Raw genomic sequence first — 57,671 nt, forward strand, 5'->3', positions numbered from 1 at the left:
AAAGAATGATCTTTAGCTTTTACTTTATTATTTCCATTTATTTTATATACAAAAAGAGGTAAAGTTGCTATTGTTTCTGCTATAACTCTCACGCATGCAAATACTGTAGAGAAAGTTAAAGCAGTATTAGGATTGACTGCTGATAGAGTTTTATCATTTTGAATTGATAAAAAATTACTTCCATCTATATGGCTAAAATCAGGAAATAGCCATTTTTTTATATAATTCCCTATATTTTTTATTAAAGACATATAATATATAAAAAAATATAAGGAAATATAAGCATTATATAATTATATTACTTATTATTAATATATATTTTTAACTAAAATATACTATTAGGAGTATAAATGCCCAATAAAGCTAAAAAAGCCACTGCCAAAGACACGCATAAAGCGAAAATACCAAATCCACCAGAATATTTTTGTGGGTATTCTTTAAAAAAATGGAAAGAGCTTGCTCCTATTTTTACTGAAAAAAATATGCTTGGAGATGCCGATTTATCAGCATTTGAACTTTTATGCCTGCATTATGGTGATGCTATGAATCTTTATGAAGCTATGATTAATGAAGGAGGTTCTATAGCTGGATATTTGGCAGGTAAAAACTCTCAAACTATGGGAGAATATTTAGCATATCATAAAGCTATAACAGCATATACTAAAATGCTTACTGAGTTCGGTTTAACTCCTGCTTCCAAAAAGAAAGTTCCTGCACCTGAAACTATAGAAGATGAGGATATACTTTCTAAAATGCTTAATGAAAATTAATTAAATTAAATGTTGAATAAATAAAAAAATTATATATACTATAAAAAATAAAGGGCATAATATGAAAAAGATATTTATTTTTATAGTATTAATTATTTTTAATACTTTTTTATGCTATGCAATTACTGTAGATAAAAAAATTGCCGATGCATATTTAAAATCTTATTATCCAGAAGATAATAATAAAAATGCTTCTAGTGTTGCAGATATATATTATGTGTATAATGAAAATAAAACTAATACTATAGTACTAGAAGGAGAATATATTGCTGAAATTGATAATGAAACAGTAGATATCAATATGCTTTTTTATCCGAACATCAAACTTACAGAATCAGTAAATGAAGTTCATTTTTTTAATAATGATTTTTTAGTAACTTTTAGTGCATCTTATATGAAACATTCTAATTATTTATTGATTATGGAACTCAACCTTATACTTTTTAATTCTTTCAAGAAACAAAAAATTATTTCTATGTTTAAAGATGGTGATGTTCAAATAATGTATAATTTTAATGGAAAAACTTACAAATATCCTATTGATGATGAAACATCTAATCTAATAGGAAAACTTATAATTGGTACTCATTCTAAATTAACGTATTAATTTTACTTTAATATGAAGTTTAAAATTATGTATAATAATATCTTTTATCTAAAATTATTAATTAATAAATAATATAATCTTCTTGAAAAAATGATAAATGGTTAAATATGATTTATACCTATGAAGAATATATCAATAAAGTTATAAATAAAGAATTGCCAGTCTGTCAAGCTGCTTTTTTATCTGTGAAAAGGCATTTGGACGATATAGAAAAATCAAAAAATAATGATTATCCTTTTTATTTTGATGAGAACGAAGCTAAACGTCCTATTACTTTTATTCAATCTTTAGTACATACGAAAGGGGAATGGGCAAATCATAATATTATACTAGAGCCTTGGGAACAGTTTATAATAGCAAGCATATTTGGATGGAGGAGAAAGGAAAATAATTTAAGAAGATTTAAAAAGGCTTATGTTCAAGTTAGCAGGAAAAATGGAAAAACTACTTTTGCATCTGGAATTGGTAATTATTGTTTTTTCTGCGACAGTCCTGCAGAGGCTGGAGTCGAAATATATTATATAGCTACTAAAAAAGATCAAGCGAAAATTGCATGGAGTGAAAGCGAAAGACAAATAAGAAAAGCAAAAGCTCTTAATAAAGAAGCGATTACATATAAACAAACTTCTACAATTACAAAGAAAAAAGATACTGCCTCAAAATCCAAACCGCTTGGACAGGACAGCAACACTGAAGATGGATTAAATCCGCATTTAGTTATAGTCGATGAATATCATGCACATCCTGATAATGAATTATTAAATGTTCTTGAATCTGGAATGGGAGCGAGAAGGCAGCCGCTTGTATTTATAATCAGTACGGCTGGATTTGATAAATCTTCAGTATGTTTTTCTGAATATGAATATGCAAAGCAAGTATTACAAGGTTCATTAAATAATGATGAGTATTTTACTATAATATACGAGCCTGATAACATCAATGATATTTGGGTATTTATGTCTGAATATAAAGAAAAATTAAATAAAAATGAAGATGTTTCAAAGCAGGAAGAATTAATAAATAAAATTATTTTTCAAGCTAATCCTAATATAAATGTTTCTGTAAAAGACAGTTACCTAAAATCTAGGCTTTTAGAAGGACTAGATAAACCTATTCAAAGAACAGATATTCTTACAAAAAACTTGAATGTTTGGACACAGGCAAGCGAGGTTTGGATTTCTTCTGACAGGTGGCTTAAATCTTATTCACATCAAAATATAAATATAAATGAATTAAAAGGCAGGAAAGCCTGCATCGGTTTAGATTTAGCAACTACAAGAGATATAGCAGCCTATGTTTTATGTTTTGATTCTATTGATAATGGTCCATATATACTTCTGCCACGATTCTTTATGCCTCAAGAAAATATTAGGCAGCGTTCTAAAGAGGACAGAGTACCTTATGAATTATGGGCTTCTCAAGGTTTAATTACTTTAACAAGCGGTGATATAATAGATTTTGATGTTATAGAATCTTCAATTTTAAATGATGCGAAAGATTTTGAAATTATAGAAATAGCTTATGATCCTTGGAAGGCTATTGAAATAGTAACACACTTAGAAAGCGAAGGCTTCAAAATGGAACAGGTTAGGCAGTCTTTTGCTGTCGGAGGTTTATCTGAAGGAACTTCTTTATTTGAAAAAACTATAGATGAACGAAAACTTTTACATGGTAATAATGCTGTTCTTAATTGGATGATAAGCTGCTGTGAAGTAAAAACTGATGGTAGAGATAATTATCTTCCTATAAAACCTGACAGAAGAAGATCATATAAAAGAATAGATGGTGTTGTAGCCTCTATTATGGCTCTTCATAGAGTGATTAAAAATCATTTTGAAGATACGAAAAGTATTTATGAAAGTGAAGGTGTATTCACATTATAATATCACTAATTTTCTCAGTACCCCCTAATAAAAAAGTTATCGCCATGCATAAAAGACTCCCCACTCGTTGCACCGATTGAAAACCTGTAGAGATTTTACCCACCCCTTATTAATTAATAATATATAAAAAATATATAATTTAATTACTATATAATTATTTTAATTGATACAATATTTTTTCAAAATCATTTAAGCTTATAGAAATAGTTTTTATGTAATTTATATTTATTTTTTTTCTTATAAAATCTTGATTCATTAAATCATATACAAAAATTGCTTTATTTAATAACTTATTATCATTTGTTACAAAATAATCGCAGTATGTAGCATGCAAACAATGATAGAAATCCCCATTAATATTTTTAATATTCATTTTTAATTTTTCTTTAAGATTATCATAATTTTCATCTAATATATCTATAAAATCGTATATACTTGACATTATTGCCATCATATTATTATTAAATGTTTTTATTGAAGTTTCATTTAAAATATATTTAAATTCATCTAAAGATACATTTTCTGTTTTTAATTTATTCCTTAAATCTTTGTAATCATTTGAAGATTTCATTATATTTAACATATTATTTGTAGAAATTACCAATTTGTTCCTAATTTCTATATCTCTTATATTAAACTTTTTTAATATATAGTCATCTATACTATTAATATCAAAAATATTATAATTTAGTATATCATTTTGATTACATTTCATTTTTTCAATATGAGATGTCGGAAAAACATTATATGGAATTAATTTATTTTTATTTTCAATGATGCGTACCATATTATTATCGGTAACTCTTTCTATTTTTTTTAACTCATCTAACCAATATATTTCTTCAGCTGATAACAAGTCATAAATATGTCCAAAAGAGTAAAAGTATTTATACCCTTTTTTTCTAGAAAGTTGTATTTTATCTAATATATTTCCGTCTAATCTAGTTATAATATTCTGATCTAAATATATTTTCATAATTCTAAAACTCCACAACTAATACTAATAATTTATATTAAAAAAATTATACTAAATTTATATAATTTATACAATTCTTAAAAAGAATCAGTAACAATATGATAAAATAATATAATTTATAACTAATAAAAAATATCTTTTAATTAAATAAAAAAATTGAATAGTATTGACAATTTTCAAGATTATAGTATAATATAATTAATCCTAAAGAAATGAAGGAGGTAATTATGGAAGTCTTAACTTTCATAGCTACAATTATTGATATCCTGACACTTATCGTAATTGTGGTTAAGCTAATAAAAATTAAAAAATAATTTTTATTAGTCACGAAAGGGAGCTAAGTTAGCCGACTTGGCTCCTGACTTCCATAGTTAATATTATATACATTATGAAGGAGTTGTCAAGATGTTAACAACTGTAAATGCAATATTATCTGTAGTATCATTATCACTTAATATAGTAGTATTAGTTCTTTTATTGAAAAGAGGTCATAATAATGGATAATAAAAAAAATAGCTGGGGAGGAGCTAGAGCTAACTCTGGACCGAAAAGAAAGACAGAAGATAGGCTTGACATTAAATTATATATGCGTGTTAGTGAAAAAGAACAGCTCCTAATAAAAGAAAAAGCAGAGCAGAATAATGTTAGTGTATCTCAATATATTAGAGATGCTGTATTAAAAGAATTAAATATATAATGATAGATATTAAAAATAAAAAAATAAAAGAATTAGAAAATATTATAAAAGATAGTGATACTGTAGAGAATATTATTAAAAGAAATTATTATAATAGATTATTATTTAATTCTTTTAATTTAAGAAACAATAAATTAAAAGAACTAGAAAATATTATAAAAAATAGATATAAAGAAAGTAATAATATAAAAAATATTATTGTAAGGTATAATGATATTGTTTTATTATTTAATTCTAATCTTTTAAAATGTCTAATAATAGATGATGAACTTAGATGTAGTTGGACAGATGAATTGACATGGGAACATCATATAAAGCAATATAATAATATTGAAGAATTATTAAATAGTTTAGATATGATTTTAAGTTAAAATGGTGTTGCGATAATAAAGGTTATCGCAATATATAATAAAGAGGTTTTATATAATGACAAAAGATATTAATCAAACATCATTTCCAGAAAGTACAAAATTAAAATTACAAATATTATCTGATTTTTTTGATGAATGGTTTCCTGTTTTTTTAATGACTCCAAATAATGATAAATTGTTTATTATAGATTTTTTTGCTGGAAGTGGTACAGATGCGGACGGAATATATGGATCTCCTCTAGCTTTATTAAATGAAGCTAAAAAATTTTGTAAATATAATAAGAAAAAAGATATAGTTTTTATGTTTAATGAAAAAGATAAAGATAAATATATAAAACTTCAAGAAAATATAGATAATTTCATGAATGAATGTAAAAGTGATTGTCTAATTAATAAATGTTTATTAAATATAAAAACTGGAAATAATATTTTTAAAGAAATATTTTTTACAGATAAAATGGATAAATTTCTTAAAAATAAGGATATAGCCAAATTTTTATTTTTAGATCAATATGGCATTAAAGAAGTTAATGATGATGTTTTTAAACTATTAATAGATAAGCCAAAAACTGATTTTATATTTTTTATATCATCATCTATTTTAAAAAGGTTTCATGCTCATGAATTTATTAAAAAATATATCAATATAGAAGATAGTATAAAAGAAGTTAAATATTCACAAATACATTTAGAAATTGTAAAATATTATAAAGAATTAATACCAAAAGATATGGAATGTTATATTCATGGTTTTTCATTTAAAAAAGGTTCTAACTACTATGGATTAGTGTTTGGATCGTCACATACTTTGGGAATTGAAAAATTTTTAAAAGTATGTTGGAAGCATGATAATATAGCAGGAGCATCAAATCATAACATTTATGAAGACTTTAATTTTTTAGGAATACAATCTAAAAATATAGTTGAAAAAGTTTTAAAAGAATTGGAAGAACAAATATATAATAAAAGTATAACTACAAATATACAAGGATTTAAGTATGCATTAAAAAATGGATGTTTGCCTGTTATTTTTAAAGACCTAATAAAAAAAATGGAAAATGATAAAAAAGTAAAACTTATTCCAATTAATGGTAGAAAAATAAGTCATGCTGCTACTAATATACACAAAGTTGATGAATATAAAATAGAGGTTTTATAATAAATGAGTACAAAAATAGAATGGACAGAAGATACATGGAATCCAGTTACAGGATGTACAAAAATAAGTGAAGGCTGTTTAAATTGCTATGCTGAAAAAATGGCTAATAGACTTTATAATATGGGAGTAGAAAATTATAAAAATAAGTTTGAGGTTACTATACATGAACACATGGTAAATGAACCTCAAAAAATTAAAAAACCAAAAATGATATTCGTTAATTCTATGAGTGATCTATTTCATGAAGATATACCAATCGATTTTATAAAAAGAATATTTAATACTATGAATAGATGTCCTCAGCATACTTTTCAAGTTTTAACTAAACGTTCAGAAAATATGCTAAAAATTATAGAACAAGTAACATTAACAAAGAATATATGGTTAGGTGTTACAATAGAAAATAATAGAGTATTATATAGAATGAATGATTTATTAAAAGTAAAATCTCATGTTAAATTTATATCTTTTGAACCATTATTAGAAAATATAAATGATATAGATTTAACAGGAATAGATTGGGCAATAGTTGGAGGCGAATCAGGTCCTAATGCTAGACCAATTGAAGAAAATTGGATACTAAATATAAAAGAAGCATGTAAAAAATCTAAAACAGCATTCTTTTTTAAACAATGGGGTGGAGTTAATAAAAAGAAAAATGGTAGAATATTACAAGGCAGAACTTGGAATGCTATACCAAATTATGCTTTATAATAGTATTAATATTTTGGAGTGTTATAATGGATGAAGAAATAGAATTAGTAAAAAAAGCATTTAATATTAATAATACAGATGGTAAATATACTTTTTTTTATGATGAAAGTGGAAATTGCAGAAAATTTATACTAAAAAAAGATAAATTCAATGTTGATTATTTTAACTGCTTTGTATTATCTGGTGTTATGTTTATAGATTATAATGATATTGATATTAATAATAAATTTGATGATTTATGTATTACTCTCAATAAACAAAAAAATCAAAAAGAACTTAAATCAAGTTTTATTATAAAAAAAGATTTTTTGACATTAATAAAATCTGTAAAACTAAATTATATATTAAAGTTTATTAATGATAATAATTTATATTTACATTATAGTATTAGAAATAATTTATATTTATTTTTAGCAGATATAATAGATGACTCATTTAATACTTATGAAGAAGAATATAAAGAATATAATGATATACTTTACGCAGACTATAGTAGAGAATTAAAATCACTATTATATATGATTGTAATAAGTAATATTGATGCATTTATAGATTTTTTTAATAGATTCAATTATCCAGATATAAACATTAATGATATATCTAATTTTGCAGATGAGTTAAGTTTCTTAGTAGAAGAAAATATATCTAATATAGATATTACATACTATTATGCTAAATATAATGATAATTGTATTTTGGAATTATGTTATAATACAATTATTAGATTACTTAAGTGTGTAAAAAAAACTGGAAATTTATTATATCTTACACATAATGAATATATTAAAGAAAATGGTGATCCATTTTATGAAATGTATTTAGACAAAATACGTTTATATGAAAAATCAGTTCATATATTTGATAATGAAAAATATATAATTAAATATATTAATGATATATATCCAGATTACAAGAACAAATACAACTTTAGTTTTGTTGATTCTATTAATAATCCAATGATTCAAATATCTGATATTATCTCTAATTTTATATATAAATTTACAGAGTTTACTAATAAAACAAATATTTCAAAATTACCAGAAATTATAGATGAAATAAAAAATAATGATATAGCTTTAGAAAATATGAAAATATTTTCTAAACTTGTAAATAAATCTACGACTTTTAGTAAAGGATTAATATATTATATATTTAGTGATTATGAAATATATAAATTTGAACAAATATTCCATTATTTTATTTAATTAATATAAAAATATAAATAGTTGCGATAATATAAATTATCACAACAATATTAATTACTATATTCTAAAATAAGTTTTTTAATATACTTACGTACACTCATATTATTTTCTTTAGCTAATCTTTTTAATAGCTTATATTCTTTATATTTGGATCTGCAAACTATTAATTTTTTTTTCATTATTCTACCTCCAAACTTTTTAAGTATATTCCTGTTATAGCTATACTACTATGATTTAATGCCTGTCTAATAAGTTCTATATCTTTAGTTTGTTTATATAAAGTAACAGCAAAATAATGCCTTACATCATGTATAGAGTAGGCGGCTTTTATTTTACCTTGATTATATAAACGCTTTGAACTTCTATAAAATATGTTCCTTATTACTTCAGAGCTTTTATTTTTGAAAGGATTATTAAAAGAAAGATTATTCTGTTTTAATAATTTAATAACTTTTTCAGTAACTTTCCAGCTTATTTCTTTGCCTTTTGAATATGAATAATATTTGTTATTTCTTATTTCTAGTTTAGGTAAAGCACCAACACGCACACCGCATTCCATTATAAAAATGATGGCCACTTTTATAAGCGGATCTGATATATCTTTAATTATTAATTCAATTTCTTTTTTAGTTGGCACTTCCAAACGTTTCTTATTTTTTACAGGCGGACGAGTTTTTGTACCTCGAAAAGGATTTTTCATAAATGGATATCTTCTTTCTAAAAATGAAAAGAAAGAAGAGCAGGAAGAAACTAATGCACGTATACTTAAATTAGAAAGCTCGCTTGAATTAACTTCTGTTATAAAATCATCAGCTTCTCTTGCTTTAATAAATAAAATATTTTTATTATTCATTTTGCAGTATTCCTCTAATTTATTAAGTCCGTTTTTATACTGTCTTTTTGTGTGATTGCTTTTTGTTTTTGAACATTGCTTAAAAAAGTTTTCTTTTTCTGTTTCATAATCTATCTGTTTAATAAGCTGCTCTTCTTTCATATAGTCAAGTATATTCAAGTAGTTAGCTTGCTTTACTAAAATCGCAGCCTGCTGTTCAGTTATTATATTATTATTGCCTTGTAATATTAATTCTTTATTTTTTTTATAAGCCATACTTATACCTTTTCATAAATTAAAGACTTATTACGATTTTTTTAGTCTTTATTTATATGAAAAGAATATAAACTTTTATAACTTTTTAAATATACATAGCTATTATTTATTTTTGGAGTTTTTAATAATATCTTTTAATTTATTTTCACAATTTGAACATAAATAAAAATTACCTAATACCACGACATCTTTTTTGTATTCTCTATAAATATCTACATGAAGTAATCTATTTTTGTTTTCTTTTTTATTGCAATAACTGCATTCTAGTTTTTCCATAAATCAATCTTATTTATTTTTTATATTATTAATCAATAATCTAAAATATGATTCTAAAATTTCTAATTTAGATAAACATATCATTTTTAAATAATTACATATCACTTGATTTTTAGTTTTAGCTTTCTTATTTATTTTATATATGGTTAATAAATAATTATTATAACTAATTATTTTTGTTTTTTTATAATATAAATATATAATATAATTTCCATTTCTTTTTATATAAGTAAAATTTAATTCTTGCTGTTCATCTTTATGAAATATATTTTTTATGTTATTTTCTAGTGAGTCTATATTCAAAATACCATTCCTATATCTTTATTATTTCCATATAATTTTTATATGATTGTAAGCTGTCAATTAATTTAGTGATATTCATTAAAAAGGCACCTCCTCATCATATCCCTGATTATTATTTTGTGCTATTAATTTATTATTGTTTTTATAAGCCATGTTTATACCTTTCCATAAATTAAAGACTTATTACAATTTTTTTAGTCTTTATTTATATGAAAAGAATATAAACTTTTATAACTTATATAGAATATGTATAATTAATATTATCCTTTTCTTTTTCTCCTTTTATTAAATTAACAGATTCATTAAAATCCATATCTAAAATTGATAAATAAACAGCATCAGATACACATCTCTTTTTATAAATATCAATAATCTGTTTTGGATTATTAAAATATTTATTATTAATACAAACTTCCTTAACTCCTAAAGTTTCTAATTCTATTAATAAATCTAGTAAAACATCTATATCTGATAAATCTCTATCAGTATTATATGAATTAATAATGTACTCTATCATAAATATTTTTCCTATATTTTTATTGTTTCATCATTATCTTTATATATTTTTGCAGTCTTTATAGCATCGCATATATAAACCTCATCTATTATCAAATTAATCTGCTTTGAATTATTTGTGTCCAATTCAATTTTTTGTACATATTGACTTGAACTAAAATGATCATTTGATATTAAAACCCTATCACATCCTTTGTTTTTATATGATTGTAAAGTATCAATTAACTTAGTAATATTCATTAAAACGGTACCTCTTCCTCATCTTCCTGACAATTATTTTCTGCTGTATTATTAGAATCTTTTTTATCAGCAAGCATCTGCATTGACTGCATAATTATTCTCACTTTAGATCTGGCAGTATTTGTATTTTTATCCTGCCATCTTTCCTGCCTTAAAGTACCCATTATAGCAACTCGCTTCCCTTTTGTAAGATATTTATTTGCTGTTTCTGCTAATTTTCCAAAAGCTAATATATCAAAATAATTTACTTCTGCAGTATTTTTTGTACTTACATAATAATTATTAGCTATACTAAACTCAGCAATTTCCATACCGCTTTGTGTATATTTCCTCTACGGGTCAGAAGTGAGTCTTCCTATTAATGTTACATTATTAAAATCTGCCATAATAACTCCTAACTCAATTTTTCTGCTATTAAAAAAAGCATACCGATTATGTCCGATAAAAAGAAACAAAGTAAATAAAATGCTTTTCCAATAGGATTTTTATTTACTATGCTGATAATTAAAAATATAAATCCTAATATATTCCAAGCTATGAAGAAAAAGTCATACATCATTTATATATCTCTGTCTCACTATAAAAATTTTTATATGCTAATTTTCTAGGGAGTTTTGAAACTCTCTTGAATAATAAGCATTGATATTTTTTACCAACTTTTATGAATATTTTTAATCTTGCCATAATATCTGATTCCTTTTTATAACTTATCTTTTTATGCCAATCATATCTAACACGCCTTTTTATTCGTTTATAAATAGCTTTATATTTATTAGCTTTATTTTTTAAAGTCATATACCTTTCTCCTCATTTAATATATTTTCTACTGCCTGCATATAAAAACCTAAACTATGATAACACTCCAATCTTTCACTATTAATAGTTACAAACAGTTCATTTTTCTTTACTTTGTTATAGCTTATATCAATATTTTCATATTGATGCTTTAACACTCCTAAAATGTCATTCATTCTTCTAAACTCATAATTTACATCATTATAATTAATAATCGCTTTAATCATCTATTTTTATCTCTTTTATTTACTTTTTGCAGCATTTTTTAGATAATATAAAACTTCATTTAAACAATTGCTTGAATATAATTTTTTACTTCCTTTGCTATATAAAATAAATCTTTTTGTTTTCTTTTCATATATCAAACAAAAATCTCTGCTTTTACCATTGGCATAAAAGTTTTTTATAGAGAAATAAAAAGATACAGACTGTTCTTTTATATTCTCCATCACAACTATATCTTTTTCATAAGTGAAAAATAATCTAGTGAATATTTGTGATATTATTCTTTTTTCTTTATTCTTCATTATCTTCCTCTTCTAAATCAATAATTATTGGAATACCTCTGAAGAATGCTTTACTTAGACATTTTCTGCATATATTTTTTAAAACTTTTCTATATCTAGTTTTGCATTTTTTATCTTTAACTTTCATTGTAATTTTACATGGAATTAAAGCATTATCAGTTTCCTTTTTTCTTAATCCACATATACAGCAAATCATTTTTTATTCCTTTTATTCTTTTTCATATATTTATACAAAGTTTCTTTATTATCTTTAACTTTATATAATATATCCAAAACAACATCTTCAGGTTTTTTCTTACTTTTTATAGCAGTTTGATATATAAGCGTTGTATATCCTATTAAAATATTCTCATAACTGCCTTTGATTTTTATAATGCTTTGATTTTCTTTTGTATTATCAAATATTATAATAGTATCTTTCATTTATAAATCTCAATCATCAAAAAGCATTTTATTACCGTCTTCATCTACCTTATCACCATCTGCATCAAAATCCCAATTATTTATATTATCAGTATCTACACTTAATGGATCTTCATCTATTTTATAATCAGAATGTTCTTCATCTTCTCCAAAAGATATTATCTCATTGTTTTCTTTTAATGTTTCTTCAAAAGATTTATTTTTTCTTTTATTAATTTCTTCTTGTATATCTAATTTATACCTCTCAAGCATTGTAACTTTTTGCAGTTCTTTCAATTCTTCAAGAGTTAGTTCTGATAGTCTTCTGCCTTGTGTTATTTTATTTTCAAGTTCTCTGCTTTTTCCAGCCTTTCTGCCTTGTAAAATATGTTTGGCAGTTTCATTGTAATTATTATCTATCTTTTTTATTTCACTCTCTAATAAAGATATTTGTTCTAAAGCCTCATCACTTAAAATAGTATACTGTTCACCTTTTGATATTTCTTTTATTTGTTCTTTTAATTTTTCTATATTTGTATCATCAAGATATTCACCTCGTTTTTTTAATTCTTCAATAATTTTATTTCTATATCCTTCTGGTAAATTATAATCCGAGAGATATTTTTTTAATGAAATAGTATTTATTAGAATCCATATAGTTCCTTCATACTCTCCAACAGGACATATAGAAAAATCAATATTTTCTTTTGTTTCTTTTTTACTAACTTTTGATATAAATCTCTGTATAGCATTCATAACTGTATTGGCTTCTTCTTTATCATCAGATTTGAATGTTATACCAAAAAGTCCGTTATCTTCTATAAAGTTTAGCTCTCTCATTCTTTATTTCCTCTTTTATTTTCTAATTCTTCTTTTTTAATTATTGCTAGACCTATCATAGTTAAAAATATTTTTGCAGGCATATCTTCTTTTTTACTTACAAAGTCTATAAACTCTGATAATAAATATATAATGTCTTCACCATTGACATTATTTATATCAATTAATACTTTTCCTTCTGATGCATCTTTTTCTAAATATATATATTCTTTGTTTTCTTTTTCCATGATTTACTCCTTTTAATAATCTTTATAATCTTTCTTTTTATTTCCAAAAGCTCCATCTTCTTTTGCTGTTTTTCTGCTATGGCATCTTTTACACAATGCCTGTAAATTATTTTTATCATAAAATAATGGATCATCTTCGCTTTCTACACGCTTTATATGGTCTACATGTTCAGCAAAGTTATGGCACTCAGCAAAGTTTTTACAAAGCGGATTTTTATTTAAAAAACTTTCTCTCAATGCACGCCATTTTTTACTTTTATATCTTTTATATGCTTTTTCATTACTTCTCATCATTGTTATGTTCGCCTCGCTTTCTAATTCCCGAGCCTGTAAACAGTCTCGGCAGCTCGCTCACTACTCCTTTTTTATCTCCTGATTTTTGAACATCTTATTTACAAGTTATCAACATTGTTGACAACTTATAAACATAGCATTATTCATTACTAGCTATCTCATCTTCTATATCAGTTAACACTGATTCAAAATCTTCATAACAGTATGGAGCCTGTCCATCTATACATATTTTAAATGCTCTATCTTCTAAATCTATATAGCAGTTGCATAAATCATTATTAATTTCTAATCTGTTTCTTTTAATCTCCATATCATCTTTTAATACAGGATATTGTTCAGCTATTTGATTTGATATAACTTTTAAAATAACTATTTTTGTATTAATATAATGCTGATGTAATTCTTCTAAATATGTCATTTTTTATCTCCTTTATTTATAATTTGTAAAATTAAAAAATAAATCTGTTTTTATATTATTATCTCTATATATGATTTCATTACAAAGTTCTTTATATGCTCTATCAATTACTTCTAAATCATTTGAAGATAAAATAAATAATTCGTATTTTTTATCATCCTGAATTATTAAATAATACCTTTCTTTTATTCCTAATAAATTAATATTATCAGTTCGCTTATATATGCGTATAGGTTTTTCAATAAGAAATAAACTATCATCTGTTAATATTTTAAGCATATAAACTTCCTCTTTTAATAAAATCTTATATAAATAATCAAAATAATATTTTGACTATTTAAGCAGTTATTAATTCTTTATACTTCAGCATTTCTATATCTACTACTTTTAAATTTATAAGTCTGCTTGTTAGTCTGCCTTTCATATATTCAGCATCAGTTTTTTTATTTAAACCTTTTAATAAATCATCATAGCTTTTATTTGATGTGAGAATAACTGTTTTTTCTCCACTTCTAATATTGTCAAATATTTTATAGTATCCATCTATAGCATAATGAAAGCCAACGCTATCAATATCATCTATCATAATAATATCTGCATTTTTGGCATTATCTATTTTTTTATCAATAGTAGATTTCATATCTTTATCCTTAGCATTTTGATTAAATAAGTTTTTATGCAAATCTTCAAAATGGCTTGCTCTCATATACATCACTTTTATATTATTGATAGCGTATATCTGCCATAACATTTTAAGCATTGTAGTTTTGCCTGTTCCGCTTTTACCTCTGAAATATAATGACATTGTACTTCCTACATTCAAATATTTTTTTATAGAATTAATCAATTCAGTTTGATTGAATCTTTCTGCAAAAATATCTAAAGTCATTTCATTGTCTAGTGTACCAAACACTAAATTATATGTTTTTATAAGGTTATCAATTCTTTCTATCTTTTCTGATATTTTACTTTTTTCATCGCTGACGCAGTCGCACATAGTAGGCAGGCTGTATCGTCTTCCTGAAAAACTTAAATCATCTGAAACTTTTAAAAATCCGTACTCGTCGCATTTTGTGCAGTTCGGATCTTTTCCGTCTCTTGCTTTTGATTTTAATTCTTCCAAATATTTTTTATAGCTTTGCAGACAGTAACTGCTATCCGCAATTTGCAATTTGTGAATACGCATCATCTAGGTTTCCTCTTTCTTCTATAATTTTTAATAAATAATTAAGTTTATCAATTCCGCTTGGTATTGTGTATTTTTTTGTTTCCTGTGTTTCCACGCTTTGAGTTTTATTTTCTTTGTTCGTATTATTTTGTTTTTCTGTTTCTAATAAAGCATACTGTGTTAAATCCTGAAGTTTTAAAGACGGCTGACTTCCTAATGAGTTTGATTTTTTTAGTTTTAAAAATCTTATTTTTACTGTTTCTAAAATATCATCAATATTGTTATTTATTCTATTCTTGAAAATATTTAGAATCTCTTTTTTATATCTTGCTCTCACTGAATAATCTAATTTTTCAAGCAATAATTCTTCATACAATTTTTTAAACTTTTCTAAAAACTCATTTTGAAGCTGAAGCTCTTTTATCTCTTTATCATCTGTTAAAAGTTTTGCAGGATATATTGGATTTTCGTCTATATCTTCATTAAACAAACTAGGCTCATCATATATCACAGTAACAGGAGCTTCGAGTTCCTGAAGTTTTTTATCTTCCTCTTTCAGCTCCTCAATTTTATTTTTCAAATTAGTAAAGTCATATACTAATCCTACTTTTATACATCGTTTGTCTTTATATGTTCTTGCTATTTTTATTTTTAAATAGCCTTTTGCCTGCAGGCTTTTTCTTTGTCTTGTACATCTTCTGCTGATATCTTTATCTCTAATTTCATTAAAATCTTTATTTACTAAATGAAATATCCAGCATATAAACTCAAACTCGCTTGTTGTTAATCCTAGTCTAGTTCTATATTCAAGCACTTCAAAAGGTATTGTTAACAAATCTGCAGGATAATCTATTTTTCCGTAAAGTGCCGAAAACTTTTCTAACTCTGCCATTATTCTATACCGCCTAATATATTTTTATAAGTCAATTTTCGTACTAACATTAAACCGCCTCCGTGATAGTATTTTTTAAAAAATATTCCTCCTTCTGCAGTGATAAAAATTATTAAAGCAAAGAACTGCCTAAATGATTTAAATAAATTTATGCTGCATTTGTTTTTGATATTTTTTAGCAGGAATGCTAATTGATGAAATAAACTCTGTTCTTTATCTAAAAAAGTCAAGCATAACTTTTTAGTTGCAATTATTATCGAGATTTTTAAGGATTGATGTTGTTTTAAATCTAGTATGTTTTTTACGCATACTAGATTTTTTATTGTGTCGATTTTTATTGTGAAAGAAGATTGTAAAACTCGTACCGCTTTCCATAGTCTTAGAAAATTCGTTAAAATTAAAATTTTCAGTATATACCTAAACAATTATATTCTGTCAGAAATAATTTTTTTAAATTTTAAATATATACATGGCTTTGCCCGCCGCTCTGCATGCTTACGCAGCCCACTTCTTTTGCGACTGAAGGAAGTATCTTTAGGTAGGCATGCGGCTGGAAAAAGAACAAGAATAAAATAGACAAACTTAAAAAATTTTAGTATATTTATTGACTATTATGATTTTTTGATTATATTTATAATACTATGAAAATTAATACTAAATTATCAGTTGCAGCACATATAGTTTTGTGTATAGCATTTTTTGAAAATGAAGGCACTACATCCCATTTACTAGCAAAAAGTGTAAGAACTAATCCTTCTATAATAAGGAAGATTTTATTAAAACTTCAGGATGCAGGAATAGTTGAAACTAATAAAAAGGGCAGCAGACTTATAAAAGATGAAAAAGATATAACGCTTCTTTCTATATATAAAGCCGTATTTACAGAGGAGGAGAGGGGGCTTTTTAATTTTCATGAACCTAATCATGTTTGTCCTGTGGGATGTGCAATGTTTGATGTTTTGGGTGAAGAGTTTAATAATGTAAGGCTTGATTTTGAAAAGTCTATGTCTAAAATAACTATTAAACAAATAGCCGATGAAGTGAGAAAAAGAAAAAAGCATTTGGATTTTATGAATAAATAATTTTTAATATATACCTAAACAACTATATTTTGTCAAAAATTATTTTATTATTTTTATTATTTGTGGGGACTAGCCCCACCGCTCTGCGTACTTCGTAACACCCCCCTGTTCTTTTGTTGGCACAGGCGAAGCCCGCCTGCGGCGAGAACCAAAAAGCCTGCATTTATTGTCTAAATTTAGGTTATGTCATATATTTAATAAGTATATATTTAATATGAAGTTATAGTAATTGCGTTTTTTGCAACTTTGGCGAAGCCCGCAGAGCGTGTGCAGCAAAAAAGTTGATAATTCTATATAAAGTGTATCAGTTAACAAACTTAAAAATTTTCAGTATAGGTTAATTTTTTATATTTATAATGCTTATTCTGTTTCCGTCTAATTCTATAATATTTTCTTTTGATAGTCTGTTTAATTCTCTTGATAATGCACTTCTGTCTGCTGATATAAACTCTGCTAATTTATCTCTATTGAATGGTATAATTATATTTTTAGATTTTTGTATATTAGCCATATATTTAATGTATATTATTATTTTGCTTCTTAAACTTTTCTGACTTAGAATATCATTTTTAAAAGCTAGGAATTTATTTTTATCGGATATCACTCTTAATAAATTATGAAGAAACATATTTTTAATATTATTATCATTTGCTTTAAATATATTTTGTATATTTATTTTAATTAATTCTGTATTTTCCAATGCTAAAGCCTGTATTGATGATACTTTATTTGTAGAAAAAGCGAATGCTTCAGCAAATATATCCCCCTGAGTCAATATATTTACAATGTTTTTTCTAGTGTCATCATATTCTTTTGAGATTTCCACTTTCCCTTTCAATATAATATATATATTTTCTATTATATCGCCTGTATCTATTATTATATTTGATTTTTTAAAAGATTTCTTTTCTACTTTTAAATCTTCCAAAATATTAACGATTTCATCTTTATTTATATTACTAAATACTTCTGATTTTATTAAAATATCTATATAGTCATTCATAATATGTTCATTTAAAATATTAATGTTATTGTTAGCTAATACTAACATTTTTTAACAAAAAATCAATATTTTTATTATTTAATTATGATTTTTTATATTATTATTGTGGGCTTCAATAATAAAAAAATGCTTTTTAGTATGTTTTTTGTAGAATTCTGATTTTTTTATTATAAAATTTAATTTATTTCTATATTTTATTGACAATGCAGGTTTATTTTACTATACTATAATTGTTCACGTGAACAATATTATTTATAGGAGAACTTATATGGCTTGGCATTGGTTTGACTGGATAGTCATCGGACTATACTTCGTTGTAATGTTTTTAATTGGTATGTTCTTTGCTAGAAGAACAAAATCTACAGATGATTATTTCAAAGCTGGCGGAAGGGTTCCTGCTTTGGTAACAGCTATGAGTATTTATGCTACAGCTTTATCATCTATTTCATTTATAGCTATACCTGCTTCTGTTTATAATAACAGCTGGCTGCTTGGTATGGCTCCTTTAGGAATTATTTTAATGGTATTATGGGCTGCTTATACTTTTGTACCATTCTTCAGAAGAGTTAATGTTACTACTGCTTATGAATATTTAGGAAGAAGATTTGATAATTCTTTCAGACTTGTCGGAAGTTTAACATTCATACTTTTCCATGTTGTAAGAATGGCAATAGTTATTTATCTTCCTACATTGGCAATACAGCAGGTACTTCCTACTCTTAATCCTGTTTTAATAACAGTTATAGTATCAATATTCTGTGTTGCTTATACATCTATGGGCGGTATAGAAGCAGTATTATGGTCTGATGCCATACAAACAGTTGTACTTCTTTTAGGTGCTTTCTTAGTAATTATAGTAGGTTTCTCATCTGCTCCTGAAGGAATAGGTCAAGGATTCAAGCTTTTAGCTGATGATGGAAAAATCATAAGCCCTGATTTCTTCTCATTAGATTTAGCTAAATCAAGTATCTGGGTTATGATAGTTGGCGGTTTTGTTAACTCTATATATTCTTATGTAGGCAGCCAAGATATAGTTCAAAGATATGCTACAAACAAAGATGAAAATGAAGCTAAAAAAAGTTTATTTATGAATGTTCCTTTACTTTGTACTAGTGTAATAATATTCATAGGTATGGGTTCTGCTTTATATATTTATTTCCATTTCAAAACTACATTACCGGAAAATGTTAATGGTAATGCTATACTTCCTTACTTTGTTGTAAATGCTTTACCAGTTGGTATATCCGGACTTGTAATAGCTGCTATATTCGCTGCGGCTCAATCTACAGTATCATCTAGTTTAAATTCTGTTTCTACTTGTATGACTGCTGATATATTAGAATATTTCAAACCTGATATGGAAGATGCTTCTAAATTAAAATTTGCTAGATTATCAAGCTGGATAGTAGGTATATTCAGTACATTACTTGCTATTTACTTTATATTTAATGGTCAAAGTGATATGTTCTTATATTTCCAAGCTATAACAGGTCTTTTAGGCGGTCCTATAGCTGCTGTATTTTTGGTAGGTATATTCTTTGATAAAATTGAAAGTAAAGCAGTATGGGTTGGATTTGCTCTTTCTGTAATAGTGGCATTCTATGTTAGCGATCCTGCTGGCATGCTTACTAAATTTATACCCGGTTATGCTAAACCAAAAATCTTTGAATTTATGATTTCATTTATAATCATAGGTGTTGGCGTAATAGGTTCTTTCTTAGCTTCTTTTGCTTTTGGAAAACCAAGTCCTGAAAAAATAAAAGGATTAACTTATTCTACAACTATGAAAAATAAAAAATAATAAATAATAAAAGTATAGTTATTATAAGGAAATAGAAATGAAAAAAATTTGTTTAATATTTTTATTTAGTTTATTTGCTTTAAGCTGTTCAAGTAATACTTCAACTTCTTCATCAAATAGTAATGTATTAGATTCAAAAGTTGATAAAAAAATAGTTTGGGAAATGGGAGGACATTTACCTGCTCAGACAGGAATGGAAAAAAACATTGGTACTGCCGGAGTTTTATATGGTTCTTTAGCTGACAAATATATAGTTGTTGGCGGCGGTGCTAACTTTCCTGAAGAATCTGTACTTAATGGCGGAGCTAAAAAAACTTATTCTGATATTTATATGCTTGAAGATAAAAATGGAGTATTAGAAGTTGTTGAGCATATTAATTGGGAAAATGAGTTAGGATATGGTGCTTCTGTAACAGTTACAAATGGAATATACTATATCGGAGGTTCTTCAAACCCTGAAGCTGATGATGATATATTATTCATTACATTAAAAGATAATAAATTGAATGTTGAAAAAATAGGGGATTTACCTTTCACATTACAAAATGGCGTAGCTGTTTATAAAGATAATAAATTATATATTATTACTGGTAAACAAGCAGGTAAAGGAAGCAATAAAGTTTATGAGTATGATTTAACTACTAAAGAAGCTAAAGAATTAGCTCCTGTACCTGGAGAAGCAAGCAGAACTCAGGCAGTTGCTCAGTTATTAAACGGCAATATATATGTATTCAGCGGCGGAGATGCCACTGCTTATACTGACGGCTACAAATATGACTTTGCTAATAATACTTGGGAAAAAGTTGCTGATGTAGCTTTAAATGGAGAGGGAATATCTTTACTTGGTGCTGTATCTGTAAAACTTAATGAAAATGAAATGCTTGTTATAGGCGGTTTTAATAAAGCTGTTTATGATGATGCTGTTTATAATTTAGGTAATTTACAGGGTGCCGAATTAGCCAATTTCAGAGCAGGATATTTTGGTGCTGATCCTTATGAATTTAATTGGAACAGCAACATATTAATTTATAATTGTGAATCTAATACTTGGAAGACAATAGGGGAAGTTCCTTTCGATGCTCCTTGCGGTGAAGGTTTAATATTGATAGGAAACAAAATATACTCAATAAATGGTGAAATAAAACCTGGTATTAGAACTGACAAAATGTATGTTGGTACAATTATTGCTAAATAAAGACACTATCTATTATTAAAAGTTTTCCATAAATAAGGGCTTACTTAATAAAAAGTAAGCTCTTATTTTTTATTATTAATAGTAAATATATTTTAAATCCAAGCCTTTATGTTTTTTATTTATACCTAAACAACTATATTTTGTCAAAATAAATTTATATTTTTGTTTTTATATCTGGGGCTTTGCCCCATACCCCAGTTCTTTTATTGGTATAAAAGAACCAAAAAAACTGCATTTTTAGTCTAAATTTAGGTTATACCATACATTTAATACATATATTTTTAATATAAAGTTCTAACAATTGCGTTTTCGCAAAGCGTATCCGAGCTTGTCGAGGATATAGCTACTTTTTTGTGCGGCAAAAAAGTTGATAATAATTATATAATGTGTAGTACTCGGCAAAATGAAATCATTTCAGTATATATACATATAAATGTTTTCATTATTTCTTTGTTTAATTTATAAAAGCATTACCATCCAAATTTTATTATATTTTTTATCTTATTCAACGCACGGTAAATGGATTCTTATATTTAATGAAATTGAAATTATTGTTTTGTTTATATATATAAAATTGCTTAACGTGCGGTGATGAATGCTATAATTTCTTTTAAATTTTGGGTTGGCAGCAAAAATAACAGATTAAAATTTAAAAGAAATATAATTTAAAAATTACATAAGCAGTAGAAAACCTAAGGGGCGGGATTACAGGAATAACCCAATAATTTAATTATGATTTAAAATTATTCCATATCTTTAATAGTTACTACCAAACCGGCAGCTTCAAGTAATGATATGATATATAATTTATCTTTATCTTCTACATCTATAGCCATATTGCATACCCCAAATACAGGTTCAGGGGCAGGGCGTACAACAACTTCTATTCCTGCATCTAATAAAATTTTTTCAGCCTTAATCAAATCTCTTGGAGTCTGTAAATAACAAAAACTTTTTACCATAATTACTTTCCTAATACATTTATTAAATATTCTAAATCTTCTTTTGTTGTATAAGGTGAAAAAGAAAATCGTAAAGCACCATTATCATTTTTATAAAAGTTATGGGCTAAAAATGAACAATGAAAACCATATCGGCATTCTATATTATAATCTTCATATAGCTTATGAGCAAAATTAGCCATATTTATATTATTATCAATATCTGCTATTGAAAATAAAAATCCTTGTGTATCTTTATTTTTAGACCATATAACTTTATATTTATTCATATCTTCTATTTTTTTTATTGTATTTATTATATCATCTATATTTATATTCCAATCAGGCCTATTTTTCAATGCCGCCAAAAGCCCTATTATTCCAACAGTGTTTGGAGTACCAGATTCATATATTTCCGGTATGTTGTAAGGCGTTTCATAACCATCACCAAAACCGCCTCCAAAATATGCCGGATTTAATTTCTCAGGATTTTTAACATAAAATCCGCCTGTTCCTGTTGGACCTAGAAGTCCTTTATGCCCTGTGAATGCTATAAAATCTATATTCCATTCATCAGTTTTTATCTTATGCATACCTACTGATTGAGTGGCATCTACAAGCATCGGTATATCGCCTATAGTTTCTTTAATTTTTTTAATAGGCTGTATAATACCGCTTATATTGCTTTCCATATTAATGATAACTAATGATATTTTCTCTTTTTTTATCATTTCAGAAAGAGCATTTATATCTATTATACCTCCATCTAAAGAGGGTATTATTTTGTACTCTACATTTCTATTTATACTCAATTTGTATATAGGTCTTACTACTGCATTATGTTCTAATGTAGATATTAATACCTTACAGTTATTTAAATCAAACCCTATAAGTATATCGTTTATTGATCTTGTAGCTCCTGGAGTAAATACTATATTTGAGGCATTTTTTACCCCCAAAAAATTTTCAGCTAGCAATTCTCTGCATTCTTCTATTTTTTGAGTAGTTTCTTTTCCTCTTTTAGTATTAACTCTTCCATAAGTACCGCCTACATTCATTAAGAAATTATGCATTTCTTCTGCAACTTCTTTAGGCTTTGGAAAACTTGTTGTAGAGTTATCAAAATAATAATTTTTCATAATGCATTTTTAATTTTTATGCTCTTATAACAGCAGAAGCATTGCCCATAGCCTCTATAATACCAAGCATATTAGTTTGTTCTTCTACTTTTATATCATTTAATTCATAGAATTTAACACAAGTGCCGCAGAAAAATATTTTTATTCCAGCATCTCTTAATTCCTGTAATAGAGTTTTATAAGGCTCTTCAACACCCAAATAAACCCCACCATTATAGCAATATAATGCTTCAGGTTTTGGATTAGCATCTTTTAATGCTCCTAAAAATGCCTTTAATAATAATTCTCCTAATTCATCATTTCCAAGTCCCATAACTTTTTTATCTACAACAGCTATAACAGGTCCTGAAGATTTTTCTTTACTAGTATCATTAGAAGATAAATCTTTATTTTTAGTAATTTTAAAATTCATACCTTCGTTTTTATATGTTATGCCATTATTATTTAAAAAGTCTGTAATATTATGAAATGCTACATCATCATCGATTAATACTTCTATTTCTTCATTTAATGCTGCATTTGTTATTGCAGTTTTTGTTAAAATTAATGGTTTTGGGCAAGGTATTCCTCTAGCATCTACTGTTTTCATATATTTACTTCCTTAAATAAAATTTGTAATAATTACTATATGATATATTAAAAAAAATTTATTGTCAATTATATGTATTTTGTGTATTTGAATAAGATTTAATAAAATACAATAAATATTTTTTATTATGCAATGAAATTATATATAAAATGCCCCATATAATTATCTTTTTCAAATGCTGAAAATACATTATGAAATACTTCAAATACATAATTTAATACAATTGATTGTGAAAATAATTGAGTATTTTCAGGCGATAAAGTTATAATTATACCAACTATAAAATAAATAACAGCACTCGATATAAATAATAATGCAGCTGCTCCGATTATTCTATCTACCCAAGAGAGATATATTATTTTTAAAATATCTTTTATACTTTTTTCTACTTTTGAAAGTATGATCCTTGTGATAGAGTAGGTAGCTATTAATGATATTATTTTTAATATAAGAGAATGATCAAAATATTTAGACATATGATTATATATTAAAGGCGCTATTATAAATGTTATAATTATTGCTATAACAGGAGTAATTATTGATATTAGTCCTCTATATAATCCGTATATTAAAGCAAAAATTAATATTGCAATTAATAGTATATCAATATTACTAAACATTTGATGATTTCTTTAATAAAGCTATTATAGGAGCAAATGTAAAGCTGCTTTTCTTTCTATGTGTGTTAATAATATTTGATAATGCCTCTATATCAGTATGAGAGAATGAAGAATAATTTCCTATCTTCTTAGTTATTTCATTAAGCTCATCTTTAGATTTTATAACATTATTAAAATTATTAAATATTTTATATACATCTTGGTTCTGATATTCTATTTTAGAGTTTAGATTATTTTGAACCTCAAGCATAGCAGATATATTTTCTTTTATAGATAATACTATCAAATTCTGATTCACTAATATATTTGACATTACATCATTATACTGCTCTAAAGATTTGAAATGACTTAATTTTTTAGAATCAGTATTTATATTATTTTCCATTTCTTCAATAAATTTATCTATAGTATCTGATATTTTATTAATTTCTTTTGCTATTATTTTACATCTGTCTTTGATATAGAATGAAGAATTTTCTATCATAACCAATCCGGCAAATATATCTGTAAGCATTTTTTCTATCAAATCTGTACCTTTAGATATTTCAAATGATAAAGCACCTATTTCTTTAGCTACTACAGAGAAGCTTTTACCATAAAATCCAGCTTTAGAAGCTTGAATTCCGGCATTTATTGATAAAAGATTAGTTTTATTAGTAATAGCTTTAATATATTCTATTGTATTGTATATAGATTCTGTGATACTATTTACATCTTTGAATTGATTTGCAGATTCTACTATTGAATTCAAAAATTTACTTGAAGTTTCTTTAAAACTTTCTTTTATAAGTCTCAAATCATTTTTCAATGACATTATTTGTTCATTAGAGAAATCAGATTCTTTCATATTAGATATGGTTTGATTTAATACTCTAAAATGTTCCTGCATCTGTGATTTATATTTATCAAAGAATGTAAATATAGTATTTGTATATTTTAGTCCGTCTTTAATAATATTCTTCTTACTATTTTTAGCTTCCATTAATCTGTCATTAGCATCTAAAATAGAGTCTATTTTTGAACTTATTATATTATAAGCATCTTTTGCTTCCTTATCTATTTCAAAAACGAACATAGATGTATCCATTAAATTTTTATCTATAATATTTAATTGTTCAGATATTCTATCTATATTATTCAATGTTCTAAGATTTAGATGTAATTTATTATTTAATACGCTTTCTTTCTTTATTGATTCCAAAGCATTTTTAGCAAAGGATGAGAATATAGATATAGATCTGAATGATGATGATATTACTATAGCAAATCCTATTCTATCAAAACCAACATTCTCTATAGTCTTCTCTAAATATAAATATCTTACTATCAATATTAATGCTATAACTACTGATATAGTCATAATGATATTAGATTTATAATCATAATTTATTATCATATCTGCTAAAGTTGATATAACCATAATTGTAAATACTAATAATATGATATAGTTTTTAATTAAATAAAATAATCCAACAGATTTTATATAATATGAATTGTTTTCTGATGATTCATAGTAATTAATTGTAGCTGTAAAAAATCTATTAGGATATATTATACTAACTATTATTAATGCTATAGATAGTACAACTACAATTGCAAATATAGTGTTATTTAAATTTATAAGATTTTTATTTCTTGATATAAAACTTTTAGAGTTAATAGGCATTAAAGCCACAGCAATTAGTATTATTATATTATTAGCTAAATGTAAAGTTATTGATAAATTAGGATTAATTTTATTTGCACCATAAGTACATAAAAATATTATAATGAGAGATATAATATTGTATATAAGTATAAATGATAAAGTAACTGAAATAGTTATATATATACCTTTTTTTGTTTTTATAGATAATAGTAAATATATCATAATAAAAACAGACATTAGTGAAATACCAATGATAGGTGCTAACAGCTGAATCACTGTTATATTGTATCCATATATTAAATTTGAAAATATATTCATAGCTATTCCTTTTACATAACTTTAGAATATTCATCTACTTTAGTTTCTAAATCATTTGTATATTCTAAGAATTTTTTCATTTCCTCATTAAGTTTATTTGTTATAGATTCCAAATCATCAGATGTTGCCAAAAGCTTATTCATATCTCTCATAAGATTTTTTACCTCAGAGTTTTCAGCAGATGCTTTTTCTGATATATCAACTACATAATCATTAATTTCTTCTATTCTAGTTTTAATATTTAAAAAATCATTTTCTTCATTAATAATGATATTAGTCATATTTGATATAGAATTATGCATTTTATCAGTATTTTTTATGATATTCATATTATAATCATTTTGTCTTTCCATATTAATGTTAAATTTATTTATTCTATCATAATGCGTAGAAATTTCTTCTGATAACTGAGACATATTGTTATTAATATTATTGCTGGAATAAGTAAATTTTTTAAATATATCTTCTATTTGAAATAATAAATCCTGCATCCTATTTGTAGCCTGAGATGTTTCACTAACCAATTCAGTAACCTCTTTTGATACTACTGAGAAGTTATTATACCATTCTCCTGCTTTTGAAGCTTGTATGCTTGAGTTAATTGCGAGAGTTTTAGTTTTATCTGACATATTTGTCATAAATGATATAATTCTATTTATTTGGAAATTTAATAGTCCGAAAGTTTCTGATTTGCTGAATTCTTTGATAAAATTATTTTTTTCTACCTCTAAATTCTTTTGCAAATCTTCAAACATAGTTACTATATATCTGCTTTGCGCTTGTAAAGCGTATATTTTTTCTACTGAATCATGTAATTTCACATTGGATTCTTCGAGTGTTTTTTTCTGTAACTCTACAGAAGCCTGCAAATTAGGGTATGTTTCTATTAATTCATTTATTTTTGTTACATTAATTTTTCCATCATTTATTTGGAAATTTTCTATAGTGATAAATTCATTAGTATATTCTATAACTCTGTTTATATCATTTTTTAAATTATTAATAGTAGAGTAGGTATTTTCTACTTTACTTACTAAATTATTTACAGATTCAGAAAAATTTACTTTTAATTCTGATAATTTTTCAGCTGTATTTATAGCAGTATTAATAATTATAGAATCTTGAGCCTTAATGCTTTCTAAATCATAATACTGTGTTGTTTTCTTATATACTGCTGAAATGAATCTGCTTACTGATAGATATATCATTATAATATTGAATATGGCATATACTAAAGTTATTCTAGTAAATGTAGAATGACTAAAGAATAAGAAATTACTAGAATATTTTGTATATATTGATATTCCATTAAAGTCATCAAAGAATGCTAAAGATATTAAACACATTAATACTAATATAAGAACATTTTCTTTAACTTTTTTATTTACAGTCATTTCGTATATAAAAGAACATATAATTACAAAACAGTATACAGTGAACACAAAATCTCTAAGTATATATACTGCTCCAAGTTCTCCTCGGCTTTTTATACTATTTTTCATAACATCATTTAATGTACTCATAGGTTCTGTTGTTGATATGAAAAGCTGAGGATATAATAAGGCTATAGCAAATAAAAGTATTAATATAAATGCAACAGTTATATATAATTTATCTAATACAAAATGAAAACGTTCGCTTAAAGTTAATTTGCTTCGTATATACATCATCCATGGTATAATGGTTAAAGATAAGGCTAATTGTTCAAATTTGTACATATTAAGTGCCAAACTATTATTTGGACTGTACAAAGAAGTTATTATATTTGCTGTTTCTAATCCTGAAAATAAAAATGATAGAAAACCTATTAGTAATATAATAGCCTGAGTTTCTTCATATAATTGAAAATATATATAAGCATATAATATTATACCAACTATTGATATAATAGTTGCTATAACAGGAATTCCTAATTCTAATGTTATAAGAGAAAAATTGTAATCCATAAATCCTCTGTAATCAATCAAATTATATATAATACTATTATAAGTTAATTTTAATATATTAAAAGCAGAAAAATAAAATTAACAAAAAATAAAATACCGTTTATATAATCGGAATTAGTTTATTAAGTATTTACTTACTTATAATAATTTTTGTATTTGAATAATTATTCATATTGTTAAGAAATAAGATATATTTTTTTTATTGGCTTACATATTAAACATAAATTATATTATTCTGTAAGTTTTCTAACCCATCTTTCTTTTTTAAGCATTATAACACCAACGGTAATTTTAGCAAAATCTGTTAATTTGGCTATACCGAACATAGCTACAGGACCAACAGCGGTAAATTTAGCTAATATCAAAGCTAAAGGGGCAAACATAAGCAATGATACAGGCACATCAACAGCAAATCCAAATACAGTATCTCCGCCAGCCCTTGAAACTGCAAATTGAGCATTAATATATGTCCATACAGGCATATAACAGGCTATAAGTATTACTAAATTTCTTGTTATTGCTTGGGCATCTATAGTAAGTTTTGAGAATATAAAAGGTATTAGTAGGGTAGATGACATTTGCACTAAACCAACCACTAAACCTGCTATAACGGATCCATTTAATATCCATCTTGCCTTATTTCTTGCATCATCTAATTCTCCGCGTCCAAGAGTTCCTCCAACAACTACCATAGTAGATACAAATATACCCTGAAAAACCAAATAGAATATATTAGCTATAGTAAATCCTGAAGCCATACCTGCAACTGTTTCAGCTCCACCTCTGCTATTATATAAAGCTGTCATAAACATTTCGCTTAATCCCCAGCTTATTTCGCTCAAAAATATTAAACTTGATTTTTTTAGCATTGAATAAAATACATTTAATTTTACTTTAAGTATTTCTCTAGTTCTTACATAAAATTTCTCTTTATGAAGTTTTATATACACTATAAATAAAATCATTTCTATTATTCTAGCTATTAATGTTGCAATGGCAGCACCTTTTTCCTCAAGTCTTGGAGCTCCGAAATTTCCATATATAAGTATGTAATTTCCTATAGTATTACAGAATGTGGCTATAACAGATATTATAAGAGGAATATGCGGTTTTCCTATTTCTCTGTATGAAGTACCTATAGCACCGGATATTGATATTGGTATAAATGTGAATGCTATTATACTCATATATTTTGTACTTGATAATAGTATTTCTTCCTGAGAGGCATTTCCTCTGGTCATTAATCTCATAAATATTTCAGGATTAACAAGCATTAATATCATATAGGAAATAGAAATAACAAGCGGAAGTATTACTTTAAATCTGAAAGCCTGCTGCATACCTTCTTTATTATCAGCCCCATTATTTTGAGCCATATATATTCCGCCTGCACCATAACAGGTATTAAGTATTACTAAATATATGAAGTTTAACTGATTAGATACATTTACAGCAGCCATTTTTATATCTCCGAGTTCTGCAACCATAAAGTTATCTATTAAAGATACCATACCCATTGTAAGCTGCTGAAGCATTACAGGCACTGCAATTGATATGCATAGTTTATAAAAATCAAAATTTCCGAAAAGAGTTTTTTTACCGTTATTAAATTTTATTGAATTGGTATTCATAGTATAATCTCTGTTATATTAGTAAATCAAAGTATAAATTCGGTCTAATTAATAAAAACGAGATGTAATATATAGCTATTTTGATATTTGTCAATATGATTTATATAATTTTTTGGTATTTTTATAAAAATAATTATATTGAATATCTACTATAATATTATTGATTTTTTGATAATAAATCCTGCATTTCATTATAAAGTCTAATCAAATCATTTGCGGCATCTTTTTTTACTTTAAAATTTTTGAATCCATCAGCAGTTTCTACTCTTATATCAGTTAAAACTTTCATTTCTTTTATACTGTTCTCAGCATTTATACTGTAACTTCTATCTACATAAGCGGTATCCATAAAATATATAGAAGTTCCGTATATTATTTCGTTTTCTGTTTTTGGCATAAAAGATGTATAGTGTAGAATTAAATATGTATCATCTTCAAATTTCAATACAATTTTACTAGTTTCTGATATATTAAACGAACTATTAGCAACGTATTGTGCTTCTAATATTACATTGTTTGAACCAACTACACTTTTTAATCTAAATTTTACAGTGCCGCTCCAATAACTTGCAGAAATGTAATCTGTTTGATACATTTTCTGTCCATAAAAAGTATCATTTATTAAATGTACTTTGGCAGCACATGATGACAATGTTATACTAAATATTATTAGTGAAAATAGTGTGAATATTTTCTTCAATATTATTTCCATTTAGATAAATATTTTGTTTGTATATTATATAACCTATTTAGTTTTTGTAAATAAAAAGATTAATGTTTATCAATTAAATAATTTATAAATATAGTTGTAAATTATAATTGCTATTTTAATAGTTTTATTATATACTTTTACATCAATATTTATTATTGGAAGGGGTTAAATTAATGGAGAATCCTATAAAAAATATTACTGAAACAATAATAGGCGAATGCCGTAATTTTAAACATACATTAAAAGAGATATTATACGCTATAGTAATAGTGCTTCTTATAAATACATTTTTAATACAGAATTATCAAATTCCTACAGGTTCTATGATACCTATAATAATGCCTGGAGATAGGCTTTTTGCAAATAGATTTGTATACGGAGTAAAACTTCCATTTACAGACGGGCTTTTAGGTTACAGACTTCCAAAAATTAAATCTCCTCAAAGGGGTGATTTAGTTGTATTCAGAGCACCTCCTTCTGCTTCTTTCGGATGCGAATCTGCTATGCCTTATTATGAGCCTTCACCTTTAGTTCAGATGCTCAAACTTCCTGTTATGATATTTGCTCTTACTCCTTTTACTTGGGATCCTAGATTCCTTTTTGCTGATTTTTTGGGAGAGAAACTCACAGGCGGAACCCATATGGCACCAGTTCCTTTATTTTTAGGGCTCAAAACTGTGGATTTAGACCCTAGAAAGGAATTTGTAAAGCGTGTTATTGCTACTGCCGGTGAAACTGTAGAGATTAGAAATAAGAAAATAATTATAAACGGAAATGAAATAGAAGATAAATGGGGCTATTTCTTCTATGGCGATGACAGAGAATTTGTACCTATTATAGATATTTACGGCCCTATATATGTACCTAAAAAAGGCGATGTTATAATATTTAAAAAGTTAGTTGACAGATCCGACTATTATAATGATCTTAGTTCTTTTGAAGTGTATATTAATGATAAAGTGGTAAGCGATGATATTAAATTATGGTATTGGATGAATATATATGTTCCTAATACTAAAGACAGGCCGGATGAATATATATACAATGTGCCTGAAGATTATTTCTTTGTAATGGGAGATAATAGAGATCAAAGCTGCGACAGCAGAATGTGGGGACTAGTTCCTTACAGACATATAAAAGGTCAGCCTATGATTGCTTGGATACAATCAAAAAGACCTGATGATGTGGAACAAGGCTTCTTCAAATATTTTATAATTAAATAAAAGTAAAGATAAAAATATGTATGATCAAATTTCTAAAGATACTTTAAAAGAATTATTCAAAATTTGGAAAGCTAAAAATATAGAAGATTTAGATATTAAGTCTTCAAATGTTTCATTAGTCTCTTTTAAATTTTATGCTTTATCTAAAGAAGCCAAAGATATAGTTCTTTATGTTCTTAAAAATGAAAGTAAAGAATTAAATTCTATAGATATAGCATATTCACTTAAGTATAGTCAGAAGCAAGTACCGGCATTTTTTGATTATATAAATGAAATAAAAAAATCAGGGCTTTTATATTTAAAAATAAAAAGAAGAAGATTGAACTCTCATGACGATACTTTGTATTTTTTGCCGAATGTAAAATCAATAATAGAAAGTATAATTTTAAAAGATGATATTAAAATTCCTTATTATGTAGATGCCGCATATACTGCTAATGCTTATAAAAAATATCTTCATAAAATTATTAATATATATGAAAATGGTAATATTGTAGAATATAATAAAGCAAAAATAGATGATGATGAATTATTCACTTTATGTAAATCTAATATTCTTTCTGTTTATTTTCATCAAAATGATCTTAAAGTTTATGTGGCTGTAAATAATAAAAATGTTGTAGAGAATTTAGAGAAGAGTTTAAAAGAAAATATTGAGAGTTCGGTTTTTATTTATAATCATTTTAATATATTGAATGATATTGAAACTTTTATATATGAATGCGATGTTCAGAAATTATCTACTGATGATATTAATATAAATTTTTTAACTAATAATTTAGAATCTTCTACTATAATAAATATATGTTTGAAATTAGATTTAATTAAATTAGATAATAAAAATTTTATATCATTGGAATATGATAATATAAAAAAATATCTTTCATCTTCTATAGAAGAGAGAATGGATTCTATAACAAAGATTGTTTATAAAAATTATTCAGATTATTATAAGCATATTTTTTCTATTATAGAAAATGAAAGCATATCAAAATCAGTGTTATTTATGAAATTGAAAGAAAAATATAATCTTTCTATAACAGCTGAAACATATAATAATATTATTTATTCTATGTTTATTTTAGGAATTGCTGAAGTTTCTTTTTATGAGAATGCTGTACTTGCAATCAGAAATATAAATACTTATACAGAAGAAAATAATTTCAGAAAGTCATTCATTAATGGAAATTTTGAACTTACATTGATAAATCATTATTTGTTTTCTAATAATTTTATTTATATGTGCAATTTATATTTTGAACTTGATAAGCAGGAAACGGTTTATACTTATACTATGACTGAAGAAAGCGTATTAAAAGGAAAAACAATTATAAGCGATGAAGAGTCAGAATATTGTTTTGATAAATTTTTGGTAGTATTAAAAAATATATTATTAGATAATAATGTAGAGATTCCAAAGCATATAGAAACTAGCATAAAGAGATGGTATGAGAGAGGAATTATTTCTTATGTATATGATAATGTTACTCTTGTTATAATAAAAGATGCCAATAAATTAGAAGAAATAATTTATGAGGCTAAAAGAAAAGGTATTATTATAACAAAGATTAATGATGAATATGCTATAGTAAAATCTAGTTCTTCAACTAAAAAAAGTCTTACAAAATTTTTAAGACAAAGAAAGATAATAGTAACATTCTAAATTACAAAAAAGTGATAAAAAGTTATGATAGATTATTTAAATAAAGAAACTTATAATTTTTATTTACCTGAAAATTTAATAGCTACAACTCCAAATTACGAGAGAGATCATTGTAAGTTAATGATTTTAAATAAAGATACAGGAAAACTAGAGCATAAAATATTTTCAGATATAATTAATTATCTTAATAAAGATGATATTTTGGTATTGAATGATAGTAAGGTAATACCAGCTAGAATATACGCTAAAAAAAATACAGGCGGAAATTCAGAGATCCTTCTTCTTAATAAAGTTGACAATGATGAAAGTACTTGGGAATGTTTAATAAAAGGTAAGAATATAAAAGAAAAAGATATATTATATTTGAATTATTCTCATTTAGAAAATGTTGGAGATATTGAGGCATTAATAGAAAAAGATAATATATCAACTAAAATAATAAAATTTTCAAAACCATTAACAAGTGAAATTTTAGATAGTATAGGAAAAGTTCCGCTTCCTCCATATATTATTCAAAGCAGAAAGAAAAAAGGCGAAGAAGAATACAATGATAAAGACAAAGAATTTTATCAGAATGTATATGCCAAAAATGAAGGAAGTATTGCTTCTCCTACATCAGGGCTTCATTTTACTAAAGAGCTTTTAGAGAAAATAAAGTCTATGGGAATTACTGTTTGTTATGTTACACTTCATGTAGGCTTTTCAACTTTTAATCCTTTAAAAGAAGATGATTTACGTAATCATGTTATGCATGAAGAGAAATTTATAATACCAAAAGAAAGTTATGATATAATAATCAATGCCAAGAAAGAGGGTAGGAGAGTTGTGTCATGCGGAACTACTGTTGCAAGAGTATTAGAAAGCGAATATGATAATTATGATTTTAAAAGAATGGAAGGCTCTACTGATATATTTATTTATCCGCCTTATAAGTTTAAATGCGTTGATGCTTTAATTACTAATTTTCACACACCTCATTCTACATTGCTTGCTATGGTTAGTGCTTTTGCAGGCTATGATAATATAATGAACGCCTATAAAACAGCAGTAGAAAATAATTATAGATTTTTTTCTTACGGCGATGCTATGTTTATGTATTAATTTTTTATTTGTTATGATTATAAAATAATAATTAAGAAGTAAAAAAATATAATTATATATACCTAAACAACTATATTTTGTCAAAAATAATTTTTTTAAATTTTAAATATATGCAGGGCTTTGCCCTTACGAAGTACATAGCGTGCAACACCCCACTTCTTTTGCCGACGCTCTGCGTGCCGTAGGCAAGGCACCTACTTGGTGGTAACCCAAAGGAAGCTATATCCTCAACAGGCTCGGATACGCTTCGCGAAAGACTGCATTTTTAGGGTATATCCTATATTTAATAGGAATGTTTTTGATATAAAGTTCTAGCAGTTGCGTTTTTTGCAACTTTTTTGTGCGGCAAAAAAGTTGATAATTCTATATAAAGTGCATCGATTGACAAACTTAAAAATTTTCAGTATACACAGAAATTAAAAATTCCTGCCCTAGTTTTTATTAGCATTATTATCTTTTTACCGCACGGTATACGTATTTATATTATAATATTATTTATTAATTTTAATTTTTCTATATTAATAAAATATACTTAACGTGCGTTTATGAAATTTTGTATAGAGAAAGAATTTTATTTATATGTTTTAAATCTCATAAGTAATTTTTGGAAAATCTTTTTCACTTATTAAACCGTCTCTTATTAAAATGGCTCTTAGTACATCTATATCACTGTAAATATCAATCAAAGAATCAGTATTAAATTCATTAATCATTTTTTGAAATCCCAAATTTATAATGCATATAGAATTCTTTATATCTCTTTTTATTTTTTGCTTTTTGCTGTCTTCCATATATGCTTCATCTAATTCTATATATCTGCTTATAAATTTTTCTATTGTTGGTATGTAATAGTCAATTATAGAGTTGTATGTTCTTTTATATGATTTATTATTACATGTTTTTTCTAAAATAAAATTAAGTTTAAATAGCACATCATTTATAATGAGTACAAAATCAGAATCATTTATTTTGTATATTTTATTTTGAATGTTTTTATCGAAGCTGTTTGTTTCATTATTTTCAGCATTTGTTTTATTATTTACAGGTTCTTTTTTTTCAGATCCTTCTTTTTTATTGGTTTTATTAATTTTTATTGTTTTAATATAGATTTCCAGTTTCTCTTGCAAAGTATAAAATAAAACTAATAATAAAAATATAAATATAATAATAGAAATCAATTTAAAAGATATCATCCAAAATATTAAGCTTGAAAATGCTAATAATGATATTGATATAATAAAATTAATATTATTTGAAAGTAAATTCTGATATTTTTTCATAATATCTCCGTATAGAATGTAAAAAATATTTACTTTTATATGATACAATAAAAATGAAAAATATCAATTATTAAATAATTATTTTACTATTTCTTTTATTATTCTATGGAAATTTTTATATTCAATCTTTTCTATTTCTTCGCTATTGAAACCAGATTCTTTTAATTTGATTATAATATCATAAGATTTGGAGGCATTTTCTAATGCCTTTTACAGCAGGAGGAACTTCCTCATCTTCAAAATATTCATTATAATCAAAACCAATTCCTATATGATCTATGCCTATTTTATCGGCTATGTATTTTATATGCTCTATACCTCTGTTTATATTCTGTTTTTCTTTGTTTTCATCAATGAAGCCTTTATATGAATTAAATCCTATAACACCATTAACATCTCTTATGGCTTTTAATTGTTCATCTGTAAGATTTCTCATACTATTGCATAATACTCTAGAATTAGAATGAGAAGCTATAATAGGCGAGGTGGTAATATCTATAACATCAAAGAAAGATTTGTCATTAAGATGCGATACATCAACTATCATGCCTTTATCCTGCATTTTTTTAATAGCTTTTTTTCCTAAATGAGTTAATCCTCTGTTTGAATCTCCTCTTACTCCTGTAGCTAATTTATTTTCTTCATTCCAAGTAAGACTGGCATGTCTTGCTCCATAATCATAATATTCATCTATCAAATCAATATTATCATCTATAGATATAAGCCCTTCAAATCCTATGAATATATATAATTTATTTTCTTTTTGTGCCTTTAGAATATCATCATAGTTTTTTGCTATTAATATAATATCATTAATATATTCAAGTTCTTTATTTATAGAGTTTTGAATTTCTCTTACTCTTTCCAATGCTCTATCATAATTTTTAGGTTCAGTCCATATTACAAATATAGAGCCGCCTATTTTTCCCTTTATCATATTATCATAATGATACTTTTTTATAATATTATTTTCGCCTTTGAAAGTTTTTACAGCAACATCAGTCCATATATCAGAATGAGCGTCGAAAATCATATTTATTAACCTCTTAATACATTAATTAATTTTCATTGTTATTCTCATTTGTATTTAAATTATTTATACATTCATTTTTTTGAAATAGAATAATATTTCTTATTGCTGCATATACAATAATACATGATAATACTTTATCAATTATATTTGTTAATAATCTCATTAAGAAAGATGCCTGAAAGAATCCAAAACCATTTTCATTTAAAAGGCTTATAAAACTGTCTATTGTTGTACCTGTAAATCCGTCAGATAAAATTATAGATATTGGAGTTCCTATCAAAGGAGATATTATGCCTATTAATGCATTTACTATTGCAAAATTTAAATGCGAATAGCTTATAAAGATTGATATTATAAGATTTGTTAATATACCAACAATAGCACCATAAATAGGTCCTAAAATAACAGCTGATAAAATAGTCCCTACTGAATCTAAAAATAAAAATGGTATTTTAAACAATAATACTATGAACGTTAAAGCAAAATTTATTACTATTGATATAAATACTATTAATATATTATATTTTAAATCATTATTCATAATTTTAACCGAAAATATAATTGATTCATTCCTAAATATACAATGATAAACTTTATTTTTCAATATCTTTATTTTAATTATAATAATTTATTTTGTTAATTCAATTAGTATTTTTTATTATAATGGTGATTGTTTTCTATTTTTAAAAAAGGTATATGTTTAATAGCAAATGTAACCATTATTGAAGATAACAGCTTATCTATTATAGCACTTGATATTGTAGTTATAGTTACAGAGATAATAAAACTTTTTCCGCTATTTTGAATAAGCTGAATAAAATTATCTATTGGTTTATTAGTAACTCCCTTAGCTGCTATTATCACTATAGGCAATGATACAATAGCTGAAATTAATCCTATTATTATTCCTGATATGATTGAAACTTTTATTTTTGAAAAATCATGTTTTCTTACTATTACGCCTGCAGTTAATCCTATAACTACATTTACTATTGCAAAATGTAAATTAACATAGTCTATTGTCATAGATAGAATAAAATTCGTAGCGATACCTACAACAGCACTATATATAGGTCCAAGTGTAACAGCAGTTAATATAGTACCAACAGAGTCCATAAATAAAAATGGTATTTTCAATATTATTACTAAATGCCCCATTATAATATTTACTAAAATACCAATTATCATTATAGTTATATCGTATATGATCTTATTTTTCATAAAAAAAATCCAATATGTTTTCTATGTATATAATTTTCGTTTTTAAACTTTATAAATTTATATATCCAGTGAAAAATATTTATAAAAAAACCCTCTAATAAAATTATTTATTAGAGGGAATATATTCTTAATACTAATTATATTTTTTATGATTATTTAGCAGTATAAGCAACCATAGTCATCCAAGATAATGGTTTGTTATAATGAGGTAGGAAGAAGAAGTCAGATAAAGCGAATTCTTGAACAGTCATACCTCTTTGTATAGCAATAGAGAATGCATGTATAGCTTCAGCATGGTTGTTTTTAGAAGCAATTTGAGCACCTAATAAACGTCCGGTACCTTCTTCATAAACTATTTTTACTAATACTTCTTCATGAGTAGGCATAAATTCTGGTCTTTCAGAATCTTTGAAGAAATTAGATTTTACTTTTAATCCTTTTTTCTTAGCAGTCTCTTCAGACCAACCAGTAGAAGCCATGTTGTATCCGAATACGCATATAGCATTAGAACCTTGAGTTCCGCAGTATTCAACATGTTTACCTAAAGCATTATTAGCAGCAACAATACCCATTCTTACAGCATTAGTAGCTAAAGCAATATATTCTTGTTTTTCAGAAGCTCTTGAATATACGCTAGCACAGTCACCTATAGCATAAACATCTGGATCTTTGCTAGTTTTCATAGTAGTATCAACAACGATAGCACCATTAGGAAGAGTTTCTAAATAGTCTTTATAAAGGTCGCTATTAGGTTTGAAGCCAACAGACATAACTACCATATCTACTTCATAAGAACCTTTGTCAGTAACAACTTTTTTAACTCTGTCATCACCTTCAAATTTCTTAACTGTTTCACCTAAATGCATTTCTATGCCGGCTTCTTTGATTCTTTTTTCAGCTTCATCAGTGATTTCTTTATCGAAGTAATTACCCATAACTCTAGGTAAAGCTTCCATCAATATAACTTCTTTACCATGATTTTTAAATGCTTCTATAAGTTCAACACCTATATAACCAGCACCAACTACCATAACTTTTTTTACTTCAGGTTTTTTTAATTCTTCGATAATTTCTTGACCTTGCTGATAAAGTTTAGAGAAGAAAATACCTTTTTTAAGACCATAAGTAGTTCCTTCCTGTTTTAAGCCTTCTATAGGAGGAGTTACAGGCCAAGAACCAGTAGCAAGAATAAGTTTGTCATAAGTGTCTTCAAACTCTTTTCCTGTTTTTAATTCTTTTACATATAATTTTTTGTTAGCCCAGTCTATTTTAGTAACATCATGTCCCATATGAACTTCTACGCCTTCGCTTTTTAAGCTTTCAGGACTAGCATAAAATAAACCTTTAGGATCTTTAACCACTCCGCCAACCCAAAGTGCTATACCGCAAGCTAGGAAAGATATATTATCGTTTCTATCATAAGTAACTACCTGACAATTATGATCTGTAGCTTTCAAAGTTTTTACTGCCCATGTACCAGCATGGTTACAGCCTATTACAATCACTTTCATAATAATTTAACCCCTTACTAAAAAATTTAATTAAAAATTGCTGTTTATTATAGTACAAAAAAAATACTTAGTCAAGTTATATTATATGTAACTTAGTAAATTTTAATATTTTTAGTATGTTTTTTATGTAATGATTTCACTAATTAGCATGAATTATGATAATAAAAAATGTTAAATGTGTATAAATTTTACAAAAAGTATTTATATTACAAAATATAAGCATTTATATTTCTAAAAGATGTTTTTAATATTCTTTTATAGCTATATGAATGTATGTAATATTATGTGATATTGTTATATTATATAATAAAAATATTATAAGTATAATGTATTGATATTTATACTTTTTATGCTATATTATTAAAAATTGAAATTTACTATGGGTTTTAGTTATGACAAATTTTAATGAATACTTTTTAATGGAAGAGAAAGATGTATTACTTTATGTAAAAAATAAATTAAAATATTTTTCTCAAGATGATAATATCACTTGTAAAGAAATAGGCGACGGTAATATTAATTATGTATATAGAATAAGCAATGGTAAAGATTCAATAATACTGAAGCAGGCAGGAGTTCATACTAGAAGCAATTCATCAGGAAGAATACTTGATATTAACAGAAATGCAAGAGAGGCAGAGATTTTATCATTTTACGTCAGTATACTCCCAGACTTAGCACCGAAAATCATTTCTATAGATAAAGTTATGAATTTATTTGTAATGGAAGATTTAAAGTCTTTTCTAATATTAAGAGATGCTCTTATGAAAGGACAAATATATCATCATTTGCAGGAACAGATAACAGACTTTTTAGTTGAAACTACATTATCAACCGCTGATTTTTTTATGGATCCATTCACTAAGAAAGAAAATGTTATTAAATATACAAATAAAGAGCTTTGTAAGATAAGCGAGGAGCTTGTATTTAGAGAGCCATTTTTTAATGTGCTTAAAGAGAATGTATTTTCTGAATCATTAAATAAATTTGTTGAGGATAATCTTTATAATAATAAACAGATTCAATTAGAGGCGGCGAAATTAAAGTATGAATTTATGAATAACCCTCAGGCTTTAATACATGGAGATTTGCATACAGGTTCTATATTTGTTGATGATGATTATATAAAGGTTATGGACTGTGAATTTGCCTTTTACGGACCTATAGGCTATGATTTAGGTACTATTATGGCTAATTTTATATTTTCTTATGTGTATCATTTGCATGTTACTAAAGATAGAAATTATACTTCATTCCTTTTCAAGGTTATTGATGATATTTTAAGGCTTTTTAAAAATAAATTTATTACTAAGTTTTTACATGAAAGTAATGATATATCAGCACAAAATGATTATTTCATAGAATATTATTTGCTTGAAGTATTAAAAACAGGCTTTGGTATATGCGGACTTGAATTGCTAAGAAGAACTACAGGATGTGCTAGAGTAAAAGAGATAGAATCTGTTACTGATCCGGATATAAGAAGAAATATAGAATTCACACTTTTGAATATAGGTATTGAATGTTTGTCATATAGGGACAGACTTTCTGAAGAAGAAAAGTTTATGAAATTTGTAGATAATATAATTGATAATATAGATTTATAATTTATTTAATTGCAGAGAAAATAAAAAATAAGTATTTTGGAGTTTTTTTATGATTAATAGGGTAGATAAAGAATTGGCTTTTATGCTTCAATTTGAAAATGTTGCTTGGTATGATGACGGATGTGTTAAGATATTGGATAGAAGAGTTTACCCTAATAAAGTGAATTTTGTAGAATGCAAAACTCATAAAGAAGTTTCAAAAGCTATAGCAGACATGGTAACTCAAAGTGCCGGACCTTATTTGGCAGTTGCTATGGGTATGGCATTAGCTGGATATGAATCAAGGCATTTGGAAGGAAATGACAGAATAGATTATTTAACTCATGCCTGCAATACTTTAGCTAATTCAAGACCTACCACAAGCGGAAGAATGATGCTAATAACTAAATCCTGTTTAGAGGCTGGTACAGAGGCTATAAAATCTAATAAAGATCCTATAGAAGCTATGTTTAATAGAGGCATAGAGCTTTCTACTAAAAGATATTCAAAAATAAAAAAAATAGCAGAAAATCTAGTATCTATGTATCCTGATAAAGGAACTATACTTACTCAATGTTTCGGTGAGTCTATAGTAGGTTTTATGATACAGGAATTCCAAAAGAAGAATAAAGATATAAAGGTTGTATGTGCTGAAACTAGACCTTATTTTCAAGGAGCAAGGCTTACAGCAACCGTTGCCTATGATCAGGGAGCAGATGTTACAGTTATTACTGATAATATGGCGGCATACACTATGCAGGAGAAAAAAATAGATGTATTTACCTCTGCTGCAGATTTAATATGTTTAAATGGGGCTGTAGTTAATAAAATAGGCACTTTTCAAATAGCGATAGTTGCAAAATATTTAGGAATACCATATTTTGTAACAGGAGCACCTGATAAAGGTTATCATGGACTTGAAGATGTTCATTTCGAATTCAGAGATGAAAAACTTGTTACCGAAGCTATGGGTGTTAAAACCTCTAAGGAAGGCGTAAAAGGTTTTTATCCGGCATTTGATTATACTCCTCCGCATTTAGTTAGTGCAGTTGTAACAGATTTAGGTATTTATTCACCTTATGATGTATTTAAATATTATGTAGGAAATGATGAAGGAGAATATTAATAATCTCTTAGCGGATTTTGTATATTTTCTTTTTTTATATCTATTAAAAAGTCTACAAATAATTCAAATAATATAGGGTCTAATTGAGTTTCTTCCACTATATAATTATCGTATATTAGCTTTACAGCGTCTTCTGTATTCATATCCTTTCTATTGTAGCTTTTTTGAGGCATTATAGTAGTATCAAACAAATCTATTATTTCTAATACTTTAGCAGGGAAAAATGCTAAACTCTGAAGTGTTTGAATATCATCAGAATTTTCTGATATAAGAGATGAAGGATTTAAAGGTTTATTGTCGTTAAATTGTTTGTTTATTATTTCTATTATGCCATTTCCATAACCATAATATTCATGATGCATTCCCACAATCAATGATATATTATCATTATAATTTCTAAAAAGTTTTAAAAATTGATATCCTTTAATAGCATGAGATGTTGATTTTTTAGCATACTCTTTTGATTTATTAATATTAAGATAGTCTAATTCTTTTACTTTAACAACATCATGCCAAAATGCTCCTGCAGCAAAAGAGGCTATATTTTCTATTGATATTTTTTTTAGTCCGTTTTTAAATATATCATTAAATTTTATATTAGTCTTATTTATTTGATATTTTTCAAAAACATTTTCATAAAAATTTTTATATTTTTTATTAAAATTGATAATAGTTTTTAAATTTAAATGATTATCTATCTGCTCATTATAATAAAGCATGAATTCTATGAATATTATAAAAACTCTATTTCCATGTCCTATAACGTTTCTGCAGTCAAAATTATCGAATCCGTAAAATAAACTTATATTAGGATATATTTTATCTACTAATTTTGTAATTGATAATATCAAATCATTTGCTACTATTTGAGTATCATAATATTCTAAATTATCAAAATACATTTGATTCATTTGATCTTTTGATGCATTTACCAAATGGATTAAATTGATTCTTTCTATGAATGCTAATTGAGTTATTATATCTAATATATATTGAATAGCTTCAGCATATAATTGTTCATTGTAGTATTGATTTAATATGTCTATATAATTTTTTATAGATATAAATCTTTCTTTAGGTGTTTCTGCTAGTATTATCTCAAGTATTTTATATTCAAATATTTTTGTATTTTCAGAATCAGGCATACAGTCTTTATATACTTTAAGAAACTGATTTATGCTGTCAATTTGTTTATATTGATCATCATCATTTTTTTCAATCACTAAATCTATGATTGCCTTTGAATTTTTTGCTATATAGAAATTATCAAAAATATCACTGTTTATAGAATTTTTATCAAAAAGAATATCTATTTTATAGTTAGGTATTGATAAATATAAATTATCATTACTTGTACATATAATTTCCGGAGAATTAAATTTAATAATATCTATATTGTCTTTTATAAAATTTAAATCTATTAATGTATATTTATCTAAATCAATATCCATATTCAGCCTTCAAAATTAAACTGATATTGTATATAATGATATACTTTTTTTATTTTTTATCAATAATTTTAAACTATTAAATTAATTTTTTTTATTAATAAAACAAAATAAATTTAAAAAATTGTTTTAGGGTATTGACAAAAATTATTTATATAGTAGAATATGAAACTCATAGAACTGAATGTTCATTTGTTAATACTGGGGTGTCGTCAAGCGGTAAGACAATTGGTTTTGGTCCAATTATTCGAGGGTTCGAATCCTTCCACCCCAACTTTTCTCTTATATGGTACTTAAATGGGAATAACAGACGAAATATTAATTTTAAGCGGTACAGCAAACCCTCAATTGTCAGAAGATGTTGTTAAGAATCTTGGACTTAAGTTGGGTAACATGGAAATACGTAAGTTTGCTGATGGTGAGACTTTTCTTCAAATAGAAGAAACGGTCAGAAATAAAGATACTTATGTTATACAGCCTACAGGGCGTCCGTCTAGCAGTGAAAACTGGATGGAGCTTTACTGTATTATAGATGCTTTGAAAAGAGCTAGTGCCAAAAGAATTACAGCAGTTATTCCATATTATGGTTATTCTAGGCAAGATAGAAAGAATGAACCTAGGGTACCTATAACAGCTAAATTAGTTGCTAATCTTTTATCAGAAGCTGGAGCTCACAGAGTTTTAGCTTTAGATTTGCATGCAGCACAGATACAAGGCTTTTTTGATATTCCTGTAGATCACATGCTTTCAAAAAATGTTTTCTTGGATAAAATCAGAAAAGATCTTGATATGTCTAACTCTATCATCGTTTCTCCTGATATAGGAGGAGTTGGCAGAGCTAGAGCAATAGCTAAACAATTAAACCTTGATATAGCTATAATAGATAAAAGAAGAGACAGAGCTAATGAATGCGAAGTAATGAATATTATAGGCGATGTTAATGGCAAAGATGCTATTATTATAGACGATATAATAGATACAGGCGGTACTCTTATAAAAAGTATGCAGGCTTTGAAAAAAGCTGGTATGAGAAGAATATATGTATTTATAACTCATGCTGTATGTTCTGGTGATGTTTATGAGAGAATTAATGCCAGTGATATAGAAAAGCTTTATATAACAGATAGTTTAAAAGTTATGAAAGACAGATTAGGCAGTAAAATAGAGGTTCTTTCAGTTGCTCCTGTTATTGCCGATGCTATCAGACATATACATATGGAGCTTTCTATAAGTGTTCTATTTGATAAGTAAAATTAAAGGAAAGAAAAATGAGTGAGAATTATACTATTAAAGCTTTGCAAAGAGATACTAAATTTAAAAGTGTTGGTCGTAAATTAAGAAATGAAGGTTACGCTTTAGCTACTCTTTACGGCAGAGAAAATCAATACTCTATTGCTGTAGAGTTGAAAGAATTTGTTAAAGTTTTTTCTTTAGCAGGTCAGCATGATATAATCACTTTAGATATACAAAATGATAAAACTAGAGAAGTATTGGTTAAAGATTATCAAATAGACGGTATCAAAAGAAGTATAAGACATATAGATTTTTATGAAATAGATAGAAATAAAAAAATCAAAACTTATGTTCCTATTCACATTGAAGGTACTCCTGAAGGCGTTCGCTTAGGCGGAGGTACTTTAGAGCAAGTTGAATACGGTTTGAATATCAAAGCTTTCCCAGGTTCTATACCTAGAGAATTGGTTGTTGATGTTAGCGAATTAAAAGTAGGTGATAGTTTGCATATTAGCGATATAAAATTCCCAGAAGGTGTTGACCCTGTTGGTGATGCTTCTAAAGCTATTGTTACTGTTGTTACTACTCAAGATGATGATGCTAACAAAGGTGCAGCAGAAGCATAAAATATAGTTCTAGGATTACTACTATATGATGAAATTAGTAATGGGACTAGGCAACCCAGGAGAACAATATAAAAATCATAGACATAATGTCGGATATATGATTTTAGACAGAGTTGCTAAGAAACTTAACGTAGAACTTGACATAAAAAAGAAAAAGACAGTTTTTGGAAAAGGTAAGTCTGGAAAAATGGAGTATTTACTTCTTAAACCTCAGACTTTTATGAATCTTTCCGGCGAAGCTGCCCTTTATATGGCAAGTTTTATGAAAATCACTGTTGAAAACATTATAGTTATATATGATGATATGGATATACCTATAGGTGAATTTAGAGTTATACCTTCAAAAAATGATGATTCTGAAGCTGAAGTTGATGATATTGAAATAGATCATAATGGTATAAAAAGCATAAGAGATTCTTTAAAAAGCTATAATTTTACTAAAATAGGCGTAGGTATAGGAGCATGTCCTGAAGATGAAGAGAAAGCTGATTTTCTTTTAGCTCCTTTCTCAAAAGATGAAAGAAAAAAAATCAGAGATATATCCGATGATGTTGTAGATGCTGCTTGTATTGCTTTATTCGAATCTCCTCAGGCTGCTAAAAAGAAATATCCATGATAACTAAATTAATTATTGGATTAGGAAATCCTGGAGATGAGTATAAAAACAATAGGCATAATGTGGGTTTTATACTCATTGATAAAATAGCCGAAAATTTTAATATCAATTTTGATAATAATAAAAAGAAATCATTATATGCAAGAGCAAAAGAGAAGGATGTAGAATATATACTTCTCAAACCTCAGACTTTCATGAATCTTTCCGGAGAATCTGCAATTTTTATATCAAAATTCTTTAATATAAAACCAGAAGATATAATAGTTATATATGATGATATGGATATACCTTTTGGTACTTTTAAAATCAAAAAGGGCGGAAGTTCAGGCGGACATAATGGTATAAAAAGCCTTATTTCTCATTTACAAAGTGATGATTTTACAAGAATCAGAATAGGTATAGGAAGACCTAGCGCTGGTAAAAAAGTTAATGATTATGTGCTTTCTAATTTCAGTAAGAAAGAAAGAGAAGATTTAGATACTGTAATAGCAAATGATATAATAGATGCTGTTAAAATATCTTTATTTGAATCTCCTGTAATAGCTCAAAATAAATACAATAAAAAAATAGGTAAAGAAAATTCTGATAAAAGTAAAGGTAATAAAAATATGATTAAAATAGTAGCTAGAAATCCTGTAAGCAGCGAAAATAAATCAAAATTCATTGAAACAGCTAAAGAACTTATTGAAAAAAGCAGAAAAGAAAAAGGTTGTATTTCTTATAATTTATATGAAAGTGTAGACGGAAAATATCTTACTTTTATAGAAGAATGGAAAGATGAAAAAGCTATAGAAAGTCATAATAATTCAGAACATTTCAAAGCAATAGTTCCTAAATTGGGAGAATTAACTTCAGGCGATAAAGATGTTATTTTATACAAAGAAGTAAAATAATATTTTAATTTTTTATTTTATCTTAAATGCTGCAATAGTAAAATCATCATCAGGCGACATATATGAAAGATAATCATAAAAATCTTTCTCTATATTGCTTATAATATTTTCAGCTTTATTGTTTCTATTATTGAATAAAACCTTTTTGAATCTCTCTATACCATAAAAATCATATTTATTTTTTGATCTTGATGCTTCTGTTACTCCGTCAGTATAAAATATCAATATATCATCTTTTTTTATATTTATACTTTCTTCTTCATAATATGCCTGAGGGAAAAGCCCTATTATAGTACCGCCTTTATTGTATTCTTTTATTTGAGAATTTTCTAATACAAGCATAGGGGTATGTGAGGCATTAGAATATTTTACTACTTTATTTTTTAAATCTATTTCTGCCACTGTCATAGTAAGATAATAGTTTATAGGCAATATTTTAATTATATAATTATTAATATCATATATAAAAGAAGCTGGGGATTTGAATGATGCTGCAAAGTTCCTAAAAACAGTTTTAAACATAGCAGTTATAATCGCAGCTTCAACTCCATGTCCGCTAATATCAGAAATTATAAAAAGTATTCTGTCATCATCAAGATATATATAATCAAAAAAATCTCCACCTATAGTTTCAAGAGGTTTATATAATGAAGCTGAATTTACTCTATCATTATTAGGCATTTTTTTTGGCATCATATTTTCCTGAAGTTTTCTTGCCTTTTTCATATCTTTTTTATATTGCTTTTTTATATCATCTAAAACATCATATCTGCCTAATATATAACTATTTTTTTCTTTCAAATCTTTTATTGCTATTTGATAATCATTTATTATAGTGCTGTTGATTTTTGAGAATCTATATATTTTTCCATCAGATGTTTTTTCTTCTACCTGCTTATAATCTTTAATGATATATAGATTTATTATATTTTTATACAAAATAATGCCTGGTATAAAGAATAAGATAAATAGTACAAATAAAAGTATAAAAGTAAATTTATTTTCATAATACGATATGCATGCTATATTTAGAAGTAAAAACAGTATGAGAAATACCATAGAAATAAATTTAAAAAGCATTAAAACACGTTCATTTTTCATATTAATTGTTTGTTTTGTATAAAATAGCTGCTTATTATGTAGATTATAACAATAAAGATTATAGTTTGCAAATATTTTTTAAAAATAATAAGTATTGATATTGCAAAAATTATACATACTTTATACAATATATGTAATTAGTAATTATTAAATACTTTAATTTTTACATTTGTTCTCGGGTGCATAGATAGCACTTAATTATATTTTAAAAAACGGAGGAGTTATTATGATATTAAAACCAATAAAAAGCGAGTTCAATCAGGATTTTCATGATTCTATTTGGAAAGCAAAAAATTATATAAGGGATCATTATGATGAATTAAAAAAACTTCCTAATGGAAAACATTTGCTAGACAAAGAAATTTGCGAAGGTGCTTTTATCAATGTTACAGAATATGATAATAAAGATAATCCGCCTTGGGAATCACATTTAAAATATGTTGATGTTCAGATAATATTTGAGGGAGCTGAAGATTTTATAATAGCAAATACTTCTACATTGAAGCCTAAAAGTTATGATGAAGCAAGCGATTATCATGATTGGGAAGGAGAGGGAACTGTTCGCTTAACTTTATCACAAGGAGAAATTTTAATACTTCTTCCTTATGATGCTCATAGGGTAGGACTTCCTCCAAAATCAGGTAAAAATCATGTTAAAAAAGCTATAGTTAAAGTTCCTTATAAAGGTTAATAATCAATAATACAGATATTAAAGACTGATGCTTATTTTAAGTCTCAGTCTTTTATAATATTTACTGAAACAAATATAGTTTGTCAATTCTTATATTTTTATATTAATTTTTGTCTTATATTTTATATGCTGGCAGTTAAGCAGAATAAAAAATGTATGTAGCTACATAACTATATTTTGTCAATTTTGAGTTATTTATAAATCTAATTTTAATTTATTAATAATATAAAATATAACTTAATATTAACAAAATACGTTTTATAAGTAATATAAACTATCTTTTTTGTGTATAATAAGTAATCAGACGCATACTTTACAGTACTTCCTTCGGTTGCGTATAGTTGGCTATCCATAATGATTTGCAATACCGTGCGGAAAGCATCCGTGAAGCGTACCCAAGGGGTATAGGCGAATAGTTGACAAACTTAAAAATTTTCAGCATATCTTGACAATAATTAAGATATATTGTATGCTATATATTAACAATAAGGTAGGGCTTGTATTAGTTCGCTAATATGAGATTTCCGATAAACTTCGATAATATCATTTATTAATAAATACGAAGACTGGCAGCCTATCCAGTAATTTATTTCAATAAAAAGGGGAATTATATTCTATGAAAGTTATGGGAATAGTTGCTGGAAGACATAATGGAAACAGCGAAATTTTAGTGAAGCAAGCTTTAACAGCGGTAAAAGATGCAGGAGGCTATACTTATAAATCTATTTGATTATAATATAAAGCCTTGTTCAGGATGTGAATCTTGTACTATAGCTATGGGAAAGATATTTAAAGAAGGCGGAGAGTACAAAGGATGTATTTACAAAGAAAAAGATGATATGGATAAGATAGTAAATGTAATGAATCAATGTCAGGGAATAATAGTTGGATGTCCTACTTATGATTTACTTCCTTCTTCTTTATATTTATCATTTGCTCAGAGATTTTTAGCTTATGAATTATCATTTAGAATACAAATAGGGCAGGTTAAAGAGGATCCGCACACTGTAGCTGGACTTATAGGAGTAGGCGGTTCTAAACATGATTGGCAGACTATGAGTTTGGAAGGACTTGCTGCTACAATGTTTACCCACTCTATGACTGTTGTTGATATGTATTTAGCTGAAAGTGTTGGAAGACCTGGAAATGTTCTTATACATAAAGATTATTTGGACAGAGCTTATCAAATGGGAAAAAATATAGTTGAAGCAATAAATACCCCAGTCGAAGAGAGAAAATGGCTTGGAGATCCTAATTTGGGATTATGTCCTAGATGTCATTCTTCTTTAATATATCCGGGTGAAGAACATTGGGACGGGGTGAAGTTTAATTTTGAATGTGCTGTTTGCGGTGCAGGCGGAGATTTAGTTAAAGATGAAAATGGAAAATATAAATTCGTACTTGCAGAAAACGGACTTATAAGAGATAGAAATATTAATGAAGCAAGAGCAGTACATTTGCAAGAAATAATACATACAAGAGATAATTTCATGTCAAAAAAATCTGAAATAGAAGAAGAATATAAAAGATTTAGAGAAATGAAATTTGATACTATAAAATAGCCGTTAATGAAACTTTTTCTTTAAATAAAAACAGCACTATGATTAAAATTAATAATCATAGTGCTTAGTATTTTTAAATATTTAGTAATTATTTATTATATTTTTCATCAGCTTTATAGCTAGTATGTAAGAAATGATGTGCTCTTTCTCCAAGAGGTTTTCCTAAGAACTCATCATAAAGTTTTTTAATATTTTCATTTTCATGAGAGCATCTATGTTTTACAGTGTTTTTATCTTCATTATATAAACCGCCTGCTCTTTGAAGTCTTACTTCGTTAGTAGGGCCATAAGGCTGACCGCCTCCTCCTACACATCCGCCAGGACAAGCCATAACTTCTATAAAGTGATAAGGAGGATTTTCTCCTTTTTCTTTAGCAGCTCTTATCTCCTGCATTACAGGATCAACATTATGAAGTCCATTCACAACAGCAACTCTTACTTCTTTATCTAATATTTTTATTGTTGCTTTTTTTACTCCGTCTAATCCTCTAACATCTTCAAAATCAAGATTACTCATATTAGAGCCTGCTATTATATTATAAGCAGTTCTTAAAGCAGCTTCCATAACACCGCCAGTAGCACCAAATATAGTACCAGCTCCGGAATATTCTCCTAATATGCTGTCTGCTTCTTCAGGTTCTATTCCAGCAACATCTATACCATAGTGTTTAATCATTCTAGCAAACTCTCTTGTAGTAAGAACAACATCAACATCTTTGTATCCGCTTGAATACATAGTTTCATTTTTTCTAATCTCATTTTTCTTAGCAGTACAAGGCATTATAGATACATTGAATATATTAAAAGGATCAACATGAGCTTTGTCAGAATAATAAGTTTTAGCCATAGGAGCTAACATCATATGAGGAGATTTAGAAGTTGATATATTATCTAGTAAATCAGGATAATATTCTTCTGCATATTTTACCCAAGCAGGACAGCATGATGTAGTCATAACAGCAGTTCCATTGCTTTCTGTAAATCTTTTAACGAATTCATTTGCTTCTTCCATAATAGTTAAATCAGCACCGAAATTTGTATCAAATATAGCATTGAATCCCATCAAACGCATAGCCGCATAAATTTTGCCTGTAATATTATCGCCTGGCTTAAGTCCGAAATATTCTCCCAAAGCAACCCTTACAGCAGGAGCCATTTGAACAGCAACATAAGTATCAGCATTATCTATAGCATCTTCAACTTCTCTGGTTTGGTCTTTTTCATATATAGCTGCAACTGGGCAGTGAGCAGCACATTGTCCGCAGTCTACACAAGGAGAATCCTTTAATGAAACAGCACCTGGGGCAAAATAAGTATCAAATCCTCTATTGACAAATCCTAAAGCATGTACTTTCTGCATTTCCTGACAAACAACTACGCATCTTCCGCATTTTATACATTTTTCAGGATTAAGTACTATACTTCCGGCAGATTCATCTCTAGGGTGATTTTGTTTTATATTGTCATATTTTGAGTTTCTAACTCCGAAATCAGCAGCAGCAGTTTGAAGTTCACATTCTCCGTTTCTTATACAGTTCAAACAATCATTTGGGTGTGCTGATAATACTAATTCCAAAACCCCTTTTCTTACTGTATTAATCTCAGAATCATGAGTGATAATATCCATTCCTTCTTCAACAACCATAGAACATGATCTTACATATTTATTTCCTTGATTAGCCAACTTTACTACACATATTCCGCATGCTGAAGTAGGCGGTATATCAGGGTGATAGCATAAAGATGGAATTTTTATTCCTAATTTTTTAGCAGCTTTTAAAATTGTAAGACCTTCTTCAACCTCAATTTGTTTACCATTTATTTTTATTTTAACCATTATCTATACTCCTTTTAATTTTTCTTTGGAACAGGAGGAGTAAATATTCCAGCTTTGTACTCTTCCTCAAAATGCTTTAATGTAGACATTACAGGGTTAGCAGCTGTAGAACCTAAAGCACATAATGAAGCATTTTTCATAGTTAAAGCAATATCTTTTAATTTTTGTATATCATCTTCTTTAGCTCTTCTCTTAGTGAATTTTTCTAATATTTTAAGCATTTGCATTCCGCCGACTCTGCAAGGTACGCATTTACCGCAGCTTTCATCAACGCAGAAACCAAGATAGAATTTAGCAAAATCAACCATATTGCTGTCTTCATCAATGACAATCATACCGCCTGACCCCATCATAGAACCTAATTGAACTAAATTATCAAAATCTATATGAGTACCAAATAGAGATTCAGGTAATATACCGCCTGAAGGGCCGCCTGTTTGAACGCCTTTTGCGAATTTATCATTAGGTACTCCGCCGCCAATATCAAATACTATTTCTCTAATTGTTGTTCCCATAGGCACTTCTACAAGTCCTGATACATTTACATTACCTGTCAAAGCGAATACCTTAGTACCTTTTGAATTTTCTGTACCAATAGAAGCAAACCAATCGCCTCCATTATTTATGATAGCAGTTACATTTGCAAATGTTTCAACATTATTAATAACTGTAGGATGTTCAAATAAACCTTTTATTGCTGGGAAAGGAGGTCTAGGTCTTGGAGTTCCTCTGTTTCCTTCTATTGAAGCTAAAAGTGCAGTTTCTTCGCCGCATACAAATGCACCGGCACCAAGCCTTATATCCAAATCAAATGAGAAATTACTTCCTAATATGTTATTTCCTAATAGTCCGTATTCATAAGCCTGTTTCAAAGCTATTTTTACTCTGTCAACAGCAAGACCATATTCAGCTCTTATGTATAGATATCCTTTATTTGCTCCTACAGTATATCCTGCTATAGTCATAGCTTCTATTACAGAATGAGGATCTCCCTCTAGTATACTTCTGTCCATATAAGCTCCAGGGTCTCCTTCATCGGCATTACATACTATATATTTTTGATCATCTTTTACTGCTTTTGTGAAGCTCCATTTCTTCCAAGTAGGGAATCCTGCACCTCCTCTTCCTCTAAGTTCTGAAGTTTGCATTTCTTTAATAACATCATCAGGAGTCATCTCAAATAATACTTTAGATAGAGCTTTATAACCATCATTTCCTATATATTCATCTATATTTTCAGGGTCTATAACTCCGCAGTTTTTTAATACTATTCTTCTTTGCTTTTGATAGAAGTTAATTTCTTTAGAGAAATCTCTATGTTCTCTTTGTTCTTTATATAGTATCTTTAATAATAATTCACCTTTCATTATATGCTTTTCTATGATATCCTGAGCATGTTCAGGTCCTACATGAGTGTAAAAAACTCTTCCAGGCATAATCTTAACTACAGGACCCTGACTGCAAAAGCCAAAGCATCCTGTTTTTACAACTAATACATCATCAGAAATACCATTTTTTTCTGCATATTCTCTTAATAATTTTACAATCTCATCACTTTTACCTGATTCACAAGCTGTTCCGCCGCATACAAGTATATGAAATTTATGAGATGTTGATGATTCTCTGCCTTTCCTTAAACCTATCTCTCTTTCTTTATTAATTCTGTATTCTTCTAGTTTTTTTCTATCTAATTTTTCTGCCATTTTTTACTCCATTACTCTTTATTTAGCTTCTTCATCTTTAATAAATTTTGATATATCATCAACTACTACTCTTCCTGAAACTTCATCATTAAAAGTTATTACAGGTGCTAAGCCGCAGCAGCCTATACATCTTACCTCTTCCAACTTATATTTTCTATCAGCCGAATATTTTTGATCGCCTTTTAGATTTAATTTTCTTTTTATTTCTTCTACTAATTGTCCGCCGCCTTTTAAATAGCAGGCAGTACCCATACAAACGCCTATATTATTTTCAGCAGGCGGTTCCAATGTGAAATAGTTATAAAATGTAAGAATTTCATAAATTCTAGCAAGCGGTATATTTATCTCTTCTGATACGTATTTTGCAACATTTCTAGGAACATAACCATAATGTTTTTGAATTCCATGACAAATCATAATAAGATTTCCTTCAGAATCTTTCCACTTCTCAACTAGTGATTTAATTTCATCAGCAATCTCCTCCTGTGTTAATAGAGAAACATCTTCACTCATTATATACCTCCATTGATACAATAAAATTAAAATTACACTTATTATAGTATAGGAAAAAATATATTTGAATTCAACAAAAATATCATATTTATGTGAATTTTTATATACATATTTTTAGTATATCTATTTCATAATACTACTATTGGGTATTTTATTGGTTTTGTATATCCTAAATTTGTTCTTATTTAGAGCAATAAGTATTTGTTTTTTAAGTATTTTTATTAATTTTGTCTTTTTCCTGAAGCATATTCAAGCATATTAATATCTAAAATTTCTCTATGAGGTTTTAGAAGAGATTTTTCATACTGACATTTCCATTGTACATTTTCAAATATGCTCTGTATAGTATCGCCGCTTTTTATAATATCGCCTTTATCAAATATGTAGGCTGCTATATTCAAGGCATGAGATATAACATCATTTGCATTTAAACCATGGAAATGGTATTGTATATCTGGAAGTCCTATAGCGTACATTCCCAAAGTATCTACTATAATATCATTAGAATCCTGAACATTGAAAAGCCTTATATTTACTCCTGAAAGCATAAATCTGAAATCTTTAGGGTAGGTATTATTTAATATTTGCTCTGGTAGAAGAAGCTTACCGCTTTGTTCATTATATACTGCTATACAATTATCAAAAAGCTGTAATGATGTATAAAGCCAATTATTAAGCAGAGTTGTTCTATCTTTATAATCAAGTCCAGCTGCTAGAAAATCACTAAGCATTATTTCATAATTACAGTTTTTTATAACTTCTTTAGGCTCTTTTATATCCCACATTTGACTATAATAATAATCGCTTATTGAAGTATAATCAAATTCCATAGCACTAGGCATCAAAATTTGTGCTGGTACTTCCTTTTCATCTTTATATTTTACTTTTAAATCATTTATTGCTATGCTGTAAATGCCATTATCTGATGATATAACTTCTATATCATTATAATATTTTCTTATTTTCTGTTTAATCAATTCTATATTAGGCAGCTCTGGTTTTTCTTCAAATAAAAGTTTGTAAAAATATACATGTGAGAAATTAGCCTCATCATGATTTACTATTTTATGATTAGTATTTGGATTAACTTCTTTTTTATCTTTCATATTTTAAAAACTCCTATAAAGATAAATATTACTATATTTTTTAATAAAAGCAATTTATTATTATATAAGTTTATATCTTTTAATACTATTAAACATTAAAAATTAAAAATGATAAAATAATAGCGATAATCTAGAGTATAATCTATTTTATCGCTATTAATAATAAAAAATAATTAATTACTGTTTTACTGGAACTAAGTATGTAAAGTCAAACTGCAAACTTTGATCATATCTTATTCCTATTTCATTTTTTTCATTTAAGAATAAGCCATTAACTAAAGAAAGTCCCAATACTATACCATTATCAAATACGAAATCTTTCTTTAAATTAAGTCCGAAATAGAAAGGTACTCTATAGAAAGGATCACCTTCAACGCTTATAAATTTATGATTTTTATTTATATACCAGCCTGAAACAAATATTATAGGTTCTATTTCAAACCAAGTCATAACAGGTATTGTACCTCTTAAGAAAATTCCATGTCCGAATACTCCAGGCTCATTATCTCTATCAGGAAGATTATAAGAAGCCATATAAAGTATAGATAAATAATAACTATTAATACCTATAGCACCAACATAATTTTCTGTAATCGCAGGAGAACCTGGTACAAATGGATATTCATGTCCTCCATTATGCCAATAGTGTACAGCTACATAAGGTGTTGCTATATCATGTGCAAAATCCATAGAATAAATGAAGCCTACATCGAATCTTTCTCTATGTTTAGCATTATGCTGTATTTGCCAATTCATATATACTTCTCCCTTTCCACCTTTAAACCATTCAAAGGAAGCTCCATATTCATAGTATCCATGTGTAAAAGGTTCATTATATTTATATTCTTCTGGACCTTTGGCTATTAATGTATTATCTGGTGTAGATCTTACAACTGGGGTCATATCCATTAAAGGATCTCTTATAGGTGAAGGTAAATTATGTCCGCCTGTCATAGTACCTATTCTAAGAGAAATATATTCATTTGATAATTGTGTTGTAACTACAGGAAATACTCTTATTCCTTGAGGAAATTCAAATGTGAATGGGAAAAATACTGAAGCTCCTACTCTCAAAGTGATAAGATCATTGAATTTTATATCAAAAGCTCCTTCGGTAAAATTTTCAAAGTATGTTAATGTTGTTCTTGTATCCTGCCATAGTAGATTCTCGCCGTTATATGCATAAGAACTTGTAAATAATCTGAAATCTACTTTTACATCAGCGTATACGTTTGATATTAATGCTATAAAAATAAAACAAAAAGAAAAGAAATGTTTCATAAACTAACCCTTATTTTTAATGAATATTATATTTAAATGAATTATATAATATGAAAGTTCATTATAACATAGTTAACATAAAATTACAATTATGATAACTATATACAAATTGCTTACGTAGAGAAGATTTGGGGCGGGTGGGCGGGGTTCAGTGTTAATGCTTACGATGAAAATGTTATTTATTAGAAAATTATTTTATAATAAATCTATTGTCTAAACAAAATTTAATAAATTCATGCATATTTGAAATATTTTTTACTTTTAATAGTTTTCAGTAAATTATGATAATATAAAAAATAACAAA

General features: G+C 26.5%; 61 protein-coding genes, 1 tRNA gene and 4 pseudogenes. 23 read left to right on the forward strand and 43 right to left on the reverse strand.

Annotation, left to right across the window (positions count from 1 at the left end; all coding sequences use genetic code 11):
* A pseudogene (locus Q0K19_RS01710) lies at window positions 1-251 on the reverse strand (phage portal protein); the annotation flags it as partial.
* Between the two features lie 99 nt (window positions 252-350).
* On the opposite strand from Q0K19_RS01710, the gene Q0K19_RS01715 reads away from it, so the two are divergent.
* The 3 genes from Q0K19_RS01715 (at window position 351) to Q0K19_RS01725 (ending at window position 3,260) form a co-directional block, all read left to right on the forward strand.
* Window positions 351-770 carry a P27 family phage terminase small subunit gene (locus Q0K19_RS01715; protein ID WP_297244909.1) on the forward strand — a complete coding sequence of 140 codons (420 nt, stop codon included), beginning with the start codon at window positions 351-353 and terminating at the stop codon, window positions 768-770.
* A 61-nt stretch (window positions 771-831) separates the two neighbouring features.
* The gene (locus Q0K19_RS01720; protein WP_297244910.1) at window positions 832-1,377 is read left to right on the forward strand and encodes a hypothetical protein; all 546 of its coding nucleotides are present in this window, start codon (window positions 832-834) and stop codon (window positions 1,375-1,377) included.
* A gap of 110 nt (window positions 1,378-1,487) precedes the next feature.
* Window positions 1,488-3,260, forward strand: a complete 1,773-nt coding sequence (locus Q0K19_RS01725; RefSeq protein ID WP_367172112.1) for a terminase large subunit — start codon at window positions 1,488-1,490, stop codon at window positions 3,258-3,260.
* Between the two features lie 154 nt (window positions 3,261-3,414).
* Here the strand turns inward: Q0K19_RS01725 and Q0K19_RS01730 are convergent, their stop codons facing one another.
* Window positions 3,415-4,236 (reverse strand): hypothetical protein, encoded by an 822-nt coding sequence (locus Q0K19_RS01730; protein ID WP_297244912.1) that lies wholly within the window; start codon window positions 4,234-4,236, stop codon window positions 3,415-3,417.
* A 496-nt stretch (window positions 4,237-4,732) separates the two neighbouring features.
* Between Q0K19_RS01730 and Q0K19_RS01735 the strand changes: the two genes are divergently transcribed.
* Genes Q0K19_RS01735 through Q0K19_RS01755 form a run of 5 tightly spaced genes read left to right on the forward strand, consistent with a single transcriptional unit; the run spans window position 4,733 to window position 8,382 of the window.
* Window positions 4,733-4,933, forward strand: a complete 201-nt coding sequence (locus Q0K19_RS01735) for a DUF6290 family protein (RefSeq protein WP_028328975.1) — start codon at window positions 4,733-4,735, stop codon at window positions 4,931-4,933.
* The gene (locus Q0K19_RS01740) at window positions 4,933-5,304 is read left to right on the forward strand and encodes a hypothetical protein (protein ID WP_297244913.1); all 372 of its coding nucleotides are present in this window, start codon (window positions 4,933-4,935) and stop codon (window positions 5,302-5,304) included. Before Q0K19_RS01735 ends, Q0K19_RS01740 begins: the two co-directional genes overlap by 1 nt.
* A 55-nt stretch (window positions 5,305-5,359) precedes the next feature.
* Window positions 5,360-6,463, forward strand: coding sequence for a three-Cys-motif partner protein TcmP (tcmP, locus tag Q0K19_RS01745; protein ID WP_297244914.1), 1,104 nt, complete (start codon window positions 5,360-5,362; stop codon window positions 6,461-6,463).
* A 3-nt stretch (window positions 6,464-6,466) separates the two neighbouring features.
* Complete coding sequence (locus Q0K19_RS01750) at window positions 6,467-7,177, forward strand: DUF5131 family protein (protein WP_297244915.1); 711 nt, start codon at window positions 6,467-6,469, stop codon at window positions 7,175-7,177.
* Window positions 7,178-7,203: 26 nt separating this feature from the next.
* On the forward strand, window positions 7,204-8,382 hold the full coding sequence (locus Q0K19_RS01755; protein ID WP_297244916.1) for a DUF3800 domain-containing protein: 1,179 nt from the start codon (window positions 7,204-7,206) through the stop codon (window positions 8,380-8,382).
* Window positions 8,383-8,432: 50 nt separating this feature from the next.
* On the opposite strand, the gene Q0K19_RS01760 is transcribed toward Q0K19_RS01755, so the two are convergent.
* The 20 genes and pseudogenes from Q0K19_RS01760 to Q0K19_RS01855 all read right to left on the reverse strand — a co-directional run bounded on the left by Q0K19_RS01760 (window position 8,433) and on the right by Q0K19_RS01855 (window position 16,388).
* Complete coding sequence (locus tag Q0K19_RS01760; protein ID WP_297244917.1) at window positions 8,433-8,561, reverse strand: hypothetical protein; 129 nt, start codon at window positions 8,559-8,561, stop codon at window positions 8,433-8,435.
* Window positions 8,561-9,490, reverse strand: coding sequence for a site-specific integrase (locus Q0K19_RS01765; protein WP_297244918.1), 930 nt, complete (start codon window positions 9,488-9,490; stop codon window positions 8,561-8,563). Before Q0K19_RS01765 ends, Q0K19_RS01760 begins: the two co-directional genes overlap by 1 nt.
* Before the next feature lie 102 nt (window positions 9,491-9,592).
* Window positions 9,593-9,766, reverse strand: coding sequence for a hypothetical protein (locus tag Q0K19_RS01770; protein WP_297244919.1), 174 nt, complete (start codon window positions 9,764-9,766; stop codon window positions 9,593-9,595).
* Between the two features lie 9 nt (window positions 9,767-9,775).
* Window positions 9,776-10,069 carry a hypothetical protein gene (locus Q0K19_RS01775; RefSeq protein ID WP_297244920.1) on the reverse strand — a complete coding sequence of 98 codons (294 nt, stop codon included), beginning with the start codon at window positions 10,067-10,069 and terminating at the stop codon, window positions 9,776-9,778.
* 235 nt (window positions 10,070-10,304) lie between these two features.
* On the reverse strand, window positions 10,305-10,586 hold the full coding sequence (locus Q0K19_RS01780) for a hypothetical protein (protein ID WP_297244921.1): 282 nt from the start codon (window positions 10,584-10,586) through the stop codon (window positions 10,305-10,307).
* Window positions 10,587-10,597: 11 nt separating this feature from the next.
* Window positions 10,598-10,825, reverse strand: coding sequence for a hypothetical protein (locus Q0K19_RS01785; protein WP_297244922.1), 228 nt, complete (start codon window positions 10,823-10,825; stop codon window positions 10,598-10,600).
* A pseudogene (locus Q0K19_RS01790) lies at window positions 10,825-11,211 on the reverse strand (single-stranded DNA-binding protein). The gene Q0K19_RS01785 and the pseudogene Q0K19_RS01790 overlap by 1 nt, the downstream one beginning before the upstream one ends.
* An 8-nt stretch (window positions 11,212-11,219) precedes the next feature.
* Window positions 11,220-11,384: a group-specific protein gene (locus Q0K19_RS01795; RefSeq protein ID WP_297244923.1), complete on the reverse strand. Its 165-nt coding sequence runs from the start codon at window positions 11,382-11,384 to the stop codon at window positions 11,220-11,222.
* Window positions 11,381-11,620, reverse strand: coding sequence for a hypothetical protein (locus Q0K19_RS01800; RefSeq protein ID WP_297244924.1), 240 nt, complete (start codon window positions 11,618-11,620; stop codon window positions 11,381-11,383). Before Q0K19_RS01800 ends, Q0K19_RS01795 begins: the two co-directional genes overlap by 4 nt.
* Window positions 11,617-11,847 carry a hypothetical protein gene (locus Q0K19_RS01805; protein WP_297244925.1) on the reverse strand — a complete coding sequence of 77 codons (231 nt, stop codon included), beginning with the start codon at window positions 11,845-11,847 and terminating at the stop codon, window positions 11,617-11,619. Before Q0K19_RS01805 ends, Q0K19_RS01800 begins: the two co-directional genes overlap by 4 nt.
* Window positions 11,848-11,862: 15 nt before the next feature.
* Window positions 11,863-12,147 (reverse strand): hypothetical protein, encoded by a 285-nt coding sequence (locus tag Q0K19_RS01810; protein ID WP_297244926.1) that lies wholly within the window; start codon window positions 12,145-12,147, stop codon window positions 11,863-11,865.
* Window positions 12,137-12,343, reverse strand: coding sequence for a hypothetical protein (locus tag Q0K19_RS01815; RefSeq protein WP_048596018.1), 207 nt, complete (start codon window positions 12,341-12,343; stop codon window positions 12,137-12,139). The genes Q0K19_RS01810 and Q0K19_RS01815 overlap by 11 nt, the downstream gene beginning before the upstream one ends.
* Window positions 12,340-12,570: a hypothetical protein gene (locus tag Q0K19_RS01820; protein WP_297244927.1), complete on the reverse strand. Its 231-nt coding sequence runs from the start codon at window positions 12,568-12,570 to the stop codon at window positions 12,340-12,342. The genes Q0K19_RS01815 and Q0K19_RS01820 overlap by 4 nt, the downstream gene beginning before the upstream one ends.
* A gap of 9 nt (window positions 12,571-12,579) precedes the next feature.
* Complete coding sequence (locus Q0K19_RS01825; RefSeq protein WP_297244928.1) at window positions 12,580-13,389, reverse strand: hypothetical protein; 810 nt, start codon at window positions 13,387-13,389, stop codon at window positions 12,580-12,582.
* Complete coding sequence (locus Q0K19_RS01830) at window positions 13,386-13,616, reverse strand: hypothetical protein (protein ID WP_297244929.1); 231 nt, start codon at window positions 13,614-13,616, stop codon at window positions 13,386-13,388. The genes Q0K19_RS01825 and Q0K19_RS01830 overlap by 4 nt, the downstream gene beginning before the upstream one ends.
* 12 nt (window positions 13,617-13,628) lie before the next feature.
* Window positions 13,629-13,907 carry an HNH endonuclease gene (locus Q0K19_RS01835; protein ID WP_367172113.1) on the reverse strand — a complete coding sequence of 93 codons (279 nt, stop codon included), beginning with the start codon at window positions 13,905-13,907 and terminating at the stop codon, window positions 13,629-13,631.
* 142 nt (window positions 13,908-14,049) lie between these two features.
* Window positions 14,050-14,328 carry a hypothetical protein gene (locus Q0K19_RS01840; protein WP_297244931.1) on the reverse strand — a complete coding sequence of 93 codons (279 nt, stop codon included), beginning with the start codon at window positions 14,326-14,328 and terminating at the stop codon, window positions 14,050-14,052.
* A 12-nt stretch (window positions 14,329-14,340) separates the two neighbouring features.
* On the reverse strand, window positions 14,341-14,607 hold the full coding sequence (locus tag Q0K19_RS01845) for a hypothetical protein (protein ID WP_297244932.1): 267 nt from the start codon (window positions 14,605-14,607) through the stop codon (window positions 14,341-14,343).
* A 58-nt stretch (window positions 14,608-14,665) separates the two neighbouring features.
* Window positions 14,666-15,517 (reverse strand): AAA family ATPase, encoded by an 852-nt coding sequence (locus Q0K19_RS01850; protein ID WP_297244933.1) that lies wholly within the window; start codon window positions 15,515-15,517, stop codon window positions 14,666-14,668.
* Window positions 15,483-16,388: a hypothetical protein gene (locus Q0K19_RS01855; protein ID WP_297244934.1), complete on the reverse strand. Its 906-nt coding sequence runs from the start codon at window positions 16,386-16,388 to the stop codon at window positions 15,483-15,485. The genes Q0K19_RS01850 and Q0K19_RS01855 overlap by 35 nt, the downstream gene beginning before the upstream one ends.
* 641 nt (window positions 16,389-17,029) lie before the next feature.
* Here Q0K19_RS01855 and Q0K19_RS01860 point away from each other — a divergent pair.
* Complete coding sequence (locus Q0K19_RS01860; protein ID WP_297244935.1) at window positions 17,030-17,470, forward strand: Rrf2 family transcriptional regulator; 441 nt, start codon at window positions 17,030-17,032, stop codon at window positions 17,468-17,470.
* A 337-nt stretch (window positions 17,471-17,807) separates the two neighbouring features.
* Here the strand turns inward: Q0K19_RS01860 and Q0K19_RS01865 are convergent, their stop codons facing one another.
* On the reverse strand, window positions 17,808-18,473 hold the full coding sequence (locus tag Q0K19_RS01865) for a Crp/Fnr family transcriptional regulator (protein WP_297244936.1): 666 nt from the start codon (window positions 18,471-18,473) through the stop codon (window positions 17,808-17,810).
* Between the two features lie 268 nt (window positions 18,474-18,741).
* Between Q0K19_RS01865 and Q0K19_RS01870 the strand changes: the two genes are divergently transcribed.
* The gene (locus tag Q0K19_RS01870) at window positions 18,742-20,274 is read left to right on the forward strand and encodes a sodium:solute symporter (protein WP_297244937.1); all 1,533 of its coding nucleotides are present in this window, start codon (window positions 18,742-18,744) and stop codon (window positions 20,272-20,274) included.
* A gap of 37 nt (window positions 20,275-20,311) precedes the next feature.
* A complete protein-coding gene (locus Q0K19_RS01875; protein WP_297244938.1) occupies window positions 20,312-21,469 on the forward strand; it encodes a cyclically-permuted mutarotase family protein in 1,158 nt (385 codons plus the stop codon).
* Between the two features lie 743 nt (window positions 21,470-22,212).
* On the opposite strand, the gene Q0K19_RS01880 is transcribed toward Q0K19_RS01875, so the two are convergent.
* From Q0K19_RS01880 to Q0K19_RS01915, 8 genes are all read right to left on the reverse strand, one after another.
* Window positions 22,213-22,431: a putative Se/S carrier-like protein gene (locus Q0K19_RS01880; RefSeq protein ID WP_297244939.1), complete on the reverse strand. Its 219-nt coding sequence runs from the start codon at window positions 22,429-22,431 to the stop codon at window positions 22,213-22,215.
* Between the two features lie 2 nt (window positions 22,432-22,433).
* Window positions 22,434-23,549: an aminotransferase class V-fold PLP-dependent enzyme gene (locus Q0K19_RS01885; protein ID WP_297244940.1), complete on the reverse strand. Its 1,116-nt coding sequence runs from the start codon at window positions 23,547-23,549 to the stop codon at window positions 22,434-22,436.
* 16 nt (window positions 23,550-23,565) lie between these two features.
* Entirely contained in the window at window positions 23,566-24,138 is a 573-nt protein-coding gene (yedF, locus tag Q0K19_RS01890; RefSeq protein ID WP_297244941.1) for a sulfurtransferase-like selenium metabolism protein YedF, read from the reverse strand.
* A 125-nt stretch (window positions 24,139-24,263) separates the two neighbouring features.
* On the reverse strand, window positions 24,264-24,758 hold the full coding sequence (locus Q0K19_RS01895; protein WP_297244942.1) for a CvpA family protein: 495 nt from the start codon (window positions 24,756-24,758) through the stop codon (window positions 24,264-24,266).
* Complete coding sequence (locus Q0K19_RS01900; protein WP_297244943.1) at window positions 24,751-26,724, reverse strand: methyl-accepting chemotaxis protein; 1,974 nt, start codon at window positions 26,722-26,724, stop codon at window positions 24,751-24,753. The genes Q0K19_RS01895 and Q0K19_RS01900 overlap by 8 nt, the downstream gene beginning before the upstream one ends.
* Before the next feature lie 11 nt (window positions 26,725-26,735).
* Window positions 26,736-28,670, reverse strand: coding sequence for a methyl-accepting chemotaxis protein (locus tag Q0K19_RS01905; protein ID WP_297244944.1), 1,935 nt, complete (start codon window positions 28,668-28,670; stop codon window positions 26,736-26,738).
* A gap of 230 nt (window positions 28,671-28,900) precedes the next feature.
* Window positions 28,901-30,301, reverse strand: coding sequence for an MATE family efflux transporter (locus tag Q0K19_RS01910; RefSeq protein WP_297244945.1), 1,401 nt, complete (start codon window positions 30,299-30,301; stop codon window positions 28,901-28,903).
* Window positions 30,302-30,458: 157 nt separating this feature from the next.
* Entirely contained in the window at window positions 30,459-31,001 is a 543-nt protein-coding gene (locus tag Q0K19_RS01915) for a hypothetical protein (RefSeq protein WP_297244946.1), read from the reverse strand.
* A 185-nt stretch (window positions 31,002-31,186) separates the two neighbouring features.
* On the opposite strand from Q0K19_RS01915, the gene lepB reads away from it, so the two are divergent.
* Genes lepB through queA form a run of 3 tightly spaced genes read left to right on the forward strand, consistent with a single transcriptional unit; the run spans window position 31,187 to window position 35,000 of the window.
* Window positions 31,187-32,236: a signal peptidase I gene (gene lepB, locus Q0K19_RS01920; protein WP_297244947.1), complete on the forward strand. Its 1,050-nt coding sequence runs from the start codon at window positions 31,187-31,189 to the stop codon at window positions 32,234-32,236.
* Window positions 32,237-32,252: 16 nt separating this feature from the next.
* Window positions 32,253-33,899: a hypothetical protein gene (locus Q0K19_RS01925; RefSeq protein ID WP_297244948.1), complete on the forward strand. Its 1,647-nt coding sequence runs from the start codon at window positions 32,253-32,255 to the stop codon at window positions 33,897-33,899.
* Window positions 33,900-33,923: 24 nt separating this feature from the next.
* Complete coding sequence (queA, locus tag Q0K19_RS01930; protein ID WP_297244949.1) at window positions 33,924-35,000, forward strand: tRNA preQ1(34) S-adenosylmethionine ribosyltransferase-isomerase QueA; 1,077 nt, start codon at window positions 33,924-33,926, stop codon at window positions 34,998-35,000.
* 584 nt (window positions 35,001-35,584) lie between these two features.
* On the opposite strand, the gene Q0K19_RS01935 is transcribed toward queA, so the two are convergent.
* The 5 genes and pseudogenes from Q0K19_RS01935 to Q0K19_RS01955 all read right to left on the reverse strand — a co-directional run bounded on the left by Q0K19_RS01935 (window position 35,585) and on the right by Q0K19_RS01955 (window position 40,045).
* Window positions 35,585-36,280, reverse strand: coding sequence for a hypothetical protein (locus Q0K19_RS01935; protein ID WP_297244950.1), 696 nt, complete (start codon window positions 36,278-36,280; stop codon window positions 35,585-35,587).
* A gap of 78 nt (window positions 36,281-36,358) precedes the next feature.
* Window positions 36,359-37,313: pseudogene (locus Q0K19_RS01940) on the reverse strand (dipeptidase).
* A 25-nt stretch (window positions 37,314-37,338) separates the two neighbouring features.
* Complete coding sequence (locus tag Q0K19_RS01945; RefSeq protein WP_297244951.1) at window positions 37,339-37,854, reverse strand: ECF transporter S component; 516 nt, start codon at window positions 37,852-37,854, stop codon at window positions 37,339-37,341.
* Window positions 37,855-37,958: 104 nt separating this feature from the next.
* Window positions 37,959-38,534: an ECF transporter S component gene (locus tag Q0K19_RS01950; protein WP_297244952.1), complete on the reverse strand. Its 576-nt coding sequence runs from the start codon at window positions 38,532-38,534 to the stop codon at window positions 37,959-37,961.
* A gap of 152 nt (window positions 38,535-38,686) precedes the next feature.
* A complete protein-coding gene (locus Q0K19_RS01955; RefSeq protein WP_297244953.1) occupies window positions 38,687-40,045 on the reverse strand; it encodes an FAD-dependent oxidoreductase in 1,359 nt (452 codons plus the stop codon).
* A gap of 392 nt (window positions 40,046-40,437) precedes the next feature.
* Here Q0K19_RS01955 and mtnK point away from each other — a divergent pair, with 392 nt between their 5' ends.
* Both mtnK and Q0K19_RS01965 read left to right on the forward strand, forming a co-directional pair.
* The gene (gene mtnK / locus Q0K19_RS01960) at window positions 40,438-41,652 is read left to right on the forward strand and encodes an S-methyl-5-thioribose kinase (RefSeq protein WP_297244954.1); all 1,215 of its coding nucleotides are present in this window, start codon (window positions 40,438-40,440) and stop codon (window positions 41,650-41,652) included.
* 49 nt (window positions 41,653-41,701) lie between these two features.
* Window positions 41,702-42,757, forward strand: a complete 1,056-nt coding sequence (locus tag Q0K19_RS01965; protein WP_297244955.1) for an S-methyl-5-thioribose-1-phosphate isomerase — start codon at window positions 41,702-41,704, stop codon at window positions 42,755-42,757.
* On the opposite strand, the gene Q0K19_RS01970 is transcribed toward Q0K19_RS01965, so the two are convergent.
* The gene (locus tag Q0K19_RS01970; protein WP_297244956.1) at window positions 42,754-44,208 is read right to left on the reverse strand and encodes a phosphohydrolase; all 1,455 of its coding nucleotides are present in this window, start codon (window positions 44,206-44,208) and stop codon (window positions 42,754-42,756) included. The genes Q0K19_RS01965 and Q0K19_RS01970 overlap by 4 nt on opposite strands.
* A 199-nt stretch (window positions 44,209-44,407) precedes the next feature.
* Here Q0K19_RS01970 and Q0K19_RS01975 point away from each other — a divergent pair.
* From Q0K19_RS01975 to pth (Q0K19_RS01995), 5 genes are all read left to right on the forward strand, one after another.
* Window positions 44,408-44,479: transfer RNA gene (locus Q0K19_RS01975), tRNA-Gln, on the forward strand.
* 23 nt (window positions 44,480-44,502) lie between these two features.
* Complete coding sequence (locus tag Q0K19_RS01980) at window positions 44,503-45,456, forward strand: ribose-phosphate pyrophosphokinase (RefSeq protein ID WP_297244957.1); 954 nt, start codon at window positions 44,503-44,505, stop codon at window positions 45,454-45,456.
* A 17-nt stretch (window positions 45,457-45,473) separates the two neighbouring features.
* Window positions 45,474-46,064: a 50S ribosomal protein L25 gene (locus tag Q0K19_RS01985; RefSeq protein WP_014487189.1), complete on the forward strand. Its 591-nt coding sequence runs from the start codon at window positions 45,474-45,476 to the stop codon at window positions 46,062-46,064.
* Between the two features lie 25 nt (window positions 46,065-46,089).
* Window positions 46,090-46,680, forward strand: a complete 591-nt coding sequence (pth, locus tag Q0K19_RS01990) for an aminoacyl-tRNA hydrolase (protein ID WP_297244958.1) — start codon at window positions 46,090-46,092, stop codon at window positions 46,678-46,680.
* Window positions 46,677-47,573 (forward strand): aminoacyl-tRNA hydrolase, encoded by an 897-nt coding sequence (pth, locus tag Q0K19_RS01995; RefSeq protein ID WP_297244959.1) that lies wholly within the window; start codon window positions 46,677-46,679, stop codon window positions 47,571-47,573. The genes pth (Q0K19_RS01990) and pth (Q0K19_RS01995) overlap by 4 nt, the downstream gene beginning before the upstream one ends.
* A 12-nt stretch (window positions 47,574-47,585) precedes the next feature.
* Here the strand turns inward: pth (Q0K19_RS01995) and Q0K19_RS02000 are convergent, their stop codons facing one another.
* Complete coding sequence (locus Q0K19_RS02000) at window positions 47,586-48,674, reverse strand: PP2C family protein-serine/threonine phosphatase (RefSeq protein WP_297244960.1); 1,089 nt, start codon at window positions 48,672-48,674, stop codon at window positions 47,586-47,588.
* A gap of 226 nt (window positions 48,675-48,900) precedes the next feature.
* On the opposite strand from Q0K19_RS02000, the gene Q0K19_RS02005 reads away from it, so the two are divergent.
* Window positions 48,901-49,365, forward strand: a complete 465-nt coding sequence (locus Q0K19_RS02005) for a YhcH/YjgK/YiaL family protein (protein ID WP_012671980.1) — start codon at window positions 48,901-48,903, stop codon at window positions 49,363-49,365.
* Window positions 49,366-49,981: 616 nt separating this feature from the next.
* Window positions 49,982-50,927: pseudogene (locus Q0K19_RS02010) on the forward strand (flavodoxin family protein).
* Window positions 50,928-51,015: 88 nt separating this feature from the next.
* Here Q0K19_RS02010 and Q0K19_RS02015 read toward each other — a convergent pair.
* The 5 genes from Q0K19_RS02015 to Q0K19_RS02035 form a co-directional block, all read right to left on the reverse strand.
* A complete protein-coding gene (locus Q0K19_RS02015) occupies window positions 51,016-52,764 on the reverse strand; it encodes an NADH-dependent [FeFe] hydrogenase, group A6 (RefSeq protein ID WP_297244962.1) in 1,749 nt (582 codons plus the stop codon).
* Between the two features lie 14 nt (window positions 52,765-52,778).
* The gene (locus Q0K19_RS02020) at window positions 52,779-54,467 is read right to left on the reverse strand and encodes a NuoF family protein (RefSeq protein WP_297244963.1); all 1,689 of its coding nucleotides are present in this window, start codon (window positions 54,465-54,467) and stop codon (window positions 52,779-52,781) included.
* Between the two features lie 18 nt (window positions 54,468-54,485).
* Window positions 54,486-54,980, reverse strand: a complete 495-nt coding sequence (locus tag Q0K19_RS02025; protein ID WP_297244964.1) for an NAD(P)H-dependent oxidoreductase subunit E — start codon at window positions 54,978-54,980, stop codon at window positions 54,486-54,488.
* A 221-nt stretch (window positions 54,981-55,201) separates the two neighbouring features.
* A complete protein-coding gene (locus tag Q0K19_RS02030; RefSeq protein ID WP_297244965.1) occupies window positions 55,202-56,086 on the reverse strand; it encodes a DUF4261 domain-containing protein in 885 nt (294 codons plus the stop codon).
* Window positions 56,087-56,263: 177 nt separating this feature from the next.
* A complete protein-coding gene (locus Q0K19_RS02035; RefSeq protein WP_297244966.1) occupies window positions 56,264-57,367 on the reverse strand; it encodes a hypothetical protein in 1,104 nt (367 codons plus the stop codon).
* Window positions 57,368-57,671 lie beyond the last annotated feature (304 nt).

Source organism: uncultured Brachyspira sp., from assembly GCF_944393015.1.
In the GTDB taxonomy this organism is placed as follows: domain Bacteria; phylum Spirochaetota; class Brachyspiria; order Brachyspirales; family Brachyspiraceae; genus Brachyspira.

Excerpts from the sequence above, each read along its gene's own strand:
- Q0K19_RS01810 (WP_297244926.1), bottom strand. The coding sequence starts at position 12,147 with ATGAAGAATAAAGAAAAAAGAATAATATCACAAATATTCACTAGATTA.
- Q0K19_RS02025 (WP_297244964.1), bottom strand. The coding sequence starts at position 54,980 with ATGAGTGAAGATGTTTCTCTATTAACACAGGAGGAGATTGCTGATGAA.
- Q0K19_RS01770 (WP_297244919.1), bottom strand. The coding sequence starts at position 9,766 with ATGGAAAAACTAGAATGCAGTTATTGCAATAAAAAAGAAAACAAAAAT.
- Q0K19_RS01825 (WP_297244928.1), bottom strand. The coding sequence starts at position 13,389 with ATGAGAGAGCTAAACTTTATAGAAGATAACGGACTTTTTGGTATAACA.
- Q0K19_RS01805 (WP_297244925.1), bottom strand. The coding sequence starts at position 11,847 with ATGATTAAAGCGATTATTAATTATAATGATGTAAATTATGAGTTTAGA.
- Q0K19_RS01980 (WP_297244957.1), top strand. The coding sequence starts at position 44,503 with ATGGGAATAACAGACGAAATATTAATTTTAAGCGGTACAGCAAACCCT.
- Q0K19_RS01885 (WP_297244940.1), bottom strand. The coding sequence starts at position 23,549 with ATGAAAAATTATTATTTTGATAACTCTACAACAAGTTTTCCAAAGCCT.
- Q0K19_RS01900 (WP_297244943.1), bottom strand. The coding sequence starts at position 26,724 with ATGAATATATTTTCAAATTTAATATATGGATACAATATAACAGTGATT.
- Q0K19_RS02020 (WP_297244963.1), bottom strand. The coding sequence starts at position 54,467 with ATGGCAGAAAAATTAGATAGAAAAAAACTAGAAGAATACAGAATTAAT.
- Q0K19_RS01785 (WP_297244922.1), bottom strand. The coding sequence starts at position 10,825 with ATGAATATTACTAAGTTAATTGATACTTTACAATCATATAAAAACAAA.
- Q0K19_RS01895 (WP_297244942.1), bottom strand. The coding sequence starts at position 24,758 with ATGTTTAGTAATATTGATATACTATTAATTGCAATATTAATTTTTGCT.
- Q0K19_RS01715 (WP_297244909.1), top strand. The coding sequence starts at position 351 with ATGCCCAATAAAGCTAAAAAAGCCACTGCCAAAGACACGCATAAAGCG.
- Q0K19_RS02035 (WP_297244966.1), bottom strand. The coding sequence starts at position 57,367 with ATGAAACATTTCTTTTCTTTTTGTTTTATTTTTATAGCATTAATATCA.
- Q0K19_RS01765 (WP_297244918.1), bottom strand. The coding sequence starts at position 9,490 with ATGGCTTATAAAAAAAATAAAGAATTAATATTACAAGGCAATAATAAT.
- Q0K19_RS01820 (WP_297244927.1), bottom strand. The coding sequence starts at position 12,570 with ATGAAAGATACTATTATAATATTTGATAATACAAAAGAAAATCAAAGC.
- Q0K19_RS01800 (WP_297244924.1), bottom strand. The coding sequence starts at position 11,620 with ATGACTTTAAAAAATAAAGCTAATAAATATAAAGCTATTTATAAACGA.
- Q0K19_RS01760 (WP_297244917.1), bottom strand. The coding sequence starts at position 8,561 with ATGAAAAAAAAATTAATAGTTTGCAGATCCAAATATAAAGAATATAAG.
- Q0K19_RS02030 (WP_297244965.1), bottom strand. The coding sequence starts at position 56,086 with ATGAAAGATAAAAAAGAAGTTAATCCAAATACTAATCATAAAATAGTA.
- Q0K19_RS01875 (WP_297244938.1), top strand. The coding sequence starts at position 20,312 with ATGAAAAAAATTTGTTTAATATTTTTATTTAGTTTATTTGCTTTAAGC.
- tcmP (WP_297244914.1), top strand. The coding sequence starts at position 5,360 with ATGACAAAAGATATTAATCAAACATCATTTCCAGAAAGTACAAAATTA.
- Q0K19_RS01985 (WP_014487189.1), top strand. The coding sequence starts at position 45,474 with ATGAGTGAGAATTATACTATTAAAGCTTTGCAAAGAGATACTAAATTT.
- Q0K19_RS01905 (WP_297244944.1), bottom strand. The coding sequence starts at position 28,670 with ATGGATTACAATTTTTCTCTTATAACATTAGAATTAGGAATTCCTGTT.
- mtnK (WP_297244954.1), top strand. The coding sequence starts at position 40,438 with ATGACAAATTTTAATGAATACTTTTTAATGGAAGAGAAAGATGTATTA.
- Q0K19_RS02015 (WP_297244962.1), bottom strand. The coding sequence starts at position 52,764 with ATGGTTAAAATAAAAATAAATGGTAAACAAATTGAGGTTGAAGAAGGT.
- Q0K19_RS01955 (WP_297244953.1), bottom strand. The coding sequence starts at position 40,045 with ATGAAAGTGATTGTAATAGGCTGTAACCATGCTGGTACATGGGCAGTA.
- Q0K19_RS02005 (WP_012671980.1), top strand. The coding sequence starts at position 48,901 with ATGATATTAAAACCAATAAAAAGCGAGTTCAATCAGGATTTTCATGAT.
- Q0K19_RS01870 (WP_297244937.1), top strand. The coding sequence starts at position 18,742 with ATGGCTTGGCATTGGTTTGACTGGATAGTCATCGGACTATACTTCGTT.
- Q0K19_RS01845 (WP_297244932.1), bottom strand. The coding sequence starts at position 14,607 with ATGCTTAAAATATTAACAGATGATAGTTTATTTCTTATTGAAAAACCT.
- Q0K19_RS02000 (WP_297244960.1), bottom strand. The coding sequence starts at position 48,674 with ATGAAAAATGAACGTGTTTTAATGCTTTTTAAATTTATTTCTATGGTA.
- Q0K19_RS01815 (WP_048596018.1), bottom strand. The coding sequence starts at position 12,343 with ATGATTTGCTGTATATGTGGATTAAGAAAAAAGGAAACTGATAATGCT.
- pth (WP_297244958.1), top strand. The coding sequence starts at position 46,090 with ATGATGAAATTAGTAATGGGACTAGGCAACCCAGGAGAACAATATAAA.
- Q0K19_RS01850 (WP_297244933.1), bottom strand. The coding sequence starts at position 15,517 with ATGATGCGTATTCACAAATTGCAAATTGCGGATAGCAGTTACTGTCTG.
- Q0K19_RS01855 (WP_297244934.1), bottom strand. The coding sequence starts at position 16,388 with ATGGCAGAGTTAGAAAAGTTTTCGGCACTTTACGGAAAAATAGATTAT.
- Q0K19_RS01910 (WP_297244945.1), bottom strand. The coding sequence starts at position 30,301 with ATGAATACCAATTCAATAAAATTTAATAACGGTAAAAAAACTCTTTTC.
- pth (WP_297244959.1), top strand. The coding sequence starts at position 46,677 with ATGATAACTAAATTAATTATTGGATTAGGAAATCCTGGAGATGAGTAT.
- Q0K19_RS01880 (WP_297244939.1), bottom strand. The coding sequence starts at position 22,431 with ATGGTAAAAAGTTTTTGTTATTTACAGACTCCAAGAGATTTGATTAAG.
- Q0K19_RS01720 (WP_297244910.1), top strand. The coding sequence starts at position 832 with ATGAAAAAGATATTTATTTTTATAGTATTAATTATTTTTAATACTTTT.
- Q0K19_RS01860 (WP_297244935.1), top strand. The coding sequence starts at position 17,030 with ATGAAAATTAATACTAAATTATCAGTTGCAGCACATATAGTTTTGTGT.
- Q0K19_RS01835 (WP_367172113.1), bottom strand. The coding sequence starts at position 13,907 with ATGAGAAGTAATGAAAAAGCATATAAAAGATATAAAAGTAAAAAATGG.
- Q0K19_RS01965 (WP_297244955.1), top strand. The coding sequence starts at position 41,702 with ATGATTAATAGGGTAGATAAAGAATTGGCTTTTATGCTTCAATTTGAA.
- Q0K19_RS01865 (WP_297244936.1), bottom strand. The coding sequence starts at position 18,473 with ATGAATGACTATATAGATATTTTAATAAAATCAGAAGTATTTAGTAAT.
- Q0K19_RS01935 (WP_297244950.1), bottom strand. The coding sequence starts at position 36,280 with ATGAAAAAATATCAGAATTTACTTTCAAATAATATTAATTTTATTATA.
- Q0K19_RS01945 (WP_297244951.1), bottom strand. The coding sequence starts at position 37,854 with ATGAATAATGATTTAAAATATAATATATTAATAGTATTTATATCAATA.
- Q0K19_RS01840 (WP_297244931.1), bottom strand. The coding sequence starts at position 14,328 with ATGACATATTTAGAAGAATTACATCAGCATTATATTAATACAAAAATA.
- Q0K19_RS01950 (WP_297244952.1), bottom strand. The coding sequence starts at position 38,534 with ATGAAAAATAAGATCATATACGATATAACTATAATGATAATTGGTATT.
- Q0K19_RS01730 (WP_297244912.1), bottom strand. The coding sequence starts at position 4,236 with ATGAAAATATATTTAGATCAGAATATTATAACTAGATTAGACGGAAAT.
- queA (WP_297244949.1), top strand. The coding sequence starts at position 33,924 with ATGATAGATTATTTAAATAAAGAAACTTATAATTTTTATTTACCTGAA.
- yedF (WP_297244941.1), bottom strand. The coding sequence starts at position 24,138 with ATGAAAACAGTAGATGCTAGAGGAATACCTTGCCCAAAACCATTAATT.
- Q0K19_RS01795 (WP_297244923.1), bottom strand. The coding sequence starts at position 11,384 with ATGATGTATGACTTTTTCTTCATAGCTTGGAATATATTAGGATTTATA.
- Q0K19_RS01925 (WP_297244948.1), top strand. The coding sequence starts at position 32,253 with ATGTATGATCAAATTTCTAAAGATACTTTAAAAGAATTATTCAAAATT.
- lepB (WP_297244947.1), top strand. The coding sequence starts at position 31,187 with ATGGAGAATCCTATAAAAAATATTACTGAAACAATAATAGGCGAATGC.
- Q0K19_RS01780 (WP_297244921.1), bottom strand. The coding sequence starts at position 10,586 with ATGATAGAGTACATTATTAATTCATATAATACTGATAGAGATTTATCA.
- Q0K19_RS01755 (WP_297244916.1), top strand. The coding sequence starts at position 7,204 with ATGGATGAAGAAATAGAATTAGTAAAAAAAGCATTTAATATTAATAAT.
- Q0K19_RS01750 (WP_297244915.1), top strand. The coding sequence starts at position 6,467 with ATGAGTACAAAAATAGAATGGACAGAAGATACATGGAATCCAGTTACA.
- Q0K19_RS01830 (WP_297244929.1), bottom strand. The coding sequence starts at position 13,616 with ATGGAAAAAGAAAACAAAGAATATATATATTTAGAAAAAGATGCATCA.
- Q0K19_RS01970 (WP_297244956.1), bottom strand. The coding sequence starts at position 44,208 with ATGGATATTGATTTAGATAAATATACATTAATAGATTTAAATTTTATA.
- Q0K19_RS01740 (WP_297244913.1), top strand. The coding sequence starts at position 4,933 with ATGATAGATATTAAAAATAAAAAAATAAAAGAATTAGAAAATATTATA.
- Q0K19_RS01735 (WP_028328975.1), top strand. The coding sequence starts at position 4,733 with ATGGATAATAAAAAAAATAGCTGGGGAGGAGCTAGAGCTAACTCTGGA.